Source organism: Kitasatospora sp. NPDC094019 (assembly GCF_044764505.1).
Taxonomy (GTDB): domain Bacteria; phylum Actinomycetota; class Actinomycetes; order Streptomycetales; family Streptomycetaceae; genus Kitasatospora.
Genome location: NZ_JBIWIF010000001.1, coordinates 726969 through 782859, shown reverse-complemented (window position 1 = coordinate 782859; position 55891 = coordinate 726969). Strand labels below are relative to the sequence as shown.

49 protein-coding genes and 1 tRNA gene (2 of these 50 only partly in view) are annotated in these 55891 nt (G+C 72.9%); 23 read left to right on the top strand and 27 right to left on the bottom strand.

Annotated features, from left to right (window positions below; all coding sequences use genetic code 11):
• The 5 genes from fabF to ACIQ9P_RS03495 form a co-directional block, all read right to left on the bottom strand.
• Positions 1-472, bottom strand: partial view of a beta-ketoacyl-ACP synthase II gene (gene fabF, locus ACIQ9P_RS03515; protein WP_402348958.1) — the 5' end (the start) only. The gene continues 797 nt to the left of window position 1, outside the view; the window shows 472 of its 1269 coding nt (coding positions 1-472); its start codon is at positions 470-472; its stop codon lies beyond the left edge, outside the window.
• A gap of 144 nt (positions 473-616) precedes the next feature.
• The gene (locus ACIQ9P_RS03510) at positions 617-859 is read right to left on the bottom strand and encodes an acyl carrier protein (RefSeq protein ID WP_402348955.1); all 243 of its coding nucleotides are present in this window, start codon (positions 857-859) and stop codon (positions 617-619) included.
• A gap of 89 nt (positions 860-948) precedes the next feature.
• Positions 949-1983, bottom strand: coding sequence for a beta-ketoacyl-ACP synthase III (locus ACIQ9P_RS03505; protein WP_402348953.1), 1035 nt, complete (start codon positions 1981-1983; stop codon positions 949-951).
• The gene (locus tag ACIQ9P_RS03500; protein WP_402348950.1) at positions 1980-2927 is read right to left on the bottom strand and encodes an ACP S-malonyltransferase; all 948 of its coding nucleotides are present in this window, start codon (positions 2925-2927) and stop codon (positions 1980-1982) included. The genes ACIQ9P_RS03505 and ACIQ9P_RS03500 overlap by 4 nt, the downstream gene beginning before the upstream one ends.
• Before the next feature lie 90 nt (positions 2928-3017).
• Positions 3018-4214: a CdaR family transcriptional regulator gene (locus ACIQ9P_RS03495; RefSeq protein WP_030395837.1), complete on the bottom strand. Its 1197-nt coding sequence runs from the start codon at positions 4212-4214 to the stop codon at positions 3018-3020.
• 215 nt (positions 4215-4429) lie between these two features.
• Between ACIQ9P_RS03495 and ACIQ9P_RS03490 the strand changes: the two genes are divergently transcribed.
• A complete protein-coding gene (locus ACIQ9P_RS03490; RefSeq protein WP_402348946.1) occupies positions 4430-5206 on the top strand; it encodes a pirin family protein in 777 nt (258 codons plus the stop codon).
• A gap of 37 nt (positions 5207-5243) precedes the next feature.
• On the opposite strand, the gene ACIQ9P_RS03485 is transcribed toward ACIQ9P_RS03490, so the two are convergent.
• Entirely contained in the window at positions 5244-6077 is an 834-nt protein-coding gene (locus tag ACIQ9P_RS03485) for a serine hydrolase domain-containing protein (RefSeq protein ID WP_402348943.1), read from the bottom strand.
• Positions 6078-6183: 106 nt separating this feature from the next.
• On the opposite strand from ACIQ9P_RS03485, the gene ACIQ9P_RS03480 reads away from it, so the two are divergent.
• The gene (locus ACIQ9P_RS03480; RefSeq protein WP_402348941.1) at positions 6184-6633 is read left to right on the top strand and encodes a MerR family transcriptional regulator; all 450 of its coding nucleotides are present in this window, start codon (positions 6184-6186) and stop codon (positions 6631-6633) included.
• A 31-nt stretch (positions 6634-6664) separates the two neighbouring features.
• On the opposite strand, the gene ACIQ9P_RS03475 is transcribed toward ACIQ9P_RS03480, so the two are convergent.
• Positions 6665-7243 carry a TIGR03086 family metal-binding protein gene (locus tag ACIQ9P_RS03475; RefSeq protein WP_402348938.1) on the bottom strand — a complete coding sequence of 193 codons (579 nt, stop codon included), beginning with the start codon at positions 7241-7243 and terminating at the stop codon, positions 6665-6667.
• Between the two features lie 113 nt (positions 7244-7356).
• Between ACIQ9P_RS03475 and ACIQ9P_RS03470 the strand changes: the two genes are divergently transcribed.
• Complete coding sequence (locus tag ACIQ9P_RS03470) at positions 7357-8349, top strand: helix-turn-helix transcriptional regulator (protein WP_402348935.1); 993 nt, start codon at positions 7357-7359, stop codon at positions 8347-8349.
• A 64-nt stretch (positions 8350-8413) separates the two neighbouring features.
• Here ACIQ9P_RS03470 and ACIQ9P_RS03465 read toward each other — a convergent pair whose 3' ends face one another.
• The 6 genes from ACIQ9P_RS03465 to ACIQ9P_RS03440 all read right to left on the bottom strand — a co-directional run bounded on the left by ACIQ9P_RS03465 (position 8414) and on the right by ACIQ9P_RS03440 (position 15370).
• Positions 8414-9625, bottom strand: coding sequence for an alpha/beta hydrolase (locus tag ACIQ9P_RS03465; RefSeq protein WP_402348932.1), 1212 nt, complete (start codon positions 9623-9625; stop codon positions 8414-8416).
• A gap of 251 nt (positions 9626-9876) precedes the next feature.
• Positions 9877-11115 (bottom strand): acyltransferase, encoded by a 1239-nt coding sequence (locus ACIQ9P_RS03460; protein WP_402348929.1) that lies wholly within the window; start codon positions 11113-11115, stop codon positions 9877-9879.
• A gap of 50 nt (positions 11116-11165) precedes the next feature.
• Positions 11166-12302, bottom strand: coding sequence for an alpha/beta hydrolase (locus ACIQ9P_RS03455; protein ID WP_402348926.1), 1137 nt, complete (start codon positions 12300-12302; stop codon positions 11166-11168).
• Between the two features lie 226 nt (positions 12303-12528).
• Positions 12529-13203, bottom strand: coding sequence for a response regulator (locus ACIQ9P_RS03450; protein ID WP_402348923.1), 675 nt, complete (start codon positions 13201-13203; stop codon positions 12529-12531).
• A gap of 22 nt (positions 13204-13225) precedes the next feature.
• Entirely contained in the window at positions 13226-14590 is a 1365-nt protein-coding gene (locus ACIQ9P_RS03445) for a sensor histidine kinase (protein ID WP_402348920.1), read from the bottom strand.
• 117 nt (positions 14591-14707) lie between these two features.
• Entirely contained in the window at positions 14708-15370 is a 663-nt protein-coding gene (locus tag ACIQ9P_RS03440) for a TetR family transcriptional regulator (protein ID WP_402348917.1), read from the bottom strand.
• A 214-nt stretch (positions 15371-15584) separates the two neighbouring features.
• Between ACIQ9P_RS03440 and ACIQ9P_RS03435 the strand changes: the two genes are divergently transcribed.
• The gene (locus ACIQ9P_RS03435) at positions 15585-17189 is read left to right on the top strand and encodes an MFS transporter (protein ID WP_402348914.1); all 1605 of its coding nucleotides are present in this window, start codon (positions 15585-15587) and stop codon (positions 17187-17189) included.
• Between the two features lie 128 nt (positions 17190-17317).
• On the opposite strand, the gene ACIQ9P_RS03430 is transcribed toward ACIQ9P_RS03435, so the two are convergent.
• Both ACIQ9P_RS03430 and aceE read right to left on the bottom strand, forming a co-directional pair.
• Positions 17318-18082, bottom strand: a complete 765-nt coding sequence (locus ACIQ9P_RS03430) for a hypothetical protein (RefSeq protein WP_402348911.1) — start codon at positions 18080-18082, stop codon at positions 17318-17320.
• A gap of 172 nt (positions 18083-18254) precedes the next feature.
• On the bottom strand, positions 18255-21005 hold the full coding sequence (gene aceE, locus ACIQ9P_RS03425) for a pyruvate dehydrogenase (acetyl-transferring), homodimeric type (RefSeq protein WP_402348908.1): 2751 nt from the start codon (positions 21003-21005) through the stop codon (positions 18255-18257).
• Between the two features lie 516 nt (positions 21006-21521).
• On the opposite strand from aceE, the gene ACIQ9P_RS03420 reads away from it, so the two are divergent.
• From ACIQ9P_RS03420 to ACIQ9P_RS03400, 5 genes are all read left to right on the top strand, one after another.
• Positions 21522-21959: a DUF3052 domain-containing protein gene (locus tag ACIQ9P_RS03420; protein ID WP_402348905.1), complete on the top strand. Its 438-nt coding sequence runs from the start codon at positions 21522-21524 to the stop codon at positions 21957-21959.
• Between the two features lie 267 nt (positions 21960-22226).
• Complete coding sequence (locus ACIQ9P_RS03415; RefSeq protein WP_402348902.1) at positions 22227-22685, top strand: peroxiredoxin; 459 nt, start codon at positions 22227-22229, stop codon at positions 22683-22685.
• Between the two features lie 206 nt (positions 22686-22891).
• Entirely contained in the window at positions 22892-23467 is a 576-nt protein-coding gene (locus ACIQ9P_RS03410) for a TerD family protein (RefSeq protein ID WP_402348899.1), read from the top strand.
• Between the two features lie 341 nt (positions 23468-23808).
• Positions 23809-24384, top strand: coding sequence for a TerD family protein (locus ACIQ9P_RS03405; protein ID WP_030395855.1), 576 nt, complete (start codon positions 23809-23811; stop codon positions 24382-24384).
• Positions 24385-24492: 108 nt separating this feature from the next.
• Entirely contained in the window at positions 24493-25599 is a 1107-nt protein-coding gene (locus ACIQ9P_RS03400) for a DUF475 domain-containing protein (RefSeq protein WP_402348897.1), read from the top strand.
• 175 nt (positions 25600-25774) lie between these two features.
• Here the strand turns inward: ACIQ9P_RS03400 and ACIQ9P_RS03395 are convergent, their stop codons facing one another.
• A complete protein-coding gene (locus ACIQ9P_RS03395; protein WP_402348894.1) occupies positions 25775-26923 on the bottom strand; it encodes a DUF2637 domain-containing protein in 1149 nt (382 codons plus the stop codon).
• A 342-nt stretch (positions 26924-27265) separates the two neighbouring features.
• Between ACIQ9P_RS03395 and ACIQ9P_RS03390 the strand changes: the two genes are divergently transcribed.
• Positions 27266-27994: a Tellurium resistance gene (locus ACIQ9P_RS03390; protein WP_402348891.1), complete on the top strand. Its 729-nt coding sequence runs from the start codon at positions 27266-27268 to the stop codon at positions 27992-27994.
• Between the two features lie 51 nt (positions 27995-28045).
• Here ACIQ9P_RS03390 and ACIQ9P_RS03385 read toward each other — a convergent pair whose 3' ends face one another.
• On the bottom strand, positions 28046-29092 hold the full coding sequence (locus ACIQ9P_RS03385; protein WP_402348888.1) for a TerD family protein: 1047 nt from the start codon (positions 29090-29092) through the stop codon (positions 28046-28048).
• 342 nt (positions 29093-29434) lie between these two features.
• On the opposite strand from ACIQ9P_RS03385, the gene ACIQ9P_RS03380 reads away from it, so the two are divergent.
• The 3 genes from ACIQ9P_RS03380 (at position 29435) to ACIQ9P_RS03370 (ending at position 34377) form a co-directional block, all read left to right on the top strand.
• Positions 29435-30694 (top strand): HpcH/HpaI aldolase/citrate lyase family protein, encoded by a 1260-nt coding sequence (locus ACIQ9P_RS03380; protein ID WP_402348885.1) that lies wholly within the window; start codon positions 29435-29437, stop codon positions 30692-30694.
• A gap of 285 nt (positions 30695-30979) precedes the next feature.
• Positions 30980-33454 carry a phosphoribosyltransferase gene (locus ACIQ9P_RS03375; RefSeq protein WP_402349853.1) on the top strand — a complete coding sequence of 825 codons (2475 nt, stop codon included), beginning with the start codon at positions 30980-30982 and terminating at the stop codon, positions 33452-33454.
• A 5-nt stretch (positions 33455-33459) separates the two neighbouring features.
• Positions 33460-34377: an HAD family hydrolase gene (locus ACIQ9P_RS03370; RefSeq protein WP_402348882.1), complete on the top strand. Its 918-nt coding sequence runs from the start codon at positions 33460-33462 to the stop codon at positions 34375-34377.
• Between the two features lie 32 nt (positions 34378-34409).
• Here ACIQ9P_RS03370 and ACIQ9P_RS03365 read toward each other — a convergent pair whose 3' ends face one another.
• Complete coding sequence (locus tag ACIQ9P_RS03365; RefSeq protein ID WP_030310195.1) at positions 34410-34637, bottom strand: zinc ribbon domain-containing protein; 228 nt, start codon at positions 34635-34637, stop codon at positions 34410-34412.
• A 58-nt stretch (positions 34638-34695) separates the two neighbouring features.
• A complete protein-coding gene (locus ACIQ9P_RS03360) occupies positions 34696-36015 on the bottom strand; it encodes a hypothetical protein (RefSeq protein ID WP_402348878.1) in 1320 nt (439 codons plus the stop codon).
• Between the two features lie 214 nt (positions 36016-36229).
• On the opposite strand from ACIQ9P_RS03360, the gene ACIQ9P_RS03355 reads away from it, so the two are divergent.
• Positions 36230-36301, top strand: a tRNA-Val gene (locus tag ACIQ9P_RS03355).
• Between the two features lie 140 nt (positions 36302-36441).
• On the opposite strand, the gene ACIQ9P_RS03350 is transcribed toward ACIQ9P_RS03355, so the two are convergent.
• The 3 genes from ACIQ9P_RS03350 to ACIQ9P_RS03340 all read right to left on the bottom strand — a co-directional run bounded on the left by ACIQ9P_RS03350 (position 36442) and on the right by ACIQ9P_RS03340 (position 40803).
• Entirely contained in the window at positions 36442-37632 is a 1191-nt protein-coding gene (locus ACIQ9P_RS03350) for an HNH endonuclease (protein WP_402348875.1), read from the bottom strand.
• Positions 37633-37901: 269 nt separating this feature from the next.
• Positions 37902-38882: a nuclease-related domain-containing protein gene (locus tag ACIQ9P_RS03345; protein ID WP_402348873.1), complete on the bottom strand. Its 981-nt coding sequence runs from the start codon at positions 38880-38882 to the stop codon at positions 37902-37904.
• 163 nt (positions 38883-39045) lie between these two features.
• On the bottom strand, positions 39046-40803 hold the full coding sequence (locus ACIQ9P_RS03340) for a DUF262 domain-containing protein (protein ID WP_402348871.1): 1758 nt from the start codon (positions 40801-40803) through the stop codon (positions 39046-39048).
• 121 nt (positions 40804-40924) lie between these two features.
• Here ACIQ9P_RS03340 and ACIQ9P_RS03335 point away from each other — a divergent pair, with 121 nt between their 5' ends.
• Positions 40925-41830 carry a hypothetical protein gene (locus ACIQ9P_RS03335; protein WP_402348869.1) on the top strand — a complete coding sequence of 302 codons (906 nt, stop codon included), beginning with the start codon at positions 40925-40927 and terminating at the stop codon, positions 41828-41830.
• A gap of 137 nt (positions 41831-41967) precedes the next feature.
• Positions 41968-44508 carry an ATP-dependent Clp protease ATP-binding subunit gene (locus ACIQ9P_RS03330; RefSeq protein ID WP_402349850.1) on the top strand — a complete coding sequence of 847 codons (2541 nt, stop codon included), beginning with the start codon at positions 41968-41970 and terminating at the stop codon, positions 44506-44508.
• A 114-nt stretch (positions 44509-44622) separates the two neighbouring features.
• On the opposite strand, the gene ACIQ9P_RS03325 is transcribed toward ACIQ9P_RS03330, so the two are convergent.
• Positions 44623-45504 carry a metallophosphoesterase family protein gene (locus tag ACIQ9P_RS03325; RefSeq protein ID WP_402348866.1) on the bottom strand — a complete coding sequence of 294 codons (882 nt, stop codon included), beginning with the start codon at positions 45502-45504 and terminating at the stop codon, positions 44623-44625.
• Positions 45505-45670: 166 nt separating this feature from the next.
• On the opposite strand from ACIQ9P_RS03325, the gene ACIQ9P_RS03320 reads away from it, so the two are divergent.
• The 5 genes from ACIQ9P_RS03320 (at position 45671) to ACIQ9P_RS03300 (ending at position 51462) form a co-directional block, all read left to right on the top strand.
• Positions 45671-46537, top strand: coding sequence for a serine protease (locus ACIQ9P_RS03320; protein ID WP_402348863.1), 867 nt, complete (start codon positions 45671-45673; stop codon positions 46535-46537).
• Between the two features lie 151 nt (positions 46538-46688).
• A complete protein-coding gene (locus ACIQ9P_RS03315; RefSeq protein ID WP_402348860.1) occupies positions 46689-48170 on the top strand; it encodes a S28 family serine protease in 1482 nt (493 codons plus the stop codon).
• 148 nt (positions 48171-48318) lie between these two features.
• The gene (locus tag ACIQ9P_RS03310; protein WP_402348857.1) at positions 48319-48948 is read left to right on the top strand and encodes a TetR/AcrR family transcriptional regulator; all 630 of its coding nucleotides are present in this window, start codon (positions 48319-48321) and stop codon (positions 48946-48948) included.
• The gene (locus tag ACIQ9P_RS03305) at positions 48932-50569 is read left to right on the top strand and encodes an acyl-CoA dehydrogenase family protein (RefSeq protein ID WP_402348854.1); all 1638 of its coding nucleotides are present in this window, start codon (positions 48932-48934) and stop codon (positions 50567-50569) included. The genes ACIQ9P_RS03310 and ACIQ9P_RS03305 overlap by 17 nt, the downstream gene beginning before the upstream one ends.
• Positions 50566-51462 (top strand): amidohydrolase family protein, encoded by an 897-nt coding sequence (locus ACIQ9P_RS03300; RefSeq protein WP_402348851.1) that lies wholly within the window; start codon positions 50566-50568, stop codon positions 51460-51462. Before ACIQ9P_RS03305 ends, ACIQ9P_RS03300 begins: the two co-directional genes overlap by 4 nt.
• Before the next feature lie 3 nt (positions 51463-51465).
• Here the strand turns inward: ACIQ9P_RS03300 and ACIQ9P_RS03295 are convergent, their stop codons facing one another.
• Positions 51466-52281, bottom strand: a complete 816-nt coding sequence (locus ACIQ9P_RS03295) for an inositol monophosphatase family protein (RefSeq protein ID WP_402348848.1) — start codon at positions 52279-52281, stop codon at positions 51466-51468.
• A gap of 99 nt (positions 52282-52380) precedes the next feature.
• Between ACIQ9P_RS03295 and ACIQ9P_RS03290 the strand changes: the two genes are divergently transcribed.
• Positions 52381-53400 (top strand): Lrp/AsnC family transcriptional regulator, encoded by a 1020-nt coding sequence (locus ACIQ9P_RS03290; RefSeq protein WP_402348845.1) that lies wholly within the window; start codon positions 52381-52383, stop codon positions 53398-53400.
• Positions 53401-53616: 216 nt separating this feature from the next.
• Positions 53617-54036, top strand: coding sequence for a hypothetical protein (locus ACIQ9P_RS03285; protein WP_402348842.1), 420 nt, complete (start codon positions 53617-53619; stop codon positions 54034-54036).
• A 113-nt stretch (positions 54037-54149) separates the two neighbouring features.
• On the opposite strand, the gene ACIQ9P_RS03280 is transcribed toward ACIQ9P_RS03285, so the two are convergent.
• From ACIQ9P_RS03280 to ACIQ9P_RS03270, 3 genes are all read right to left on the bottom strand, one after another.
• Positions 54150-54980: a helix-turn-helix domain-containing protein gene (locus tag ACIQ9P_RS03280; protein ID WP_402348839.1), complete on the bottom strand. Its 831-nt coding sequence runs from the start codon at positions 54978-54980 to the stop codon at positions 54150-54152.
• Positions 54981-55012: 32 nt separating this feature from the next.
• Positions 55013-55495 carry a DUF2269 family protein gene (locus tag ACIQ9P_RS03275; protein ID WP_402348836.1) on the bottom strand — a complete coding sequence of 161 codons (483 nt, stop codon included), beginning with the start codon at positions 55493-55495 and terminating at the stop codon, positions 55013-55015.
• 132 nt (positions 55496-55627) lie between these two features.
• Positions 55628-55891: the end of a 4'-phosphopantetheinyl transferase family protein gene (locus ACIQ9P_RS03270; protein ID WP_402348834.1), read on the bottom strand. It continues 438 nt past the right edge of the window; 264 of the gene's 702 nt are visible here — the last part of the coding sequence; its start codon lies off the right edge, out of view — the gene reads right to left on this strand; it ends in the stop codon at positions 55628-55630.

The following is a 55891-nucleotide window of genomic DNA, read 5'->3' as shown; positions in this document are numbered from 1 at the left end:
CCTCCAGGCCGACGTTGGCCGCCGGGGAGTTGGGCATCAGCATCGGGACCGTGTGCGGGGAGACCTTGCGGGCGCCCTTCTCCTTCAGTACGTCGTACTGGTCGAGCAGGGTGGTGACACCGCCGATGCCGGAGGCGATCACGGCGCCCAGGCGCTCCGGGGCCAGCTTGGAGGACTCGTCGGTGGCCGGGGTCTCGTAACCGGCGTCGGCCCACGCCTCGCGGGCGGCGATCAGCGCGAACTGGGCCGAGCGGTCCAGCTTGCGGGCCAGCGGTCGGGGGAGGATCTCGCCCGGCTCGACGGCGGTGCGCGCGGCGATCCGGACGGGCAGCTCGGCGGCCCACTCCTCGGTCAGGACAGCCACCCCGGAGCGCCCGGCGAGCAGGTTCTCCCAGGTGGTGGCGGCGTCGCCGCCCAGCGGCGTGAAGGCGCCGATACCCGTGACGACCACGGTACGGTTTTCAACGGTCACTGGATCTTCTTCTCTCACGTTCGTGCGGGGGGTCGGCGGCGGGCCGAATGTGGGCCCGGCCGGGCGCCCGGTGGGCGTCCCGGCCGGCGGGTCGGCCGACCCGGGTGGGGCCGGCCGATCTCAGGCATCGACGGAGTCGACGGCTCAGGCGTTGGTGAGGATGTAGTTCACCGCGTCGCCGACGGTCTTCAGGTTCTTGACCTCGTCGTCCGGGATCTTGACGTCGAAGCGCTCCTCGGCGGCCACGACGACCTCGACCATGGACAGCGAGTCGACGTCCAGGTCGTCGGTGAAGGACTTGTCGAGCGCGACGTCCTCGGTCGGGATGCCGGCGATCTCGTTGACGATCTCGGCGAGACCTTCCAGAACCTCGTCCTTGGTAGCCATACTGGCTGCTCCTCTTCGGTGTTGAATGCGGCCGCCCGGCGGACGGACGCAGGTTTGTGGTGGATCCGGGTGGATCGGGCGGAAAGTGCCTAGGGGAGCGTAACGACCGCCGCGGCGTACACGAGACCCGCCCCGAACCCGATGATCAGGGCGAGATCCCCGCTGCGGGCCTCGCCGCTCTCCAGCATGCGCTCCATCGCGAGCGGGATGGACGCCGCCGAGGTGTTCCCGGTCTCCGCGATGTCGCGGGCGACCGGCACCGACTCGGGCAGCTTGAGGGCCTTGATCATGGCGTCGGTGATCCGCATGTTGGCCTGGTGCGGGATGAACGCTCCGAGCTGGTCGGCGGTGATCCCGGCGGCGTCCAGCGCCTGCTGGGCCACCTTCGCCATCTCCCAGACCGCCCAGCGGAAGACCGTCTGGCCCTCCATCCGCAGCGCCGGCCACCGGGTCTCCTCGCCGGCGCCGTTGATGGCGCCGTCCTTGGCGAAGGCGGTGTCCCATGCCTCGGTCTGCGAGATGACGTCCTTCTGCGAGCCGTCCGAGCCCCAGACGACCTTGCCGATGCCGGGAGTGTCGGACGGGCCGACGATCGCGGCGCCGGCGCCGTCGCCGAAGATGAACGCGGTCGAGCGGTCCGAGGTGTCGGTCAGGTCGCTGAGCCGCTCCACACCGATCACCAGCACGTACTCGGCGCTGCCGCCGCGCACCATGCCGTCGGCCAGGCCCAGGCCGTAGCCGAAGCCGGCGCAGGCGGCCGAGATGTCGAAGGCCGGGGCGGTGCCGCAACCGAGCCGTTCGGCGATCTCGGTGGCGACGGCCGGGGTCTGCTTGAGGTGCGAGACGGTCGCGACGATCACGCCGCCGATCCGCGCCGGGTCGATCCCGGCCTGGGCGATCGCCTTGCCGGCGGCCTGCACCGACATCTCGGCGACGGACTCCTCCGGCCCGGCCCAGCGGCGCTCGGCGATCCCGCTACGGGTGCGGATCCACTCGTCCGAGGACTCGATCCAGGTCAACACCTCGGCGTTCGGGATCACCCGGACCGGCCGGTAGCCGCCCACCCCGTGGATGCGCGAGTACCGCGCACCGGTGACGGGGCGGATCTGGGGGGTGTTGCTCATGCCTGCTCCTGCTCCTGACCGCCGTGCTCCGCGACCAGGGCGCGTGCCTTGTCCAGGTCGGCGGGGGTCTTGAGGGCAAGCGTCGCCACACCCTTGAGGTTGCGCTTGACCAGTCCGGTGAGGGTGCCCGCCGGGGCGAGCTCGATGACGGCGGTCGCGCCCAGCCGCTGGAGGGTCTCCATGCAGAGGTCCCAGCGGACGGGGTTGGACACCTGCGACACCAGCCGGCCCAGCACCTCGGCACCGGAGGCGACCACCTGGCCGTCCTGGTTGGAGATGTAGGCCACCTCGGGGTCGGCGACCGTCAGCGTCGGGGCCAGCTTGGCCAGCCGCTCGACGCCGGGGGCCATGTGGGAGGTGTGGAAGGCGCCGGCCACCTTCAGCGCGACCAGCCGGGAGCCGGCCGGCGGGTCCTCGCGCAGCGCGTCCAGCTGCGGCAGGGTGCCGGCCGCGACGATCTGGCCGCCGCCGTTGTTGTTGGCCGCGGTCAGGCCGTGCTCGGCCAGCTTGGCGGCGACCTCCTCGGCGTCGCCGCCGAGCAGGGCGACCATGCCGGTCTCGGTGGCCGCGGCCGCCTCGGCCATGGCCAGGCTGCGCTCGCGCACGAAGGTGAGGGCGTCGTGGGCGCTCAGCACCCCGGCGCCGGCGGCGGCGGTGATCTCGCCGACGCTGTGGCCGGCGACGGCGCCGACCAGCCCGCGGGCGGCGTTCTCGTCCGGGAAGAGCGCGCGGGCGGTCACCAGGCCGGCGGCGACCAGCAGTGGCTGCGCGACGGCGGTGTCCTTGATCTCCTCGGCGTCCGCCTCGGTGCCCGCGCGCACGAGGTCGAGCCCGGCGACCTCCGACCAACCGCGCAGGCGGTCGGCGACGCCGTCGAGCTCCAGCCAGGGGCTGAGGAAACCGGGGGTCTGGGCACCCTGTCCAGGGGCGACGATTACGAGCACGGTTCAACCCTCTCTCGCCAGGCGCCCGGGGGCGGGTAGGCGACGGTAACGAAGAAAAGCATCCGGGATTGTAAGGTCCCTACAGCGTGGTCAGCTTGACTCTCCGGTGGCGGTGAGCCGCCCCAGCGCCAGTGCGATACGCAGGGTGAAGGCCGAACGCACGTCGGAGGGAGCGTAGCCAGTGACGTCGGTCACACGTCGGAGCCGGTAGCGCACCGTGTTGGGGTGGACGAAGAGCATCCGGGCGGCGCCCTCCAGCGAGGAAGCCTGCTCCAGGTAGACACTCAAGGTCTCCAGGAGTGCCGAACCGGCCTCGTCCAGCGGTGTGTAGATCTCCTCCACCAGCTGGCGCCGGGCCGCCTGATCGCCCGCGAGGGCGCGTTCCGGCAGCAGATCGTCCGCCAGCACCGGCCGGGGGGCGTCCGGCCAGGCCGCGCAGGCCCGCAGGCCGGCCGCGGCGGCGTGCGCCGAGCGGGTCGCCGAGAGCAGGTCGGGCACGGTCGGGCCGACCACCACCGGACCGGCCGCGAACTGGCCGATCAGCGCCCGGGCCGCGTGCACCGGCTCCTTGTCGCCGCCCACCACGACCACCAGGCGCTTGCCCAGCACCCCGGTCAGCACGTGCAGCTTGGCGTACCGGGCGGCCCGGCGGATCGCCTCCACCACCAGCTCGCTGTCGCCGTCCGGGGCGGAGCCCATCACCACCCGGACCTGACTGGGCTGGCCCCAGCCGAGCGCGGCGGCGCGGGACAGCACGCCTTCGTCGGCGTCGCCGGAGAGCAGCGAGTTGACCACCAGGGCCTCCAGCCGGGCGTCCCAGGCCCCCCGGGCCTCGGCGGCCTGGGCGTACACCTGGGCGGTGGCGAAGGCGATCTCCCGGGCGTAGACCAGCACCGACTCGCGCATGTCGGCCTCGTCGCCGGGGGCGGCGACCTCCTCGATCGCCTCCTCCATCACCTCGATGGTGGTGCGGATCAGCTCGACCGTCTGGCGCAGGGTGATCGCCCGGGTCAGCTCGCGCGGCGCGGTGCCGAAGACATCGGTGGAGATCGCCTGCGGGGCGTCCGGCTTGCGGTACCACTCGGTGAAGGCGGCGATGCCGGCCTGGGCGACCAGGCCGATCCAGGACCGGTGCTCCGGCGGCATCCGCCGGTACCAGCCGAGCTGGTCGTCCATCCGGGCGATCGCGGCGGAGGCGAGCTTGCCGGAGGACTTCTCCAGCCGCTTGAGGGTCGCGGCCCGGCGCTCGGCGCGGTCGGCGGCGAGCCGGCGCTCCTGCGCGGTCAGGCGCGGTGCCGCCCGCCCGGGCCGGTCTCTCCCGGCACCGGACGTCGGGCTCTTCCCGTTCCTGTCGGGGGCGGTCGGATCGCTCTTGGAGTTCGCGGAAGCGGCTGGCACAGGGACAAGACTGCCTCACCGGAGTGACTGCTCGTGCACAGGCCCCGGTCGACGGGCGGGGTGGTGGCGGTCACACCCGCCGGAGGCGGCACTACGGTGGGCCCGTGACCGATGCCCCAGCCCGCCCCCGGGCCGACCTCCGCCGTACCGCCGAGCGTTATGTCTCGACCCCCGCCGAGGGCGTCGAGACCCGGCACGCGTTCTCCTTCTCGGGGCACTACGACCCGAAGAACACGCACTTCGGGGCCCTGCTCGCCTGCAACGAGGAGCGGCTCGCCCCCGGCGCCGGGTACGACGAGCACAAGCACCGGGACACCGAGATCCTCACCTGGGTGCTGGAGGGCGCGCTCGCCCACCGGGACTCGTACGGGCACGGCGGCGTGGTGCGGCCCGGCATGGTCCAGCACCTGGGCGCGGGCTCCGGGGTCGGCCACACCGAGCGCAACGTCGGCGGCGCGGACGGCCCGGTCCGTTTCGTCCAGATGTGGCTCCAGCCGGACGTCCTCGACGCGCCGCCGGTGTACGGGCTGCGCGGGGTGGAGCGGGCGGCCGACGGGTTGACGCTGCTCGCCTCCGGGATGGCGCGGGACGCCGGCACCGAGGCGCTGCGGCTGCGGCGCGGGGACGCCGCGCTGTGGCTGGTGACCGCCGGGCCGTGGCAACCGCTGCCGGCGCTGCCGCCCGCCGCCTACCGCTACGCGCACCTGACGACGGGCTCGCTCGGCTACCGGACGGTGCCGGGGCCGCAGGGCGGGGGCCGTTCGATGGTGCCGGGTGACAGCGTGCGGATCACCGGGGACGCCTTCGCGGCGCCGACGGCCGGCGGGACCGGTGCGGAACTGCTCCTGTGGGAGATGCACTCGCCGGTCTCGTACGGCTGACGGCGCCGCGGGCGCGGTACGGCCGTCGCCGCCGCCGTCAGCCCCGGAGTTCGGCGAGGACGGCGTCGGAGAGCACCGGCCAGACCTCGGCGGCCCACGGGCCGAAGTCGAGGTCGGTGAGCGCGACACAGGCGACCCCGGCCTCCGGGTCCACCCACAGGAAGGTGCCGGACTGGCCGAAGTGGCCGAAGGTCGCCGGGGAGTTGGTGGTGCCGGTCCAGTGCGGGGCCTTGCCGTCGCGGATCTCGAAGCCGAGGCCCCAGTCGTTCGGCCGGCGGTGGCCGAAGCCGGGCAGGACGCCGCCGGTGCCCGGGAAGGCCACCTCGCGGGTCGCCGCGCGCAGGGTGCCCGGGTCGAGCAGCTTGGGCGACTGCAGTTCGGCGGCGAACCGGACCAGGTCGGCGACGGTCGACAGGCCGCCGGCCCCGGCGGGGGTGCGGTGCGCGGTGTTGATCAGGGTGGCGTGCATGCCGAGCGGCTGGAACACGGCCTCGGCGACGTACCGGCCGAACTCGATGCCCGCGGCCTGCTCCAGGGTCCGGGCCAGCACGTCGAATCCGGCGTTGGAGTAGAGCCGGCGGTTGCCGGGCTCGGCCATCACCCGGTGCTCGTCGAAGGCCAGGCCCGAGGTGTGCGCCAGCAGGTGCCGGACGGTCGAGCCCTCGGGCCCGGCCGGGTCGTCCAGCTCGAAGACGCCCTCCTCGACCGCGACCAGCACGGCGTAGGAGGTGAGCAGCTTGGTCACCGACGCCAGCGGGAACAGGTGCTCCTGCGGCCCGTGCGCACCCAGCAGCGCGCCGTCCGCGCCCCGGACGACGGCCGCCGCCGCGTGCGGTACCGACCAGGTCTCGATCCTGCGCAAGCTCTCCATGGGCCGACTCTAACCAAAGCGGCGGCCCCACCGGGATGGCAGGCTTGGGCCGACCGCACTCCACGACGCCGGTGGCGCCGGCACGTTCAGCACCCGGGGGACCGACATGACCGTACTCACGGCGATCGAGGCCGGACCGCGTACCTGTGGCGAGGTGTTCCGGGAGCCGCTCGGCGCGCCGGACCGGACGCCGAGGCACACCATCGGCGAGGTGTCGGCGGCCAGCGGGCTGACCGCGCACACCCTGCGCTGGTACGAGCGGATCGGCCTGCTCGACCCGGTCGACCGCTCGGCCTCGGGCCAACGCCGGTACAGCGACGGGGACCTGCACCGGCTGGCCTTCCTCGGCCGGCTCCGGCTGACCGGGATGCCGGTGGCGGACATGCTGCGGTACGTGGAGCTGGCCCGTGAGGGCGACCGGACCTCCGCCGACCGGCGCGATCTGCTGCTCGCCCACCGGGAGGAGGTGCGGCAGCGGATCGCGGATCTGCACGCGACGCTGGCCGTGCTCGACCACAAGATCGAGCTGTACGACGGCCGGGTCGCGTGCCTGTAGCCGTGAGGCCCGGAGCCGTCGGGCCGGGCCGTCAGACCTCCCGGCCGAGGTACGCGGCGAGCCGGGTGTACGCGTCGGCGTCGGCCGGCGCGGGCCGGACCGGGCCGAACGGCACGGCGCCGCCGCGCGGTTCGGCCGGCAGCACGGCCCGGGCGACCCCCAGCGCGGTTTCGGCCAGCCGCTCGTCCAGCGGGAGGGCGGTGCCGAGGGCGCGGGCGATGTCCCAGGCGTGGGTGGCGGTCTCCAGGACGTAGCCGCCGACCGCGGCCCGTCCGGGTACCTCGCCCCAGGGCGCGAAGGTCGGGCGGTCGAGCTTGGCGTCCTCGGCCCAGGCGGCGGTCACCCGGGCCCGGGCCCGGTCGAGGGCGGCCGGCCAGCCGTCGTCGGGGAGTTCGCCGGTCGTGGCCGGAACGTCCTCGCAGTGGCCGCCCTCGCCCATGTAGGCGAGCCGGTGGATGCCGCCGACCACGTGGCCGAGCAGCGTCCGCAGGTCGTACTCGGTGCACGGGGTGGGACGGTCGAGGGTCTCCGGGGCGGCCTCGGCGATCAGCTTCTCCAACTGGCCGAGGGCGAGCAGGTACAGCGGGCGCGGGTCCTGGGTGGTGTCCATGGGAACGTTCGACTCCATCGGTGCGGAGGGTTTCGCGAAAGGTTTCGCGGTACGGAGGCAATCTCCCGGTAAAACCTGACAAGCGCCGTCATGATTTCTGGGACCCTCGGAGCATGAAGGCCGACCGCCTGCTCTCGATCCTGCTGCTGCTCCAGACCCGCGGCCGGGTGCCCGCCACCGAACTGGCCGAACGGCTGGAGGTGTCGGTCCGCACCATCTACCGCGACGTAGAGGCGCTCTCCACGGCCGGGGTGCCCGTCTACACCGAACGCGGCCGGCACGGCGGCATCAGTCTGCTCCCCGGCTACCGCACCGATGTCAGCGGCCTGACCGCCGACGAGGCGCGGGCCCTGTTCGTGCTGTCCGCCCAGGGGGCGCACAGCGACCTCGGGCTGGACGGCGCGCTGGGCTCGGCGCTGCGCAAGGTGATGGCCGCGCTGCCCGCCCCGCACCGGCCCGGCGCCGAGCGGATCAGCGAGCGGATCCTGGTCGACCCGGCGCGCTGGTTGCAGGCGGGTGCCGCGCCCGGGCCCGACCTGGGCGAGCTCCAGTACGCGGTGTTCGCCGACCGGCGCCTGCGGCTGCGCTACCGGCACAGCGGCTCGCCCGCCCCGGCGGAGTACACGGTGGACCCGTACGGCCTGGTCAGCAAGGCCGCCGTCTGGTACCTGGTGGCCGATCTGCGCGGTGAGCCGCGGTTGTTCCGGGCCGACCGGGTGCTGTTCGCGGAGACCGCCGAGGAGCCGGTGCGCCGACGGCCGGGGGTGGGGCTCGGCGACGTCTGGACGGTGCTGCGCGAGCAGGTGGAGCGGCTGCCGAAGGAGTTGACGGTACGGGTCCGGGTGCGGCGCGGGCGGCTGGACATGTTCGTCCGGATCCACGGCAGCCGGCTCACCGCGCCGCCGCCGGAGACCGGGGGCGGCGCGCCCGAGGAGTGGGTCGAGCTCGCGCTCGGCTTCCAGTCGTTGCCGGCGGTGCGGGCGCTGCTGGCGTTCGGCGCGGACGCCGAGGTGCTCCACCCGCCGGCCGCCCGCCGGGAGATGGTCCGTACCGCGGCCGACGCCGTCCGGCTGTACCAGGAGGCGCGCCGGCCCGACCCGCTCTGACCTCGCTCCGACCCCGTTGCCGCTCCGACGCGGGCCCGGCTCGGGCTCCGACGCGGGCCCCGGCTCAGGCTTCGGGGGTCGGACGGAGCACGTCCTGGTCCCTGCCGAGGGCGACGGCGGCGAAGTTGTACAGGCTGTCGGTGCCGGTCGCGAAGTAGCCGTTGTGGCCGGCGGACCGGGCCGAGGAGAGCCGCTCGGAGCCGAAGTCCACCGAGGTCGGGTCGGCGCCGTGGCCGAGCCCGCCGACCTCCAGGTAGGGCACGTTGCCGATCCAGTCGGTCTCGTTGCGGGTCGCCCAGACCCGTACCCCGCCGCCCAGTTCGGAGCGGCTCTCGACGCCCATGCCGGGGGAGCCGAAGACCACCAGGTCGGTGATCCCGCTGGTGTCCGCCGGGGAGGCGGCCGCCCGGGGGATGTCCGGCGCGGCCGTGCCGCAGACCACCGACCCGTAGGAGTGGCAGAACAGCGCGGGCGGCGCCTGCGGGCGGGTGGTCTCCTTCAGCCCGGCGAGCAGGCGGCGCAGCCGGGGCGCGCCGACGTCGGCGAGCCGGGAGGTGACCGCGTCCGGGCCGAGGCCGGAGGGGGTGACGTAGCCGGTCCAGGCGACGACGGCGGTGCGGGAGCCCGGGACCTGCCGGTGCTCCTCCTCGTACAGCGCGCGGGCCATCCCGGCGGGGGAGCGGAGCGGTTCCACGGCCTGGTCGAAATGGCCGAGGTCGGCGTCCGAGCCGGGGACGAGCACGGCGATCCGGTCGGCGGCCCCGAGGTCGCCCCAGACCTCGGTCAGCAGGCCCCGGCCGCGCGGGTCGAAGGCGAGGATCTGCCGGCCGGGGGCGAGCAGGCTCTGCACGTCGTTGGCGCGGGAGACGGCCAGCGCGCGCTGGTCCCGGTCGAGCTGCGGGTCGGCGGCGAGGGCCCGGGCGTGGTCGCGCTCGGCGGCCAGGGCCACCCGGTTGGCCCGGTAGCGCAGGGCGAGCGGCGCGCCGTCGTAGTTGCCGACGACCAGCGGGTAGGCCGCGACCAGCCGATCGGTCTCGGCCGGGGAGAGCCGGTCGAAGAACTCGGCCGCGGCGGCCGGCGCGGTGGTGGCCGGGTCGGGCAGGTCGAGCCCGTAGGAGTGGTCCTCGACCCAGGCGGCGCTGCCGGCCGGCGGGGTGGAGATGGCCAACTGCTCGGTGGCGGCGGCGGCCTGGGCGGCAGCCGCACCGGCGTCGGCGAGGACGGCGGCGCCCGCGAAGGCGCCGATCAGGACGTGCTTCCACCGTCGACGGCGCATCGTCTCAGCTCCCAGAGAGTCCCGTCACCGATCCCGGACGGGGCCCGAGGGTGGTACGACTGCCAACTTTCAGCGCAAGCCTAGGGGTCCGGAGCGGCGCCCGGACCGCCTTAAACTGTGGGATGGATCACATGAACACCGGGTGACCCGGAGGGGTTTCGGTCGTTCGCGCGGAAATCGGCGGCTGTGGACCGGTTCGTCCCCCCGGCCGGTCCGCGGCCGCCGCGCTCCCGCGGGCCCGGTCCCCGCGCTCAGACCACGCCGAGCGCGTACGCGGCGAAGAACGCCGCCGCCGCGCCGGCGACCGCCTTGGCCGGCCGGGAGAGCGCCGTCCACGGGCCGTCGAACCGGCGGGTGAACCAGCCGATCCCGATCAGTGCCGCGCCGAACAGCGGCAGCAGGGCCAGCCGCAGCGCCACCCAGCCGAGCGAGTCGGGCGCCACCGTCAGCCCGGGCACCGCGCCGAAGGCGGCCGCGCCCGGCACCGCGACGGCGAGCATCGCGCTCTGGTGCCAGCAGAAGATCGTCATCGCGGAGAGGTTGACCGCCACCACCGGCAGCCACAGCAGCGGACGGCGGGTCAGCAGCCGGCCGAGCCGGTCGCGCAGCAGCACCGCCGCGCCGCACTGGACCGAGGCCAGCGCCAGGACCAGCAGGGACGGCGGGTGCGAGTTGGTCCGGGCGGCCCCGGGGACCCCGACCATCGACGCCGGGTAGTGGAACACCAGCAGCAGTGCCGCGAACAGCGCCGCGCCCCCGGCCAGCAGCAGCCGCGCCGCCGGGCGGCCCAGCCGGCCCCCGGCCCAGAGCACGCCCAGCTGGTAGCCGAACAGCCAGCCCGGCAGGATGTTCAGCAGCCCGACCCAGGACGGCACCGCCTCCGCCCACGGCCCGTACCGCAGCAGGTCGACCGCGGCGACCGCGGCCAGCGGCAGGCCGGCGGACCAGCCGCCCAGGCGCCGGGCGGCGGCCGCGCAGAGCGGGGTGAGCGCGGTCAGCCCGAGGTAGACCGCGATGTACCAGAGCGGCTGCACCACCAGGGTCGAACCGGTCCGGACGGTGTCGGCGGGTACCCCGAGGCGCGGCAGCAGCGGGATCAGCAGGGCCCAGACGGCGGCCACCCCGAGCACCGGGCGCAGCAGCCGGACCGTCCGGCCGCGCAGCCAGCCGCCCGGGCCGGTGCCGCGGGCCCGGGCCCGTTCCAGCGAGCGGACCGCGGAGTAGCCGCCGACCAGGAAGAACACCCCGAGCAGTTGCAGTCCCCAGCTGGCCGGGGCGAAGAAGCCGAGCGCGGGCGAGGAGAGCGGGCTGGCGTTGTGCAGGGCGCCGTCGGCGGAGCGGGTGAAGCCGCCGAGCAGCCAGTGGCCGACCGGGACGGCGAGCAGGGCGAGGGCGCGCAGGCCGTCGAGCGCGCGGTCGCGGCTCGCGGGGGTGCGGGCGTCGACCTGGCGGGCGGCGCGGTGCAGGGGGGCGAGCAGGGGGCTGGGCATGACGGGGTCTCCGTTCGCGGGGTGCGGCGCGGCGGTCGGGCGGGGAGGGGTCAGCGGCCGAGGGCGAGGTCGGCGAAGGCGGCCAGCGAGGCCGTGCCCGGGGCGAAGTAGCCGGTGTGGCCGTGCGAGCCGGTGGAGGGCAGCGGACGGGCGCCGAAGGCCGGATCGGTGGGGTCGGCTCCGTGGCCGAGGCCGAGCAGCCGGACGAAGGGAACCCGGCCGATCCAGTCGGAGTCGTTGCGGGCGGTGGCCCAGAGCGGGACGCGCGGGTCGAGGTCGGCGGCCGAGTCGACGCCGAGGCCGGGCGAGCCGAGCACCACCACCCCGGAGGCCCGGTCCGGGCCCGGCCGGGCCAGCCCGCAGACCACCGATCCGTAGCTGTGGCAGAACACCGTGGGCGCGGCGTCCGGGCGGGTTCCGGCGGCGAGTCCGTCCAGCAGTCGGTCCAGCCTCCCGGCGCCGGCCCGGGCCAGCTGCTCGGTGGCGGCGTCCGGGCCCAGGCCGAGCGGGGTGGTGTAGCCGGCCCAGGCGATCACCGCGGTCCGTCCGCCGGTCGCCCCGGACAGGGCGCGGGCCATCCCGACCGGGGTGCCGTAGGGGTCGCCGGAGCGGTCGAAGGTGCGCAGGTCGATGTCGGACCCCGGGACGACCACCGCGATCCGGTCGGCGGTGGCGAGGTCGCCGAACACCTCGGCGACCAGGCCCCGGCCGCGCGGGTCGAAGGCCAGGAACCGGCGCGGGCCGCCGGGCGCCGCGTCGTCGAGCAGGGTGCGGCAGCGTTCCGCGCGCTCCCGGGCGGCGGTGCGGTCCTGCGGGGTGAGCGCCGGGTCGTCGGCCCGGGCCAGGGCGCGGTCGCGTTCGGCGGTGATCGCCCGGGTGTTGGCCCGCTGCCGGAGTTCGACCGGCGCGCCGTCCAGGTTGCCGACCACCAGCGGGTGGCGGACGGCCAGGGCCTCCCGGGCGACCGGTGGCAGCCGGGCGAAGAAGGCGGCCACCTCGGCCGGGCGGGCGGTTGCCGGGTCGGGCAGCGGCAGGCCGAGGGCGGTGTCGGCGACCCACTCGGCGCTGCCGGGCGGCGGCCCGGTCACCGCCCGCTCGCCGCCGGCGACCCAGCCGCCCGCTCCCAGTACCGCGACCAGTGCCAGCGTGGCCGCGGCCAGCGCGCGCCGGATTCGCTGCTTCCCCATGTCCGTTCCCTCCCGGGCCGTTTCGGCTTCGACAGGAGGGGACGGTAGGAACGAGTTGGCCCCGCGGACGTCACACCGCGGGGCCAACTCCCGGGTGCTACCCGGGTATCAGGAGGTTTTCCCCCGGGGGAGAACCCCACCGGGGGCCGGGGGAGGGCGTCATGGCCCCGGTGTCACGGTCCGGACGTCACGGTCCGGACGTGGCCCCGGTGTCACGGTCCGGGGGTCACTGCCCCGGGGTCACCAGGCCGGACTCGTAGGCGAGCACCACCGCCTGGGCACGGTCGCGCAGGTCCAGCTTGGCCAGGATCCGGCCGATGTGGGTCTTCACGGTCTGCTCGGCGAGGACCAGTCCGGCGGCGATCTCCTGGTTGGACAGGCCCCGGGCGATCAGCTCCAGCACCTCGGTCTCACGCGGTGTCAGTCCGTTGAGCCGAAGCCTGGGGTCGCGGCGCCGGGCCGGCCGGGTGCGGGCGAAGTCCTCGATCAGCCGGCGGGTCACCGAGGGCGCGAGCAGCGCCTCCCCGGCCGCCACCACCCGGACGGCGGCGATGAGGTCGGCCGGCGGCGCGTCCTTGAGCAGGAAGCCGCTGGCGCCGGCCCGCAGCGCCTCGTAGACGTAGTCGTCGACGTCGAAGGTGGTGAGCATCAGCACCTTGGGGCGGTGGGCGCCGGGCACGGCCGGGTCGAGCAGCCGCCGGGCGGCCTCCAGGCCGTCCATGACCGGCATCCGGACGTCCATCAGCACGACGTCCGGGTGGGTGCGGCCGCTCACCTCCAGGGCCTGGGCGCCGTCGGCCGCGTCCCCCACCACGTCGATGTCGCTCTGCGCGCCCAGCAGGGCGGCGAACCCGGCCCGCACCATCGCCTGGTCGTCGACGATGATCACGCGGATGGTCATACGGTGCACTCCCCGGGGCGTTCTACGGCCCGGCCGGCGTCCCGTCCGGATCGGGGGACGCGGTGCCGCTCGGCCGGCTCTCCTGCGACCGAGTATCCGTCAGACCCGGGACGGGCAGGACGGCGGCCACCCGGAAGCCGCCGTCCGCCAGCGGGCCGGTGTCCAGCCGCCCGCCCAGCAGCCGGACCCGTTCCCGCATGCCGACCAGCCCGTGGCCGGTGCCCTCGGCCGAACCCTCCAGCGACCCGGTGTGCTCCGGCGGAGCCGCGTTGACCACGGTGACCAGCAGGGATCCCTCGGCGACGGTCAGCGAGACCCAGGCCCTGGCGCCCGGTGCGTGCCGGACCACGTTGGCCAGCGCCTCCTGGACGATCCGGTGGACGGAGAGACCGACGGCCGGCGGCAGCGCGTCGTCCGTGAGTCCCGGGTCGAGGTCGAGTTCGGCCGCCACGCCGGCCCGGCGCACCGTGTCGACGAGCTGGGCCAACTGGCCGATCCCCGGCTGGGGCGCCGTCTCGGCGCCCGAGTCCTCGCTGCGCAGCACGCCGAGCAGCCGCCGCATCTCGGTCAGCGACTCCCGGGCCGTACCGGCGATCGCGGTGAACTCCTCCGCCGCCTCGTCCGGGACCCCGGCGATCCGGTACGGCGCGCTGGCCGCCTGCACGGCGATCACCGACATGTGGTGGGCGACCACGTCGTGCAGCTCGCGGGCGATCCGGGCCCGCTCCTCCAGCAGGGTGCGCCGCTCGCGCTCGGCCTCGCTGATGTGCTCCTGCTCGGTGAGCCGGCGGGCGGCCTCGGCGCGTTCGCGCAGCGCCCCGCCGAGTACCAGGACGGCGCCGGTCAGGGCGGTGGCGAGCAGGTTGTTGTCGACGCCGAACCGGTCGGTCAGGCCCAGCAGGGACAGTGCCAGGCCGGCCGCCGCGGTCGTCAGCCAGACCGCGACCAGGGTCCGCCGGGGCTCGCGCAGGGACAGCGGCAGCATCAGGAGGAGGTAGCCGACCAGGAGGGGCGGCGGCCAGGGCCAGGGACTGGTGGGGCCGGTGCCGTCGGTGAGGACGGCCAGCGCGGTCAGCAGGCCGGCGCCGCCGATCATCCACCAGGCGGGCAGCGGCCGGGTGACGGCCAGCAGCAGCGGCACGGTCTGGGCGACCATGAGGCCGGCGGCCAGGCCGCCGGAGATCCCGTAGTCCTGGCTGAGCACGTGGATCCCGCTGGGCAGCAGCGAGGCGATCGCGGCCGCGGCGGCGAGGTAGGGGAGGCGGCGGACCCAGCGGCGGGAGGCGTGGCCCAGCAGCGGGGTGTGGTCCGCGGCGGGGCGGGTCAGCGGGGCGAGCAGCGCGCGCACCGGACCGGCCGGGGCGGGCCCGGTGGACGGCTTGATCATCCGGTCAGCCTAGGGCGGGCCGGGGCGGCGGGCGTCACTCCGAGGTGCTGGGTCCGGGGTAGTACCCCGGTAGGGGGGCGGCCGGTCGGCTCGCGAGCAGGGGCTCCGCCGTCCGGCTCAGGAGCGCCAGTCGCCGACCAGGGCCGGGCCGAGCTGGTCCAGATGGCGGTCGATCAGCGCGACCATGCCCTCCGGCCCGTGGTCCTCCTGGTCGGGGGTCCAGGACAGGTGGGCGGCGCGCAGCACGGCGCCGAAGGCGGCCGCGAGGACGGCGGGCCGCAGGTCCCGGGCCGGGTCGAGGCCCTCGCGCTCGGCGAGCACCCGGATCACCACCCGCTCCTGCTCGGCGACCCGGCGCAGGTGGGCGGCGAGCAGGGTGGGGGTGTCCTCGATCATCCGGATGAGCTCCAGCGCGGCGTCCACCGAGCAGGGACCGGTGGGGTGGGCCGAGCCGCGCTCGCGCCAGGAGCCGACGATCGCGGCCCGCAGCGCCGTCAGCGGGCTCTCCTCGGCGGGGCGGGCCCGCAGCAGCTCGATGAAGTGGTCCTCGGCCTCGGCGAGGACGGCGAGGGCGACCTCGTCCTTGTTGGCGAAGTAGCGGAAGAAGGTGCGCTGCGAGACGTCGACCGCGGCGGCGATCTCGTCGACGGTGGTGCTGGCGAACCCCTGCCCGAGGAAGAGCCGGTGCGCGGCCTCGATGAGGGCGTCCCGGGTGCGCTGCTTCTTCCGCGCGCGCAGCCCGGGCTCCGGGGCGGCGGGAGGAGCGGGCTGAGCGGCCATGGCGGGCGCCTTCCGGAGGGTGATGGGGCTGGTGTTCCGGAGGCTACTGTAGCCCTCTGACAAATGGCAGACGGTGGCAGAAGGCAGTGTTTGCCGAATGTCAGCTGCTGACATAATCTGCCGGAGTGGCGCCCGTCGGGCCGGGTACTCGTGGGGACGGGTGGGCCGGGGCGCCACGACCATGTCCGTCCGCTGTCAGCCCCGGAGGGCCCAGATGAGTCAGTCCCTCACCAAGAGCGCCACGGCGGACACACCGCCGTCCGGCACTTCACCGGGTGGGAGGAGCCTCCAGGGACACCCCTGGCTGACCCTGCTCACCGTCGCCGTCGGCGTGATGATGGTCGCCCTGGACGGCACGATCGTCGCCATCGCCAACCCGGTGATCCAGGCCGACCTGAACGCCGCGCCCTCCGAGATCCAGTGGGTGACCAGCGGCTACCTGCTGGCCCTCGCCGTCTTCCTGATCACGGCCGGCAAGATCGGCGACCGGTTCGGCCACAAGAGCACCTTCCTGGTCGGCGCGGTCGGCTTCGCCGCCACCTCGGCCGCGATCGGCTTCGCCGGCAACATCCAGACGGTGATCGCCTGCCGCGTGCTCCAGGGCCTGTTCGGCGCGCTGCTCCAGCCGGCCGCGCTCGGTCTGCTGCGCGGGGCCTTCCCGGCCGAGAAGCTCAACATGGCGATCGGCATCTGGGGCGGTGTGATCGGTGCCTCCACCGCGGCCGGCCCCATCGTCGGCGGCCTGTTGGTCGAGCACGTCAACTGGGAGTCGGTGTTCTTCATCAACATCCCGGTCGGCCTGCTGGCGCTGGCCCTCGGCCTGTGGATCCTCAAGGACGTGCGGGCCGAGAACGCCGCCAGGTCCTTCGACGTCCCCGGCATCGTGCTGCTCTCGGTGGCGATGTTCGCGCTGGTCTTCGGCATCATCAAGGCCCCCGAGTGGGGCTGGGGCGACACCAGGACGGTGCTGTTCCTGGGTGGCGCGGTGGTGCTGATGGTGCTCTTCGCGCTCTGGCAGGGCAGGGCCCGTGAGCCGCTGATCCCGCTCGCCCTGTTCCGCTCGGTGCCGCTGTCGGCGGGCGTCCTGCTGATGGCCCTGATGGCCTTCTCGTTCTTCGGCGCGATCTTCTTCGTGACCTTCTACCTGCAGAACGTGCACGCCATGACGCCGGTCCAGGCGGGCGTCCACCTGCTGCCGATGACCGGCATGATGATCATCGGCTCGCCGGTGGCGGGCATCGCGATCGGCAAGCTCGGCCCGCGCGTCCCGATCGTGGCCGGCATGCTGATCACCACCGTCGCGATGTTCGGCATGTCCACCCTGGACTCCGGCTCGGGCAACGGCGTGATGGCGCTCTGGTTCGTCCTGATGGGTCTGGGCATCAGCCCGGTCATGGTCGGCGCCACCGAGGTCATCGTCGGCAACGCGCCGATGGAGCTGTCCGGCGTCGCCGGCGGCCTCCAGCAGTCGGCGATGCAGGTCGGCGGCAGCCTCGGCACCGCCGTGCTGGGCGCGCTGATGGCCGCCAGGGTCACCGACGTCCTGCCGGGCAACTGGGCCGGAGCGGGCCTGCCCCCGGTCGAGCCGGGCCAGGCCGAGGGCCTCAACCAGGCCGCCCAGCTCGGCATCGCCCCGCCCGCCCCGGCCGGTACCCCGCAGCAGGTGGTGGACGCGATGGCCGGCGCCGTCCACGACTCCTTCGTCAGCGGGATGTCGCTGGCCTTCGCGGTCGCCTCGGTGGTCGCCTTCGCCGCCGCCGTGCTCGGACTGCTGACCCGCCGCGGCACCACCGAGGCCGGGCCCGCCGTCCACATCTGACCGACCTCCGCCCCGCCGGGCCCCGGCCCCGGACCGTTCCCGCGGTCCGGGGCCGGCGCGTTCCCGGTGTGCCGGGCGGGGCGCCGGCAGGCGCGGCGTCACGAAGCGGGGCCTCAGGAGGTGGGCCCTCAGGAGGTGGGGCAGTCCAGCGACGGGTCGGTCTCGGCGGCGGCCCAGCACGCCTCGGCCCGGCGCCAGTACTCCTCCTCGGAGAGCGTGGCGGAGGGGCTCGGTGCGGGCAGCACCTGGCTGGGACCGAAGTGACCGCCGCTCCCGCCACCGCCCCCGGTGGGCGGGGCGGTCGGGGTCCGGGTCGGGCCGGGGGCCGGACCGGCGGCCCCGGCGTCGCCGGTCCCGGCGGACGGCGGCGCGGACGGCGCGGTGGACGGGACGGACGGGGTGGACGGTGGGACGGGCGGAGAAGTGGACCCGGAGCGGTCGCCCGCGGGCGCCGACGGCGGTGCCGAGGCGGGCGCGCCGGGGGTGCCCGCCTGGACCTCGGCGGCGACCAGCCCGAGGGCCGACGGCCGGGCCGGGCCGGACGAGGTGCCGGGAGCGGCCCGGTCACCGGGGACGGCGGGGGCACCGGGAGCGGTGTCGGGCGGGGCCGCGAGTGGTTCGGCGGGCCCGGACGGTTCGGCCGGCGCGGCGGACGGCCCGGGCTCCTCGGGACCGGCCGGACTCCCGGGCACGGCGGCCCCCGGTCCCGGCACGGTTCCCGGTGGCACCGGCACCGGCACCAGTTCGACCACGGCCCGGTCCGAGGCGGCCGGCAGGGCCACCGACGGCCCGCCGATCTCCTCCGGAGCGGGCAGCAACTGGGACAGCAGGGCGCCGGTCGTCACCCCGACCAGCACCGCCAGGGGGAAGGCCCCCGACCTCGGTGTGCGCACGATTACCCGCCCCCCTCCCCACGCCCCCTCGGGACACCTTAAGGGTGACTCTCGGGAAGGTTAAGAGGCGGCCGGAACCGGTCCGCGGGCACAGCCCCGGGCGGAACGCCGAGGGGCCGGCCCTCCCGCACACGGCGGGAGGACCGGCCCCTCGGCGGTCCCGGTGGAGGGATCAGGCGTCGCCGCCCGCGGCGCCCGGCTCGGCCGCCGCCACGTCGAGCAGCTGGTAACGGTCGATCGCGTCCTTCAGCGCGCTGCGGTCGATCCGGCCCTGCTTGGCGAGCTCGGTGAGCACGCCCAGCACGACCGACTGCGCGTCGATGTGGAAGAAGCGACGGGCCGCGCCGCGGGTGTCGGCGAAGCCGAAGCCGTCGGCACCCAGCGACTGGTACTGACCCGGCACCCAGCGGGCGATCTGGTCCGGCACCGCGCGCATCCAGTCGGACACGGCGACGAACGGACCCTCGGCGCCCTGGAGCTTGCTGGTCACGTACGGGACGCGCTGCTGCTCCTCGGGGTGCAGCAGGTTGAACTCCTCGGCCTCCACCGCGTCGCGGCGCAGCTCGTTCCAGGAGGTCGCGGACCAGACGTCGGCCTTGACGTTCCACTCCTCGGCCAGGATCCGCTGGGCCTCCAGGGCCCACGGCACGGCCACGCCGGAGGCGAGGATCTGGGCCGGGATCTGGCCGGCGGTGCCGGGGGCGTACCGGTGCAGACCCTTGAGGATGCCCTCGACGTCCACGTTCTCCGGCTCGGCCGGCATCTTGATCGGCTCGTTGTAGACGGTCATGTAGTAGAACACGTCCTCGCCGTGCGGGTGCTCGGCGCTGGAGCCGTACATCCGGCGCAGGCCGTCCTGCACGATGTGCGCGATCTCGAAGCCGTACGCCGGGTCGTACGCGACGACACCGGGGTTGGTCGAGGCCAGCAGGTGCGAGTGGCCGTCGGCGTGCTGCAGGCCCTCACCGGTCAGCGTGGTGCGGCCGGCGGTGGCGCCGATCACGAAGCCGCGGGCCAGCTGGTCGGCCATCTGCCAGAACTGGTCGCCGGTGCGCTGGAACCCGAACATCGAGTAGAAGACGTAGACCGGGATCAGCGGCTCGCCGTGGGTGGCGTAGGACGAGCCGGCGGCGATCAGCGAGGCGGTGCAGCCCGCCTCGGAGATGCCGTCGTGCAGCATCTGGCCGGTCGGCGACTCCTTGTAGGCCAGCAGCAGGTCGCGGTCGACCGACTCGTAGGTCTGGCCCAGCGGGTTGTAGATCTTCGCCGACGGGAACAGCGAGTCCATGCCGAAGGTGCGGTACTCGTCGGGCGCGATCGGCACGAAGCGGTTGCCGATGCCCTTGTCCCGCATGAGGTCCTTGAGCACCCGGACGAACGCCATGGTGGTGGCGATGGTCTGGTTGCCGGAACCCTTCTTGACCGCCTTGTAGGCGTCGTCGCCCGGGAGCTCCAGCTGCCGCGGCCGCACCTTGCGGGTCGGCACGTAGCCGCCCAGCTCCTTGCGGCGGTCGTGCATGTACTGGATCTCCTCCGAGTCACGGCCCGGGTGGTAGTAGGGCGGGTAGCCCTCCTCCAGCTGCTTGTCCGTGATCGGGAGGTGCAGGCGGTCGCGGAAGCGCTTCAGGTCCTCGACCGTCAGCTTCTTCATCTGGTGCGTCGCGTTGCGGCCCTCGAAGTTGGGGCCGAGCGTCCAGCCCTTGACCGTCTGGGCGAGGATGACCGTCGGCTGGCCCTTGTGCTCGCGGGCCGCCTTGAAGGCCGCGTAGACCTTGGCGTGGTCGTGGCCGCCGCGACCCAGGTGCTGGATCTGCTGGTCGGTCATGTTCTCGACCATCTTGCGCAGCCGCAGGTCGCCGCCGAAGAAGTTCTCGCGGATGTACGCGCCGGTCTCGGTGGCGTAGGTCTGGAACTGGCCGTCGACCGTGGTGTTCAGCTTGTTCACCAGGACGCCGTCGCGGTCCTGGGCGAGCAGCGGGTCCCAGCTGCGGTCCCAGACCAGCTTGATGACGTTCCAGCCGGCGCCGCGGAACTGCGACTCCAGCTCCTGGATGATCTTGCCGTTGCCGCGGACCGGGCCGTCGAGGCGCTGCAGGTTGCAGTTGACCACGAAGGTGAGGTTGTCCAGGCCCTCGCGGGCGGCCAGCGACAGCTGGCCGAGCGACTCGGGCTCGTCCATCTCGCCGTCGCCGAGGAAGGCGTAGACCTGCGAGTCGGAGGTGTCCTTGATGCCCCGGTGCTCCAGGTACCGGTTCATCCGGGCCTGGTAGATCGCGCCGAGCGGGCCGAGGCCCATCGAGACGGTCGGGAACTCCCAGAAGTCCGGCATCAGCCGCGGGTGCGGGTAGCTGGAGAGGCCGTAGGGGGCCTTCGACTTCTCCTGTCGGAAGGCGTCGAGCTGCTGCTCGGTGAGCCGGTCCAGCAGGAAGGCCCGGGCGTAGATGCCGGGGGAGGCGTGACCCTGGAAGAAGATCTGGTCGCCGGACTCGCCTTCGGCGTCCTTGCCCCGGAAGAAGTAGTTGAAGCCGACGTCGTAGAGCGACGCGGAGGAGGCGAAGGTGGCGATGTGGCCACCCACCCCGATACCGGGGCGCTGCGCCCGGGAGACCATCACCGCGGCGTTCCAGCGGGTCGCGTTCAGGATCTTGCGCTCGATCTCCTCGTTACCGGGGAAGAACGGCTCGTCCTTGGTGGCGATGGTGTTGACGTAGTCCGTGCTGCGCATCTCGGGCACGGCGACACGCTTCTCGCGGGCGCGCTCGATCAGCCGCAGCATCAGGTAGCGGGCACGCTCGCGCCCCCGCTCGTCGATGGCCGCATCGAGCGACTCCAGCCATTCCGCGGTCTCCTCGGGATCGAAGTCCGGGACCTGACTCGGAAGGCCGCCAATGATGATCGGGTTGCGATCGGATCCGGAAGCCACGCTGTTCCTTCACTGTCGGTCGAAACTGAGGTGTGTCGCGCCGCCTCCATCGTGCTACCGCGCTCGGAGATCCGTCATCTCTACCGATCGGTAACCGTTCCGCCCAACAGAAGGAACGGTCTGGCGATGTGCGGTTCGGACAGCGTCGTCCGTGCCGCACACCTCCGGGTGTTACGAACAGAGGTGGTCCGACCTGGTTTCCCGGCCGCCCGATGGCGGACGGCAGGGGTGAGGGCCAACAGGAGACTCTACGCCCGCGCACGCGCGGACCCGAATGCCGTTCGCATCTCGGTCGTGCGTACGGCCTGTGGACCAGGACCTCCCGAAGCATCCTTGTCTTGTGCAGAGAAGGGCAAATCGGTGTGATTCGCGACACGTCGCCCGGCGTGTCCCCCTGTGGGACGTCAACCTTTGGAGGGGATCGGGGGTCGGGTACTTGCGCGAACCGCCGCGCCCGTGTGGACTACGGCCACAGCCTCGGCATGGATGCCGAGCCGAATACTGGAGGTTATTCCCGTGAGCGCGACCGCGGACCCCGCGGACAAGTCCAACCCGGCAGCCCGTCTCGGCTTCGACCAGGGCCAGATCGTCCAGGAGCTGGGGTACGACGAAGACACTGACCAGGATCTCCGCGAGGGCATCGAGGAGATCACCGGGACGGATCTTGTCGACGAGGACTACGACGACGTCGCAGACGCCGTCCTGCTGTGGCACCGCGACGACGACGGAGACCTCACCGACTCCCTCGTCGACGCCCTGGAATACCTGGCGGAGGGCGGTCTGATCTGGCTGCTGACGCCCAAGACCGGCCGTGACGGCCACATCGAGGCGTCGGACATCGCCGATGCCGCCAAGACCGCGGGCCTCTCCCAGACCAGCTCGATCGCGATCGCCAAGGACTGGGCCGCGACCCGCCTGGCGACCAAGTCGACGGCCAAGCCGGCCAAGCGCTGAGTCCCGCCGAGCGGCCTCACCGGGCCCCGCCGGAGCATTCCTCCGGCGGGGCCCGGTCCGTTTCCCCCGGGGGCCGGCCCGGCGGCGGCCCCCGGGTCGGGAGGCCGCCCGGACCCGGACGGCCGAACCGTTCGCCCAGGGCGAAAGCGGTGGCCCCGGACGGCGCAGCCCTCACCCGTCCGGCTCAACCGACCCCGGCGAATGCGAGGATGGCGCTCGCCGCGTCACCCGCGCGGCCCAGTCGCGTCGAGTGGGAAAGGTCACCGCATGGCCATCGAGATCGGCACCGAGGCTCCGGACTTCGAGCTCAAGAACCAGCACGGCGAGCTGGTCCGGCTCTCCGCGTTCCGGGGCGAGAAGAACGTCGTCGTGGTCTTCTACCCGTTCGCGTTCACCGGTGTCTGCACCGGCGAGGTCTGCGCGATCCAGAAGGAGCTGCCGCGCCTGCAGAACGACGAGGTCCAGGTGCTCGGCGTCTCCAACGACTCGCCGTTCAGCCAGCGGATCTTCGCCGAGCAGGAGGGCCTGGACTTCCCGCTGCTCTCCGACTTCTGGCCGCACGGCGAGGTCTCCCGCGCCTACGGCGTCTTCGACGAGACCAAGGGCTGCGCGGTCCGCGGCACCTTCGTGATCGACAAGGCCGGCCTGGTCCGCTGGAGCGTCGTGAACGGCCTGCCGGACGCCCGTGACGAGCAGGAGTACCTGGCGGCCCTCGGCGCGCTCTGAGAGGCTGCGGGGGCGGGGTCCCCGCGGTCGCCCGGCACGGTCCGGGCCGCTGCGGGAACCCGGTCCGCACGGTTCCCCGGCGCGGTCGGGAACCCCGCACTACGATCGGTCCGTTGGCTGGTCAGAGGCTCGGAGCGGTTCGCCGCCGGAGTCTCGGACCGCACCACGGGGGCACCGAGGAGTGCCTCCCGAATCTTGGAGGACAAGTGGGTGTCAGCCTGAGCAAGGGCGGCAATGTCTCGCTCACCAAGGAGGCCCCCGGCCTGACCGCCGTACTGGTCGGCCTCGGCTGGGACGTCCGTACCACCACGGGCACGGATTTCGACCTGGACGCCAGCGCTCTGCTCTGCAACGACCAGGGCAAGGTGGGCGGGGACGGCAACTTCGTCTTCTTCAACAACCTGAAGAGCCCCGACGGCTCGGTCGAGCACACCGGTGACAACACCACCGGTGAGGGCGAGGGCGACGACGAGGCGATCAAGGTCGACCTGGCGACCGTGCCGGCCGACGTGCAGAAGATCGTCTTCCCGGTGTCGATCTACGACGCCGAGAACCGCTCGCAGAACTTCGGCCAGGTCCGCAACGCGTTCATCCGCGTGGTGAACCAGGCGGACAACAAGGAGCTGGCCCGGTACGACCTCACCGAGGACGCCTCCACCGAGACGGCGATGGTCTTCGGCGAGCTGTACCGCAACGGCGCCGAGTGGAAGTTCCGCGCGATCGGCCAGGGCTACGCCTCCGGCCTGCGCGGCATCGCCCAGGACTTCGGCGTCAACGTCTGAGTCGGGGCGGGGCCGGTGACGGCCCGGTGTTGCACGACGGCCGGGGCGGCCGCGGACGCGAGAGCGTCGGCGGCCGCCCCGGCCGTTCGCCGTGTGCGGCGGTTGGTCGGGTGGGGTTCGTTCGGTGCCGTTCGTCCGGCGCCGGGTTCCCGCGGCGGGCGTCGGCCCCCGGGGTTCGCCCGGTGTCGGCCCGGGGTTTGCCGTGCCCGGGCTACGACCTGCCCGGCCGCACTGGAAGGATGGGAGTTCAGGAAAGTTCAGCCGGCCCGGAGGGGCCGGCCGGGGTCGCGGGGGAATAGACCTGAGATGCGCCCCGGGAGGCAAGGGAGGAAGGACCGCCAATGAGTGTCACGCTCGCCAAGGGTGGCAATGTCTCGCTCACCAAGGCCGCGCCGAATCTGACGCAGGTGCAGATCGGTCTCGGCTGGGACGCCCGGTCGACGACCGGCGCGCCCTTCGACCTCGACGCGAGCGCCCTGCTGTGTTCGAGCGGCCGGGTGCTGGGTGACGAGTACTTCGTCTTCTACAACAACCTCAAGAGCCCCGAGGGCTCGGTCGAGCACACCGGCGACAACCTCACCGGTGACGGCGACGGCGACGACGAGGTCGTCCTGGTCAACCTGGACCTGGTGCCGCCGCAGGTCGACAAGGTGGTCTTCCCGGTGTCGATCTACGACGCCGAGAACCGGGGGCAGAACTTCGGCCAGGTCCGCAACGCCTACATCCGGGTGGTCAACTCGGTGGACGGTCAGGAGATCGCCCGCTACGACCTCACCGAGGACGCGTCCAGCGAGACCGCGATGATCTTCGGCGAGCTGTACCGGTACGCCGGTGAGTGGAAGTTCCGTGCGGTGGGCCAGGGTTATGCCTCGGGCCTGCGGGGCATTGCCCTCGATTTCGGCGTAAACGTACAGTAAAGGCCCTCATCACCGTGATCGTTCCGTTCGGCGCCCCGGCGCGTCCGGACGCGTCCCGGTGAACGTCGACCTCGTCGACGCCATGAATCCGAAAGGTAACCAAGTCCCGTGTTCCTCCGCACATTCGGCTGGTCATTCGCGATCACCATTCTCGGGCTGATCGCCGCCGGCCTGCTCTGGGGAGCCGAGGGATTCGGCATCGTGCTGATCCTCTCCATCCTGGAGATCTCCCTCTCGTTCGACAACGCGGTGGTCAACGCCACGGTGTTGAAGCGGATGAACCCGTACTGGCAGAAGATCTTCCTCACCGTCGGCGTGCTGATCGCCGTCTTCGGTATGCGGCTGATCTTCCCGCTGCTGGTCGTCGGTCTCACCGCGCACCTCAACCCGGCCACGGTCGTCGACCTCGCGCTGCACAGCGACAAGACCCATGACGGCCTCACCTACGGTCAGTACCTGGAAGCGGCCAACCCGGCCATCGCGGCCTTCGGCGGCGTCTTCCTGCTGATGATCTTCCTCGACTTCATCTTCGAGGAGAAGGACTACAACTGGCTGGCCTGGATCGAGCGCCCGCTGGAGAAGGTCGGCAAGCTGGAGGCGTTCTCCACCGTCGTCGCCCTGGTCACCCTGCTGCTGGCGGCCAACTTCTTCGCCGCCGACCACGCCGAGACGGTGCTGCTCGCCGGTGTGCTCGGCCTCGTCACCTATCTGTCGGTGAACGGCCTCTCCTCGGTCTTCGAGGCGGGCCTGGAGGAGGAGGCCGAGAAGGAGGAGGCGCAGGAGAAGACCGGCAAGTCCATCGTGCAGGTGGGCGGCAAGGCCGCGTTCTTCCTCTTCATGTACCTGGAGGTGCTGGACGCCTCGTTCTCCTTCGACGGCGTCGTCGGCGCGTTCGCCATCTCCAGCGACATCTTCCAGATCACCCTGGGCCTCGGCATCGGCGCGATGTACATCCGCTCGCTGACCGTCTTCCTCGTCCGCAAGGGCACCCTGGACGACTACGTCTACCTGGAGCACGGCGCGCACTACGCGATCGGCGCGCTCGCGGTGATCCTGCTGGTCGGCATCGAGTACCACATCCCGGAGATCGTCACCGGCCTGATCGGCGTCGCCTTCATCGGCCTCGCCCTCGGCTCGTCGGTCCTGCGCAACCGCCGGGAGGGCACCGGCGGGGAGGGCGACGGGGACCGGGAACTGGTGGGCAGCGGCAGCTAGGGCCGGCTCCCGGATCCTTCGGGATCATCGCCGCAGCACGCAGCACGCAGCACGCAGCACGCAGGACGTGTAACGCAGGACGCAGGACGTACAACGCAGGACAGCAGAACGCCGGACGGCCGTTCCTCCCGAGTGGGGAACGGCCGTCCGGCGTTCTGTTCGCGGTTGCCGGTGCTCAGCCGAGCTGCTGCTCGATGGCGCGCAGCTTGCGCTCCAGGGAGTCGAGCTTGGGCATCGACAGGGTGTCGTCGTCCGGCGTCAGGTCGACCGTCGAGCGGTAGGCGGACGAGGAGGAGGACGCGTACGAGGAGGACGAGGCCGAGGAGTACGCGGAGGAGGACGAGCCGGAGGCCGACTCGGAGCCGCGCGAGCGGCGGGTCTCCAGGGCGCTCAGCGGGGCGGAGTCCAGCAGCGAGCCGGAGGTGCGGGAGGAGAAGGCGTCCACCTCGGCGGCTAGGGCAGGCTCCGTAGCGCTCGGGCCGTCTCCGGCGGCGGCGAGCGCGGGCACCTGGCGGCCGCCGCGGCTGCGGGACAGCACGCCGCCCGACTGGCGGGAGATCGCCTTCAGCTCGGCGCGCTCGCGGCGGTCGGCGCTGCGGGCACGCACCTTGGCGTCCAGCTTCGCCTGACGCTCCTCGCGCACCTCGTCGACCGCCTCGTCCAGGCTGCGGACGTTCTCCAGCAGCATCAGCGACCAGGCGGCGTAGGTCTCGCGGGGCGCGCGCAGCCAGCGGACTATGCGGATCTGCGGCAGCGGGCGCGGGACGAGGCCCTGCTCGCGCAGCGCGGCCTTGCGGGTCTGCTTCAGCGCGCGGTCGAACAGGATCGCGGCCGAGATCGACATGCCGGAGAAGAACTCGGGGGCGCCGTCGTGGGAGATGCCGCGCGGGGCGTGCACCCAGTTGAACCAGGCCGAGGCGATCGCGAACACCCAGACCAGCAGCCGGGAGCCGAGCGCCGCGTCACCGTGGCTGGCCTCGCGGACGGCGAGCACCGAGCAGAACATCGCGGCGCCGTCCAGGCCGAACGGGACCAGGTACTCCCAGCCGTTCGACAGGCCCAGGTTCTCCTTGCCGAAGCCGACCAGGCCGTGGAAGGAGAGCGCGGCCGCGACGCCGGCGCAGCAGAACAGCAGGACGTAGGAGGAGATCCCGTAGACCATCTCCTTGCGTCGTCGGCGTTCCTCGCTGCGCTCCCAGGAGTCGCTGGATTCGTCCTTCCGGTTGTTGTTCTTGAAGCGCAGCGTCGCCACCAGGATGGCGGTGAACAGCAGGGCTACACCGCCGATGACGGTCCAGACCAGCTGTATGGAGGTCAGGTTCATTGCGGGTCGGGCCTCGGGTTTCCGCAGGGGACAGGTCTCAAGTGCGACACGAAGATCAGGATCCGTCCCCGGGACCGGGCCTGACGAAGCGTCGTCGTCGGACGGGTGCGCCGACGCGCCCGGGCGGGCGGGCGGGACACCTGTGCGGCTAGACGATATCGCGTCCGAAGTGGCCGCATGGTACGGGAGGTGAGCTTCACCCCGCCAATCGACCCGCCGGTGTCCGGTCGGTGTCCGGCGGGCGGCGGCGGGTAGGGGACTTCGGGTACCCGCGGACGGGCTGATGCCCGATCATGGAGCGGCGGACCGTCAGAACGGCTGGCGCGGCTGGGGGAGGACGGCATGGCCTCGATTTGGGAGTACCTGCGCGGAGAGCGGAACGCCCTCGACACGGGTGGCCAGTTCAAGGTCACCCTGACCAAGTCCTCGCCGCACCACGCGATCACCGGTGCGGCGGCGACCACCGGCTACCTCTATGTCAACCTGCACTGGACCACCCGGATAGGGGCTCCGAGGACGAGTGCCGGGGACACCCTGCGGAGGGTGTTCAGTCCGCGCATCCTGAGCCCGATGGAGCCGGACTCCAGTCAGAACGCCCAGGTCAACGTGGACCTCGACCTGGCCTGCATGTACGAGCTGACCGACGGCAAGCGGGGCGTGGTGCAGCCGCTGGGCGGCTTCTTCGGCGACCTCCGGAACCCGCCGTACATCAAGCTCAGCGGCGACGACCAGTACGGGGCGCCGTCCGGCGAGACGATGTACGTCAACCTGGAGAAGAAGGACCAGTTCAAGCGGCTGCTGATCTTCGTGTACATCTACGACGGCACGCCGGCCTTCGAGCAGACCAACGCGGTGGTGACGATCGTGCCGCAGTCCGGGCCGCGGATCGAGGTGCATCTGGAGGAGCGGGCGTCGGCGGCCCGTTCCTGCGCGGTGGTGCTGATCGAGAACGCCGGCGACAACACGCTCACGGTGCGGCGCGAGGTGCGGTACGTGAACGGGTTCCAGGCGGACATCGACCGGCTGTACGGCTTCGGGATGCAGTGGCAGCGCGGCTACAAGACCGAGTGAGGCCGGAGTGAGGCCGGGGTCGGGGTCGGGGCGCTCCGGCGCGCGGGCGGCTCAGCGGGGCTGGAACTGGGGGCCCTGCGGGGGCAGCGCGAACTCCTCGGCGGGCGGTGCCGGCTGCGGCGGGACGGGCGGCAGGGCGGCCTGCTGGGCCTGCGGGGCGGTGTTCGGCGGCGGGTAGCCGTAGCCCGGCTGCTGCTGGGGCTGCTGCGGCGACTGCTGCTGGGGCGGGTAGCCGTATCCGGGCACGGGCGCCGGGGGCTGCGGCTGGGGGTAGCCGTACCCGGGGCGCGGGGCCGGCGGCGGGTAGCCGTACCCGGGCCGTCCGGCCGGGGGCGAGGCCGGGGCGGGTGGGAGGTTCGGCGGCACCGTCGGCGGCCGGGGCGGCGGCGGGGGCGCGCCGGCCGGCTGCGCGGCGGCCTGCGGGACGGCCGGGGCCAGGGTGAAGGTGCCCGGTTCGGGGCGCCCGGCCGGCCGGGGGTCGGGCAGGGCGGCGGCCCGGGGATCGCCGACGGGCGGGCCGGCGGCGGCCGCCCCGGCCCGGGTGTCGCCCTCGTCCTCGACGGTGATGCCGAAATCGGTGGCCAGCCCGATCAGCCCGGACGCGTAGCCCTGGCCGACCGCGCGGAACTTCCAGGCGCCGGCCCGGCGGTAGAGCTCGCCCGCGACCAGCGCGGTCACCTCGTCCCCGTCGGCCATCGCGAACTCGGCCAGCGCGGGCGCGCCGTCCCCGGCCGCGGCGTCGAACAGCAACAGGCGCAGCCCGCTCACCGCCCGGAAGGTGCCGCCCTCGGAGGAGCCGGCCAGTACCACCCGGTCCACGTCGGTCGGCAGCTTGCCGAGCTCGGCCTCGACGGTGTCGGTGATCTCGCCGCCGTCGGCGGTCTGCTGCTTGGGCAGGTGGCGCACCAGTCCTGAGGGGTGGCGCGGCTGGTTGTAGAAGACGAAGTCGGCGTCCGAGCGGACCTTGCCGCCCGGTCCGAGCAGCAGCGCGGAGGCGTCCACGTCCGGCGCACCGGGCGTGGCGCTCCAGCGCAGCACGGCGCGGACCGCCGCCACCGGCAGTGCGATGTTGGCGCCCTTGGCCATCACGTGCGTCATAGCCGACCATCCTGCCTGTTCGCCACCCCTTCGGACAACGTGACCGGAGGAGGCGTTGTGGTGGGACTTTGCCAACGCTTGCGCTTTGTGAAGTGGAAGGTAACCTTCCGAGAATTCGATGTTTCGGAACCACCCCCGACCCGGCACGGTCCGTACGATGGGCGGGCGGGGGGATCCGTGCCGGACGACGACGACCGGCCGGGACCGGACCGGGAACCACCACGACCGTCGGGCCGGTTGAACCGGGTGCTGGACCGGGTGCCGCCACCGTCCCGCTCCGTCCCTCCCCGCCCTTCCCCCTCCTCCGCCGGACCGGCGGCCGAACCTCCTGAGGAGAGCACCTTGCGCCACTTCGGCCACCTCGCGGACGACGTCCGCGACCGGCTCTTTCTCAGCGCTCCGGGGGAGTTCACCGCCGACAGCGCGGCGGCCGTGCTCGCCACCGCGCTGGGCGCCACGCTCTACAGCCCGGCCACCCGCCCCACCCTGCGCGCGGACATCCGCAAGCAGGCCGCGCAGGGCGTCGTCTCGATGGTGCTCTGCCTGGAGGACGCCATCGCCGACCACGAGGTCCCGGACGCCGAGGCCAACCTGGTGGCCCGGCTCGGTGAGCTCTGGGCGGAGGTCACGGAGAGTGCCGGGGTCGGTGTCACGGAGGGTGTCGGAACCGGTGTCACCGAGGGTGTCGATGCGGATGGAATCTCCACCGGTTGCACACAGGATCTTCCCCTCCTCTTCGTCAGGGTGCGGACCGCCGCGCAGCTGACCGACCTCGCCGACCGGCTCGGACCCGCGATCGGGCTGCTCACCGGCTTCGTCCTGCCGAAGTTCACCGAGGACACCGGCGGCGACTTCCTGGAGGCGCTCGCCGCCGCCGAGGCCGCCACCGGACGCCGGCTGTTCGCCATGCCCGTCCTGGAGTCGCCCGAGCTCGCCCACCTGGAGACCCGCCGCGAACAGCTCTTCGGCATAGCCCGGCTGCTCGACAAGCACCGCGAGCGCGTCCTCGCCGTCCGCCTCGGCGTCACCGACCTCTGCTCCGCGTACGGCCTGCGGCGCTCGCCCGACCTGACCGCGTACGACGTCGCGCTGGTCGCCTCGGTGATCGGCGACGTGGTGAACGTGCTCGGCCGCGCCGACGGCACCGGGTTCACCGTCACCGGCCCGGTCTGGGAGTACTTCCCGGTCCAGGAACGGATGTTCAAGCCCCAGCTGCGCCGCACGCCGTTCGCGGAGGCCGAGCCCTCGCGCGAGGCCGTCCGTCGGCAGATCATCGAGCACGATCTGGACGGGCTCATCCGTGAGATAGAACTCGACCGCGCCAACGGTCTGTTGGGCAAGACCTGCATTCACCCCAGCCATGTGCCCGCCGTGCACGCGCTCTCCGTCGTCACGCACGAGGAGTACAGCGACGCCCACGACATCCTCCAGCAGGAGCGTGGCGGGGGCGGGGTGACGCGCTCGGCGTACACCAACAAGATGAACGAGGCGAAGCCCCACCGGGCCTGGGCGGAGCGGGTACTGCTGCGCGCCGAGGTGTTCGGAGTGGCCCGCGAGGACGTCAGTTTCGCGGAGCTGCTCTCGGCCTGCCTCTGCCGCTGAGCCGTTCGGCCGGGCCGGACCGGCCGCTCCCGGGGCCCGCCCGTCGGCCCGTTCGTTCGCGGGACCCGCCCGTCGGCCCGTTCGTTCACGGGACCCGCCCGTCAGACCTTGCCCACCGCACCACCGCACAGACCGAGGACAGGACCCGTAGTGACAGCAGCGCAGCAGGACCGGACCACCGGAACCGACGGGACCGTCGAGGGCGTCGGGGGCGTCGGGGACGTCGGCTCCTCCGGGGCGAACGCCGAGGGGCTCGCGGGAGCGGGGGAGTGGACCGGGCGCTGGGTGGCCGAGCGCGCGGGCGTCACCCTGACCGGCTCCGAGCGCCTCCCCGGGCTGGTCGGCCTCGCCCTGCGGGAGAACCGCAAGCGGGCCCACCTGCTGGTGTCCACCGTGCTCGGCAAGCACGTCCCGCAGCGGCCCGCCGTGGTGCACGGCGCCGGTCTGGAGCTCGGCCGTCTGGTCCGCGAGCTGCTCGATCCGCTCGGCGGCGGGTCCGTCGACCGGGCCGTGGTCCTCGGCTACGCGGAGACCGCCACCGGCCTCGGCCACAGCGTCGCCGACGGCCTGGACGCCCCCTACCTGCATTCCACCCGCCGCCCGGTGCCCGGACTCACCCCCGTCGGCGGCTTCGAGGAGGAGCACTCGCACGCCACCTCCCACCTGCTGCTGCCCGCGGACCCCCGGCTGCTCGCCGGCGACGGTCCGCTGGTCCTGGTGGACGACGAGTTCTCCACCGGCACCACCGTGCTCAACACCATCCGCGAACTGCACGCCAACCACCCGCGCGATCACTACGTGGTGGTCGCGCTGGTCGACCTGCGCGGCCCCGCCGACCGGCGGCGGCTCGTCGACACCGCGGCCGAACTCGGCGTCCGGCTCGACCTGGTGGCGCTGGCCGACGGCGGCGTCGAACTGCCCGCCGACGTCCTGGACCGGGCCGAGCGGCTGATCGCCGAGGCCGGCCCCGCGCCCGAGCCGCCCACCGCCCCGGCCGCCCCGCTGGTGCGGACGGATCTGGACTGGCCGGCCGGGCTGCCCGACGGCGGCCGGCACGGCTTCACCCGGGAGCACCGGGCGCGGCTGGAGGCGGCCCTGCCCGCGCTGGCCGAGCAGCTGGCGGCGGCGGTCGATCCCGGTGCGACCGGCGGCTCTGCCGATGCCGATGCCGATCGTTCGCTGGTGCTGGTGCTCGGCTCCGAGGAACTGATGTACGCGCCGCTGCGGCTGGCCGGGGCCCTCGCCGAGCGGCTGCCCGGCGGCGCCGACCGCGTCCGCTTCTCCACCACCACCCGCTCGCCCGTCCTCGCCGTCGACGACCCCGGCTACGCCATCCGCACCCGGCTGGCCTTCCCCGCCCACGACGACCCGGCCGACGACTCCTCGCGCGAGCGCTACGCCTACAACGTCGCCCCCGGCACCGACCCGGCCCGCCGCTTCGGCACCGTGGTGCTGGTGGTCGACGACACCGCCGACACCGCCGCCCTGCACGAGGGCGAGCGCGCCCTGCTCGGCCAGCTGCGCCGGGTCACCGACCGGGTGGTGCTCGCCGTCCTGCCGTCCCACCGGCCCACCGCCCCGGTCGGTCCGTCCGCCCCGGCGGCCCCGGCCCGTCCGCTGTACGGCCCCGAGTTCTCCTCCTACCGCGCCGACGAAGTGGCCTGGCTGCTCAAGGACCTCACCGGCGTCGACCTGGAGGCACCGACCGAGGAGCGCGAGGAGGCCGTGCAGAGCGGCGGCGCCCACTACGCCGAGTCGCTGCCGGTCGAGTACCAGCCGAGCCCCGAGTACCAGGAGCTGTTCCACCAGGCGCTGCGGGTCTCCGCCCGCCGGATCGCGCTCGCCGTCGGCACCGTCGCCGAGACCCTGCTGCGCGAACGCGGCCCCGGCCTGGTGCTCGCCTCGCTGGCCCGCGCCGGGACGCCGGTCGGCATCCTGATCCGCCGCTGGCTCGCCGCCGGACACGGCCTCGACGCTCCGCACTACGCCGTCTCGATCGTCCGCGGCCGCGGCATCGACCCGGTCGCCCTGCGCTACCTCGACGCCCACCACCGGGCCGGCGACGTGGTGTTCGTCGACGGCTGGACCGGCAAGGGCGCGATCACCCGCGAACTCGCCGAGGCCCTCACCGGGACCGGCTTCGACCCCGACCTCGCCGTCCTCGCCGACCCCGGCCGCTGCGTGCGCACCTTCGGCACCCGGGACGACTTCCTGATCCCCTCCGCCTGCCTCAACTCGACCGTCTCCGGCCTGGTCTCGCGCACCGTGCTGCGCTCCGACCTGATCGGCCCCGACGACTTCCACGGCGCCAAGCACTACACCGAGCTGGCCGGCGCCGACGTCTCCGGTGCCTTCCTGGACACCGTCGCCGACCACTTCGCCGACGTCCGGGCCGAAGCCCTCGCGGCGGCCGAACGCTTCCTCGCCCCCGAGCACGCCGACGAGCGCGCCCCCGACTGGGCCGGCTGGGCGGCCGTCGAGCGGATCAGCGCCGAGTACGGCATCGACAGCGTCAACCTGGTCAAGCCCGGTGTCGGCGAGACCACCCGGGTCATGCTGCGCCGCGTCCCCTGGCGGGTGCTCGCCCGCCGCGGCGCCGGCGCCGACCTCGACCACGTCCGGCTGCTCGCCGCCCAGCGGGGAGTGCCGGTCGAGGAGGTGGACGACCTGCCGTACTCCTGCGTCGGCCTCATCCACCCCCGCTACACCCGGGGGGCGACCGGCGCCTCCGGCACAGCCGTCCTCACCAAGGAGTCCTGAACCCGATGAGTGGTCACGTGAACCCGACGAGTGGTGACGCCCGCCCGGACGGCGGATCCGCCGCCGCGCCGCGCTTCGTCGTCGCCAGCGACCTCGATCGCACCCTGATCTACTCCAACCGGGCCCTCGCCCTCGACGTGCCGGACCGGCTCGCGCCGCGGCTGCTCTCGGTCGAGGTGCACGACGGCAAGGCGCTGTCGTTCATGACCGAGCAGGCCGCCGCGCTGCTCGTCGAACTCGCCCGCGAGGCCGTGCTCGTCCCCGCCACCACCCGCACCCGGACCCAGTACGAGCGGGTCAACCTGCCCGGCCCGACGCCCGGTTGGGTCCCGCCCTACGCGATCTGCGCCAACGGCGGCCGACTGCTCGTCGACGGCGTGCCGGACGAGGACTGGCAGACCGAGATGGCCGGCCGGCTGGCCGAGGGCGCGGCGCCGCTGGCCGAGGTGGTCGAGCACCTCGCCCTCCGCGCCGACCCCGAGTGGACCCACAAGCGGCGGGTGGCCGACGAGCTGTTCGCCTACCTGGTCGTCGAGCGCGCCGAACTGCCGGTCGGGTGGATCGCCGAACTCACCGGCTGGTGCGCCGAACGCGGCTGGACCGTCTCGCTCCAGGGCCGCAAGGTGTACGCCGTGCCCGCGCCGCTCAGCAAGAGCGCGGCGCTGGCGGAGGTCGTCCGCAGGGTCGGCCCGTCCACGGTGCTGTCCGCCGGCGACTCGCTGCTCGACGCCGACCTGCTGCTCGCCGCCGACGCCGCCTGGCGCCCCGGCCACGGCGAACTGGCCGACACCGGCTGGACCGGCCCCGGGGTCACCGCCCTCGACGAGATCGGCGTCGCGGCGGGCGAGGAGATCGCCCGCCGCTTCCTGTCCCGCGTCCGGGGCGAGGCGGGCGTTCCGGTGGCCGGGGCGGCCGTCCGCTAGTCGCCCTCCTGTCGTAGTCGCCCTCCTGTCGGCTAGCCGCAGCAGCCGCCCCCGCAGCACCCCCCGCCGCCACCGGCCGACGGGGCCTGCTGCGGGGCGGCGCCGGCGGAGGCCGCGCCGGTCACGGCGACGGTCGACAACAGCTTCACCGTGTCCTGGTGCCCCTGCGGGCACACGGCGGGGTCGTTGGCCTGCGCCATCGCGCGGCGGAGCTCGAACGTGGCGCCGCAGGAGCGGCAGCGGAAGTCATAACGAGGCATACGGTCAGCGTATCCGCGCCGCCTCGGGCCGAACCCCGCCGCTTCCCCCCTTCGGGACCTACTTCTGGCCGCCGAGCTCGCCGCGGATCAGCTCCACCACGTGCGCGGCCGTCTCCCGCACCGCCGCCAGCTCGGTCAGGAACCGCCAGTAGTCCGGATGCCGCCCGGCCGCCTCCAGCTCCGCCACCGCGCGGTCCAGCCGGGCCACCGCCGCGTCCAACGGCGCGGCGTGCCGCGGCTCCGGGGCCTGCCGGCCGGACATCGCCAGCCGCTGGGCGTCCCGCAGCGCGAACCGGGCCCGCTCGACCTCCTTGTTCGGGTCGATCTGCACCTCGTTCAACTGCCGCAGCCGCTCGTTCACCGCGACCACCGACCCGTCCGCCGTGTCCAGCAGCGCGCGCACCGTCCCCAGCGCCCCGGTGGCATCCGCCCACCGCTGCTCGTCCCGGGCCCGCGCCGCCTCGGCCAGCTTGCCCTCGGCGGCCCGTCCGGCCTCCGCCACCTGGTCCGGCACGTGCTGGAGGTCCTGCCAGCACGCGGCGGAGAACCGCCGCCGCAGCTCGCTCAGCGCCGGCGGCACCGTGCCGGCCTTGGTCTCCAGCGCCTGGATCCTGGTCCGCAGACTCGCCACCCGCCGGTCGATCTCCCGGGCCCGCTCCGGCAGGTGCCCGACCTCTGCCGCGATCGCCTCCGCGCGCTCCTTCACCCGCTCCGCGCGCTCCAGCGTGTCCGGGACCCCGTGCCGGGCCACCCCCTCGTTCAGCCGCCCCAGCTCCGGCGCCAGCTCGGCCAGCCGCGCCGCCGGCCCGTCCGCCCGCAGCCCGGCGCCGCGCGCCACGTCCAAGGCGTTACTGGCCTCCAGCAGCGCCCGCTTCGCCTGCTCCACCGCGGGCGTCACCCGCATCAGCTGCGACTCCGCCCGCTCCAGCGTCGGCCGCAGCCTGCGCAGGAACTCGTTCAGCTCCGACAGCGCCGAACCGAGCTGGCCCTTCACGTCGTCCAGCTGGTGCTTGGCCCGCGCGGCCGCACCGGACTCCAGCTCCTCCGCGTCCAGGTCGTGCGCGTCCAGGGCCGACAGATAGTTCACGGTCACCTGGTCGACCCGGCCCGAGATCGCCTCGAAGTCCGCGACCGCCCGCCGGGCCGTCGCACTGTCCCCGACCGACCGCACCGTCTCCACCGCCAGCCGCACCTCGCGCTGGGTCGAGTCCACGTCGTAGAACGCCTGCTGCGCCGCGTCCCGGGCCGCCCGGGCGTCCGCCCGCATGCCGTCACCGCCGCGCCGCCCCCACCAGCCGCCGCCGGTCCCGAACGCCGCCGCCCCCGCGGCCCCCAACGCCCCCAGGACGACCACCGGCAGCACCAACGCCTCGGCCACCGCGCCCCGCCGTCGCCCCCGCCCGCCTCCGCCGGCCACCCTCACTGCGCGCTCCCTGGTTCCCGACCGCTGATCCACCCCCCATTCTTCCCGATCACCCCCCGGACCCGGCACCCCACCCGCCCCACCGCCCCACCACCTGCACCACACCACCCCGCGGACCAGGTACCCTAGGCACTCGTCGTGCGCCCCACCCCGGGACCCGCCCGACCGGGGGCGCGTAGCTCAGTGGTAGAGCGCTGCTCTTACAAAGCAGATGTCGGCGGTTCGAAACCGTCCGCGCCCACAGCGGAGAAGGGCCAGTTCGGAGGCAGCATCCTCCCGAACTGGCCCTTGATCGTTCCCGGGTCACGCATCCTGCCGAGTCCAGCAGTGCAGATGCCCCCGCACCGAACGATGCGGGGGCTTCCGGTGGGCCCGGGCTGTCTACTGGCCTGCTGGCACTTCCGCCTCACGGCCGGTGCGGCGCAGCCACTCGTTGTAGCGCCATCGAAGGGCCTCAGGGTGCGGTTGGCGGTTCAGGGAAAGCTTGGGGTGGACGATACCCATGGCTTCCAGGTCAGGCCCGCCAGGGCGTGCCTCTGCGGTCAGGGTGTCGGGGTTGATGGCGAAGAGGTGAGCGTCAAAGGCCCTGTGGAGCGCTGCGTTCATCGGTAGGCCGTTGCGGGCGTCCGAGGCGCCGCCGTCGGCGTCGCCTCGGAGATGAGCCGCCTCGACCATCTGGGGAATCGAGATCCCTGAGAGGGGGCAACGCGGGCCGTACCGCTGGAAAACTTCGAGCTTGAACCGAGCCTGGTCCGGTCGTGTGACCACGGTCCCGTTCCGTCGGTGGCGCCTATTGCCTTCGAGCTGGAACGTCTGGTCCTCGGAGCGGTCGTGGTCCAGGACCTTGACGGGCGGGGTCTCGCCGAACTTGACCAGGAACAGGCTGCTCCTGTCGTCCCAGCCCTCGACCCACGCAAGGTTTGCGCCTCGGAGGTCACCGTGCTGGGTGATCACGAACAAGGGCAGTCGGAGTGCGGCGGCGGCTTTGGTGGCGTTGACTTCACCGAGGTCGCGGCCCGGTTGCCGTGTGACCGGGTAGTGATAGAGGGCCTCGTTCTCGTTCAGGTCGTCAGGGTAGTGCCGGCCTGTGTGCTTGAGCCCGATCGTCACGCCGTCGGGGTGGATCTTCTGGGTGCGGGACTTGTCCGCCCAGATGCCCCGGTAATTGCCATATGCACCTACCGAGCGGACGATGTCGGCGCTTACCAGCCCCGAGGTGTCACGCCGTCCGAGCAGATTCCGCCACACTGCCAGGCGCCACTCCCGTTCTGCGTCCACGGTCTCAGTGCGGCTGTTCAGGACCGTGAACCCCATGGCGCGCAGTACAGGGTTCGTGGCTGCATCTCCGCCGTCGAATTGATCGTTCGACAACGGGCCGCTGGACTCATGCTGGTAGCCGAAGGCGACGCCGGCGATAGCCTTCGCGTCGTAAAGCAGGTCGGCGTGGCTGAGGTAGTACTGCGCCGCGGAGTCGAACCCGTACCTGTTGCGGAAAGCCTGCCCACCCAAGTCGTTGTACTCGGCGACTGCCCTTTCCACTGCGGTGGCATCCGTCAAGTCTCTGATTCCCATGGCCCACCCTTAGGTCTCGACGTGCGACTTGAGCCTCCTAACTTTGACCTTCGGAGATCAGTTCCCTCGTTGAGCGTGAGACAGGACTCACCATCCCTGGCGCGGACCGGAGGCCGCGGTGGAGGGAGGCGACATGACTCCACGCGGGTCATGGCACTCGACCTGCCGCTTCGGGGGCTGCTCCGCGAGGCTGATGATCTTGATGGTCACTCGTTTCCCTCGGCTGTCCGGACCCAGGGTGGGCGGCACCTCGCCGGTGGCCGGGTGGCTCAACCGGAGCGGTGGCCGAACTGGGACCAGACGCTTCGGCGGCGGGCGATGTCGAAGAGGGCTGCTGCGCGGTGGGGCTCGAGTATCGGCGGGCGGGAGCCGAGGGTGTCCGCGATCCGGCTGCCGTCGACCACGTCGACGCCGGGGCTTCCGCTGTGGGTGAGGGTTCGGGTGCCGACGACAGCGATCACCGGATGGACCGGGACCGCAAGGCCGCACCAGCGGCGCAGTAGTTCGGCAGTTCTGCTGCCTTCGAGGAGGGACTTCTCGATGTACGGGTAGCTGTTGCGGTTGACCGTGAGTCGCTTGTCCCCGACCCAGACCGTGGCGTTGGGATGGTGCTTGGTGTTCACCGTGAACACTCCGGGGGGTCCGATCACTACGTGGTCGATGTCCGCGCCGCTCGGCAGGGGGACGGCGTGCAGCACGTACCAGCCGTACGCCCGGAGCTGGTCGAGCAGTCCACCGACCAGCTGCTCCCCGTGGAGCCCCTTGCTCAGTTCGGAGCGGGTGAGGTCGTCGCCGGAGAGCTTGGCCGCTACGCGGACCAGCCATTTCCGCTTGCTCTCATCGGCTTTGATCATTCCTCGGACGCCTTCGCCGGGACGGTTCGAAGCGAGGTCGTCGTCGACCGTGAGCAGCGGCAGTGCAGGCAGGACCGTCGGTGGTGATGTGGGCCGAGGGGGTACTTGCGGCGGGGTGGCGGTCGAGGTCGGCGAGAGCTTGTGGACGACGGTCAGTGGTGGGATCGGTCGGCCGCATGTCCGGCACCAGTCCCGGATCCGATGGAGTGCCGCCGATTCATGCGCGGCGTCGGTGATCGTGACGACCCCGGTCGGGCAGTCGAGCCACGCGACCTCCTGGCCACGGGTGCCGGCCAGATTGACGTACAGCCGATCCTTGCCCGCCCGCCGCCACGGGTTGACCGTCAGTTCCGTCACATTGTCCCCCTCGCCCCGGCCCTGGGACGAGATCAGCATGTCGGCGCGCACTCTGGCAAGAAGGCCATCAGCCAAGCAGAGTCTGCCGGTTGGCGCGAGTGAGCCGTTCGTGTGGTCGTTCGCTGCGCTGGGAGAAGGGCCAGTTCGGAGGGGTGGTAGCCCTCGCGAGCTGGCCCTTCGGGGTCGTGGCGGGCAAGGGGAGTCAGTGAGGGCGGGGCGAAAGCGGCCATGCCGAGACGGCGGTTCTGGCCAGGTCGTGCTGTCTGGCGCGGATTCCCTCGGAGGTCCAGGAATCGGTGGACTCGTCCCAAAGGCGGTCTATGCCGGTGGACGTTGTGAGGAGGAGCGACGAACCCTGGTAGCCCACGTTCTTGTCGGGGAAGGTCTTGTTCGACGCGGTGCGGTTCTTCGAGCCGTGGAGCAGGGTGAGGTTTCCAATGAGGTTGACCACCGAGCCGTGGTCGTTCAGCCGGTAGGCCGGTTCTGGATTCTTCGGGTAGATGTGTTCGACGTGCACGGTCCTGCTGTCGGCCACCACGACGTCGTCCTGGACCGACTCGGTCCGCATGAGCGTTTCAATTCGGTTGAGCACGTAGCGGGACTGGGACGCCTTCGGGAGCGATGCCTTCTCGAAGTCCGCGATGAACGTCTCGTCGTCGGGGGTCGCTTCGGCGATACGGCGGATCGCCGAGTCCTTGCCGAGGCCGCCGAACAGTTCCTTGGCCAGGCCGAAGACGGTCTCCTCGAGGAGGGTCGACTCGCGGCGACCGATCACCGTCCAGCGGACGTAGTAGGTCAGGCAGGCGGAAACCAGCGGGGTGATCTCACTGATCTCGGACGTACTCGGAGACGCGGCCAGCATCAACGGGTAGAGGGCGTCCGCGCTCAGGTCCCTGATGTCCTTCAGAAGGTCGTCGAGGTCGTTGACCCCGGTGTCGCACGAGATCAGTTCGAGGTAGCGGGTGGAGGCACGCTCCAGTTCTGCCGCGAAGCTGCCGACGGTGTAGTTCTTCTTCTTGTCGAAGTCGTCGGTGAGCGATGTCCTGATCGTCGTGTACAGGCTGTGCGACCGGACATCTCCATGGCGAGCGACCCAGAAGTGACGCAGGAACTTCTCGATGTCCTCCCTCTTCTCGAACCCGTCGAGGAGAGCACGCCAGGCGTCGTTGACCCTGTTCTTCTCGGCGTCGTTCGAGCTCTGCTCCATGAGGAAGTTCCGAACGAGATCGACGGTGGAGAGATCCTTCCCCCGCGAGTTGATGGTCTCGAAGACCTCGTTGGCGTCGCTGGATGTCGGGGTCTGGATCTCCACGAAGACGAGCCCCTTGACGAGGCATTCCTTCAGGCTGTCGATCCAGTCGAGTCGGCTTTCCAGGTCCGGGTGATCGGAAAGCTGCTTCGATACCTGACTCTCGAAGTACGAGTACGCCTCCTCGATGAGCTTGTGGGAGGGCCGGTTGGCCGACTCGAAAGAGGTACTCTGGCCGACGGCCTCGTCCCAATTCTGGATGTAGTCCCGGAAGAAGTCGCGATCGAACAGGGACAGAGTGAGGAAGTACTCCATCGGCTCCCGGCGGCCGGCCTTCCGAGCGATATAGTCACGCTGGGTGTTCTGCGCCATGCTCCGGGACTCGCCGGTGTTCATCGTCCAGAGGATGTTCCTGAGTGCCGCTATCAGGATCGTCGACGTCGTCAGTCGCTGCTGTCCGTCGAGGATCGATCGGCTGGTGATCTTCTCGTCGGTGATGGTCACGATGGGGCCGATGAAGTACTCCGCGGCGGAACTCTTGCCGCTCTGGCGGGCCTTCATGAACTTCTGGATATCGGTCCAGTACGTGTCGACCTCTTTCTTCGTCCAGGAGTACTGGCGCTGACTGTCGTCGGGGACGGTGACAGGCGGATTGTTGGCCCCGATCAGCTGGCCCAGCGTTTGGCGGGTGGCATGTTTGATGATTGCCATCGTTCTCCTAGCGGTGAAGGGTCGGCAACCACCGTATCCGGGCCGATCGCGAGCGGGGACGCCCGCCGAGGCTTTGCAGCCTCCGGGATGTGCTTCCCCTCCTGGGCAATCGACTCGATTGTTGACGTACACGGACATTTTGGGTGCGGGTGGCGAGGTCAGGGGCGGTGAGTACCATCGGGGCATCCACAATGCGGGTCGGACCGGAGTCGACCCGCATTCGATGCACTCGGAGAACAGCTTGGTAACGCAAGAGTCGAACACTTCCGCGCACCAGCTCCACCTGATCCTCGAGCGGGTCCGTGACAGCGGGGCGGAGAATTTCAGGGAAGCGTGGTCGTCGGTCCTGGGAGCCGAATACGGGTCCGGGGCCTTCGCCGCCAGACACGCGGAGGTGTGCCTCCTTCTCGCGGATGTGACCCGTCAGATCGGTGGCCTGTCCGAGCGGTCGCGAGAGCGACTGGAGAGGTACGTCAACGCCTGGTGGTCGGCAGTCGTCCAGCCCGAGTTCAGCTGGGGCGACTCGGCGAGACGGCCTGCCGGAGTATTGGAACCGAGCCACCTGGACCACCTCGAATCGGCTGCCGACATCATCGCGGCGACTTTCCGCGGGTCGTCGGCGGCTCCGACCGGTGGCGGGCTCGACCAGCTTCGCGAGCAGTGCGCGCATTGGTTGGGGATGGTCGAGGACCGCGACAACTTCGAGCTTCCCGAGGCGTTGCGCGACACCCTCGCCAATCAGATTCGTCATCTCGTCTGGCTGATCGACAATGTGGCACTCGTCGGGGTCTCCAGAGTTTCCCAGGAGGCCGTGTCGGTGGTCGGATCCGTGGCCCACGCGTCGCATGTCCTTCGACCACGTGACGAACAGTCCGAGAGTCGTTGGAAGAGAAGCATGGTGAGCCTTGTCGCGGCGCTGGGTCTGTTCACGACCGGAGCGGTCGGCGCTCGGGAAGCGATCGAGGCCGGCGACGGGCTTGTCCGTGAGGTCGTTCGGATTGTTTCCAGCGAGGGCACGGGTTCGTAGGGGCATGGGGCCCCGTGGTCCCAGTGGTCGCGCTCCGTGAGGGGGGCGCCAGTCGGGTGCCGTGGTCGGGAGGCGGGGTGGGGTGGGGTGTGTTTGGGTGGGCGCACAACGCTCGGGAGAGGTGATCCTCCGTGACCATGCCGCCGTTCGGGTCGAACGACCCGTTTTCGGATCTGCTCAGCCGGTTCTTCGGGATGAGTCCGTTGGCCTCGCCGCCAGCGGTGCAACGGGTGCCGATCGGGCGGCTGTTGAGCGAGTCGGCGCAGGAACTGCTCGCGGCGGCCGCTCGGCGGGCGGCCGAGGACGGGAGCAGTGATCTCGACACCGGGCATCTGATGTGGGCGGCCACCCGGGTGGATCCGTCGCGGCGGATGCTGGAGCGGGCGGGGGTGGATCCGGACCGGTTGGCGGGGGATCTGGACAAGGCGCTGCCGGCCGGGGCGGGGGCGGACGGCGTGGGGGCGGACGGGGTGGACGGCGCGGAGGGGCGGCCGGCGTTGACGCCGGCGGCGAAGCGGGCGCTGCTGGCGGCGCACGCGCGGTCGCGGGCGGCGGGGGCCTCGTACATCGGGCCGGAGCACATCCTCGGCGCGCTGCTGGAGGAGGAGCGGTCGGGGGCGGGAGCGGCGGTGCGCAACGCGGCGCCGTCGCAGGACGCGCTGCGCACGGTGATGGACGGGAAGGGTGCGGGCGGTGGCACCGGCGGTGGGCGGCAGAGCGCGACGCCGACGCTGGACGAGTACGGCCGGGACCTCACCGAGGAGGCCCGGGAGGGGCGGCTGGACCCGGTGGTCGGCCGGGCCGAGGAGATCGAGCAGACGGTCGAGATCCTGTCCCGCCGGACGAAGAACAACCCGGTGCTGATCGGGGAGCCGGGGGTCGGCAAGACGGCGATCGTGGAGGGGCTGGCGCAGCGGATCGTCTCGGGTGACGTGCCGCAGATCCTCAAGGAGAAGCGGGTCGTCACGCTCGACCTCACCGCGCTGGTGGCCGGCTCCAAGTACCGGGGCGAGTTCGAGGAGCGGTTGAAGAGCGTGATCGACGAGGTCACGGAGGCCGAGCAGAGCGTGATCCTGTTCCTCGACGAGCTGCACACCGTGGTCGGCGCGGGCGGCGGGGGCGAGGGTTCGATGGACGCCGGCAACATCCTGAAACCCGCCCTGGCCCGCGGTGAGTTGAGCGTGGTCGGCGCGACCACCCTGGACGAGTACCGCCGGTACGTGGAGAAGGACGCCGCGCTGGAGCGTCGCTTCCAGCCGGTGCTGGTGCCCGAGCCGTCGGTGGAGGAGACGGTCGAGATCCTCCGGGGTCTGCGCGACGCCTACGAGGCGCACCACCAGGTGCGGTTCACGGACGAGGCGCTGGACGCGGCCGCGACGCTGTCGGACCGCTATGTCAGCGACCGTTTCCTGCCGGACAAGGCGATCGACCTGCTGGACCAGGCGGGCGCGCGGGTGCGGTTGCGCAGTCTGGGCGGTTCGACGGCCGCGGTGCCGGTGCGGGAGCGGATCACCAAGCTGCGGCGGGAGTTGGAGGAGGCGGTGGCGGACGAGGAGTTCGTCCGGGCCGCCAATCTGAAGACCGAGCTGCGGCAGACCGAGGACGAACTGGCGGCGGTCGCCGAGGCCCGGGAGGAGGTCGTGGCGGTCACGGCGGACGACATCGCCCAGGTGCTCTCGGGCCGGACCGGCATCCCGGTCGCCGAGCTGAACGCGACCGAGCGCGAGCGGCTGCTCCGGCTGGAGGAACACCTGCACGAGAAGGTGATCGGGCAGGACCGGGCGGTCACCGCGGTGGCGCAGGCGGTCCGTCGCGGCCGGGCCGGGATGGGCGACCCGGACCGGCCGACGGGCTCCTTCCTGTTCCTCGGCCCGACCGGGGTCGGCAAGACCGAGCTGGCGAAGGCGCTGGCCGCGCTGCTGTTCGGCGACCCGGACCGGATGATCCGCTTCGACATGAGCGAGTTCCAGGAGAAGCACACCGTCTCCCGGCTGGTCGGCTCCCCGCCCGGGTACGTCGGTTACGACGAGGCGGGCCAGCTGACCGAGGCGGTGCGCCGCAAGCCGTACAGCGTGCTGCTCTTCGACGAGGTGGAGAAGGCCCACCCGGACGTGTTCAACCTGCTGCTCCAGGTGCTGGACGACGGCCGGCTGACGGACGCCCAGGGGCGCACGGTCGACTTCCGCAACACCGTGCTGATCATGACGAGCAACATCGGCTCGCAGCGGATCCTGGACCACGGGGGTGAGGTCGACGCCCGGAGCGGAGCTCTTGACGCGGCACTGCGTGACGATCTGATGCAGGACCTGCGCGCGCAGTTCCGGCCGGAGTTCCTCAACCGGATCGACGAGGTGATCGTCTTCCACGCGCTCACCCGCGCGGACCTGCTCCAGGTGGTGGACCTGCTGCTGGACCGCACCCGGCGGCGGTTGAAGGCCCAGGACATCGACCTGGAGGTGACCGACGAGGCCAAGGAGCTGCTGGTGAACCTCGGTTACCAGCCGGCCTACGGGGCCCGGCCGCTGCGCCGCACCATTCAGCAGGAGCTGGACAACCGGGTCTCGGACCTGCTGCTGGACGGCACGGCCCGGGAGGGGGACACGCTGGTCGCGGAGGTGTCGGACGGGCGGCTGGCGGTGGCGCCGGTGCGCCCGGTGGCGGAGGGCCCGGGCGAGTAGCGGCGGGCGGAGCGGGAGAGGCGCGCCGGGGGAGCGGACACCCCGGCGCGCGGCGTCCCACGCGTCCGGGAACGTCCCACGCGTCCGGGAACATCTCGCGCGTCCGGGAACGCCTCACGCGTCCGGGAACACCTCGCGCAGCAGCGGGTCCGGCAGGCCGCGCCGCCCCCACTCGCGCGGGTAGCCGAGCGACACCTCCTCGAACGGCACCCCGTCGTAGCTGGTCCGCCGGGGAATGTGCAGGTGCCCGTAGATCATCGTGGCGGTGTTGAACCGGCGGTGCCAGTCCGCGGTCAGCTCGGTGCCGCACCACTGGGCGAACTCGGGGTACCAGAGCACCTCGGTGGGATGCCGGACCAGCGGGTAGTGGTTGACGAGGACCAGCGGCAGCTCGGGATCGTGCTCGGTGAGGCGCTTCTCGGTCAGCCGGACGCGCTCGCGGCACCAGGAGTCGCGGTCCGGGAACGGGTCGGGGTGCAGGAAGCGCTCGTCCGCGCAGACCACGCCGGTCTCGTACGCGGCGGCGAGGGACTCCTCCTTGGTGGACGTCCCGGGGGCGCGGAAGGTGTAGTCGTAGAGCAGGAACAGCGGGGCGACCGCGACCGGGCCGCCGGCGCCGGTCCAGACCGGGTACGGGTCCTCGGGGGTGACGACGCCGAGCTCGCGGCACATGTCCACCAGGTGCTGGTAGCGCTCGACGCCGCGGACCTGGACCGGGTCGTTGGGGTGGGTCCACAGCTCGTGGTTGCCGGGGGCCCAGACGACCTTGGCGAAGCGTTCGGCCAGCAGGCCGAGGGCCCACCGGATGGTGGTGGTGGACTCGGACACGTCGCCGGCCACGATCAGCCAGTCGTCGGGCGAGCCCGGGCGCAACTGCTCGACCAGGTCGCGGTTCTGCTGGTAGGAGACGTGCAGGTCACTGACCGCGAGCAGCCGGCCCCCGGTCGGTCCGCGCCGTGTGTCGTCCGTGCGGTGGTCGCGGTGGTCGCCGGTCATGTCAGCCCCCCAGATGGTCTTCCTGCCGTCCCGGCCACAGTACCGGGGCCGGGCGGCCGGATCACGGCCCTCGGGTCCCGGGGTCGGCGACGGGACTCTTGACAGGGCGTCATGTCCGCGCCAGCTTTGGGGCACCCCCACACCGAGTCACACCGAGAGGTCTCTCATGAAGAAGCCGCTCATAGGCACGGCCGCCGCGCTCCTGTTCGCCGGGGCGACCGCCCTGGCGGGCGCCCCCGCCGCGACCGCGTCCACCACCGCGAGCACGACCGTGACGTCGCCGCAGGCCGGGAAGGTCGCCGCCGTCACGTTCGCCGGGACGGTGGCGCTGAGCAACTGCTCCGGCTCGCTGGTCCGGTTCCCCGCCTCGACCGCCAACGACCCGGCCCTGGTGCTCTCCAACGGCCACTGCCTGGAGTCCGGCATGCCCGGCCCCGGCCAGGTCGTCACCAACCAGGCGTCCAGCCGCAGCTTCACCCTGCTCAACGCTAGCGGCGGTTCGCTCGGCACGGTGAAGGCCAGCAAGATGGTCTACGGCACCATGACCGACACCGATGTGTCGATCTACCAGCTGAACACCACCTACGCCGCGATCCAGTCGCGCTACGGCATCGCCCCGCTGACCGTCGCCGCCACCCACCCCGTCCAGGGCAGCTCGATCAAGGTCGTCTCCGGGTACTGGAAGAAGATCTACTCCTGCTCGGCCGACGGCTTCGCCTACCGGCTCAAGGAAGCGGACTGGACCTTCAAGGACTCCCTCCGCTACACCTCCACCTGCAACGTCATCGGCGGTACCTCCGGCTCCCCGGTGGTCGACGCCAACAGCGGGCAGGTCGTCGCGGTGAACAACACCATCAACGAGGACGGCCAGCGCTGCACGCTGAACAACCCGTGCGAGGTGGACCAGAACGGCGCGGTGACCGTCCGCCGGGGCATCGGCTACGCCCAGGAGACGTACATCATCCCCGCCTGCTTCGGCACCGGTAACAAGCTCGACCTCACCAGGGCCGGCTGCACCCTTCCGCGCCCCTGACCGGCACTTTTCCCCCGATGGGCCATCCGCGACCGGCGGGTGGCCCATTCGGCCGTCTACCGGACGGCCGGTCCGTCCGGCGGCCGCGCCCCGGCTGCCGGAGAGTACGGACCAGAGCACCGCACAGTTCCGTTGACCCGATGGAGAGTTGATGACCACCACGTTCAGAAGGCTGCTGGTCGCCGTTCTGCTGATACCGCTGCTCGGCCTCGGCCTGGCCCCGACGGCGCTCGCCCGGTCCGCCGGGACCTCCGGCACCGCCGGCGCCGAGGGCGTCGCGGCCTCGGTCGCCGACAACCCGGCGGCCGACATCAAGGACCGGCTGGCCGGTATCCCCGGGATGACCGTCACCGCGGAGCAGCCCACCGACGCCGACCACCGCTACTTCCTGCTCACCTACACCCAGCCGATCGACCACGCCCGCCCCTGGCTGGGCACCTTCCAGCAGCGGCTGAGCGTGCTGCACCGGGGCTACGACCGGCCGACCGTGTTCTACACCAACGGCTACACGCTGCGCACCGCGCCCTCCCGCACCGAGCCGGCCCGGCTGGTGGACGGCAACCAGGTCTCCATCGAGTACCGCTACTTCACGCCGTCCCGCCCCGAGCCCGCCGACTGGAGCAAGGCCGGCATCAAGCAGGCGGCCACCGACGCGCACCGGCTGATCACCGCGCTGAAGCGGATCTACCACCAGGAGTGGCTGTCCACCGGCGCCTCCAAGGGCGGCATGTCCTCCACCTACCACCGGCGCTTCTTCCCGGACGACGTGGCCGGCACCATCGCCTACGTCGCCCCGAACGACGTCGACGACCGCGAGGACTCCGCGTACAGCAAGTTCTTCCGCAACGTCGGCACCCCGGAGTGCCGGGCCGCGCTGACCGCCACCCAGCGCGAACTGCTGGCCCGCCGGGACCGGCTGGAGCCCCGCTACGCCGCCGACAACGCCGCCGCCGGCTCCACCTTCACCACCATCGGCAGCGCCGACAAGGCGTACGAGCTGGCCGTGCTGGACTCGGTCTGGGCGTTCTGGCAGTACAGCCTGGCCGCCGACTGCGTGAACGTCCCGGGCGCCGCCGGCACCGACGACGCGCTGTACGCCTGGCTGGACACCCAGTCCGGCATCACCGGCAACAGCGACCAGGCGCTCGCCGGATACACCGCGTACTACTACCAGGCCGGTACCGAGCTGGGCTCGCCCGCCTTCGACGTCTCGGCCCTCAAGGGTCTGCTGCACTACGACTACAAGGAGTTGTACGCGCCGCGCACCTACGTGCCGCGCTCGATCCCGATGCGGTTCGACCCGTCCGCGATGCGCGACATCGACCGCTGGGTGCGCAACTCGGCCGAGCGGATCATCTACGTCTACGGCCAGAACGACCCGTGGGGCGCCGAGCCGTTCCGGCTCGGGTGGGGCAGTGAGGACAGCTACGTCTACACGGTGCCCGGGGGCAACCACGGCTCCAACATCGCCAAGCTGCCGGCCGACGAGTCGGCGGCGGCCACCGCCAAGGTGCTGGAGTGGGCCGGTCTCGGTCCGGACGCCTCGGCCCGCGCGCTGAAGGGGCAGTACCAGGTGCCGCCGATCGGCCCGCTGGACATCGAGGGGCTGAAGCAGGACCGCGTCCGGCTGTAGTCCGGACCGCCCGCGTCCGCGGGACCGTACGAAGCGGGGGCCGCCCGGTGGACGGGCGGCCCTCCGCCGTTCCCGCACCCGGGCGGACGCGTGTTCCCGGGGTGCCCGACGCCTCCCCGAAGCACTGAATCGGTGCTTCAATACTTCCATGGCCTACCGTCGCACCCCCGCCGTGCAAGCCCGCCTGGACGCCCAGCGCGAGGCGGTGCTCCAGGCCGCGGTCGGCCTGCTCGCGGAGCGCGGCTACGGCGGCTGCAGCATGGCCGCCGTGGCGGAGCGGGCCGGTATCGCCACCGGCTCGATGTACGGGCACTTCGCCAACAAGGCCGAGCTCTCGGTCGAGCTCTTCCGCCGGGTGGTCACCCGGGAGGTGGCCGCCGTGCACGACGCCGTCGCCCGCCACGACACCCCCCGGGACCGGATCGCGGCCGTCGTGGAGACCTTCGCCGCCCGCGCCCTGCGCGCGCCGCGGCTCGCCCACGCGCTGCTGGTCGAACCGGCGGACACCGTGGTGGACGCCGAGCGCCTGGTCTTCCGCCGCACCTTCCGCGACGTGCTCGCCGCCGAGATCGCCGCCGCCCTCGCCGCCGGCCGGCTGCCGCCCCAGGACCCGCAGCTGACCGCCGCCGCGATCGTCGGCGCGACCGCCGAGGCCCTCACCGGCCCGCTCGCCGCGGTACCCCCGCCCGGCCCCGGGGCCGCTCCCGACGCCGTGGTCCCCGCCCTCGTCTCCTTCACCCTCCGAGCGCTTGGAGAACGCGATGACAGCGACGCATGAGGTCACCAACCAGGTCCCGCTCCCGTACGGCCACGACACCGCCGCCGACCCCGCGCTGCTCGCCGCCCTGCACCGGGCCGGCGCCGGCTGGGCCGAGCCCGAACTGCGCGCCCTCGGCCGGCTGGCCGGCTCCGAGCAGGCCGCCGAGTGGGGACGGCTGGCCAACGAGCACCTGCCGGTGCTGCGCACCCACGACCGCTTCGGCCACCGGATCGACGAGGTCGAGTTCCACCCGTACTGGCACGAGCTGATGCGCACCGCCGTCGGCCACGGCCTGCACGCCGCGCCGTGGCGCGACGACCGGCCCGGCGCGCACACCGCCCGCGCCGCCAAGTTCCACGTCTGGAGCCAGGTCGAGGCCGGCCACACCTGCCCCGTCTCGATGACCTACGCCGCCGTTCCCGCGCTGCGCGTGACCCCGGAGCTGGCGGCCGAGTTCGAACCGCTGCTCGCCGCCACCGAGTACGACTTCGGGCTGCGCGAGCCGCACGGCAAGCGCGGGCTGATCGCCGGCATGTCGATGACCGAGAAGCAGGGCGGTTCGGACGTCCGCGCCAACACCACCACCGCCGTGCCGCAGCCCGACGGGAGCTACCGGCTCACCGGCCACAAGTGGTTCACCTCGGCGCCGATGTCCGACCTCTTCCTCACCCTGGCCCAGGCGCCGGGCGGGCTCAGCTGCTTCCTGCTGCCGCGCGTCCTGCCGGACGGCAGCCGCAACCGGCTCCGCCTCCAGCGGCTCAAGGACAAGCTCGGCAACAAGTCCAACGCCTCCGCCGAGATCGAGTACGAGGAGGCGTACGGCCGGCTGGTCGGGGAGGAGGGGCGCGGGGTGCGGACCATCATCGAGATGGTCAACACGACCCGACTGGACTGCACGATCGGCGCCGCCGCCGGGATGCGGCTCGGGGCCACCCGGGCGGTCCAGCACGCCCTGCACCGCCGGGCGTTCGGCCGGGCGCTGGTCGACCAGCCGTTGATGCGCAACGTGCTCGCCGACCTCGTGGTGGAGTCCGAGGCGGCCACCACCGTGGCGATGCGGCTCGCCCAGGCCACCGACGCCGCCCTCGCCGGGGACGACCAGGAGGCACTGGTCCGCCGGCTCGGCCTGGCCGTCGCCAAGTACTGGGTCTGCAAGCGCGGTCCGGCGCACGCCGCCGAGGCCCTGGAGTGCCTGGGCGGCAACGGCTACGTCGAGGAGTCCGGCATGCCCCGGCTCTACCGGGAGGCGCCGCTGGTCTCGATCTGGGAGGGCTCCGGCAACGTCGCCGCCCTGGACGCGCTGCGCGCCATGGCCAAGCACCCGGAGACCGTCGACGCCTTCCTCGGCGAGCTGGACGCGGCCGCGGGCGCCGACCGCAGGCTCGACGCGGCCGTGGCCGGACTGCGCAAGCAGCTCACAGACCTCGACCGACTGGAGTACCGCACCCGTCGGCTGGTGGAGGCGATGGCGCTGGCCTTCCAGGGCTCGTTGCTGGTCCGGTACGGGGACCCGGCGGTCGCGGACGCCTTCTGCGCCTCCCGGCTCGGCGGCGACCACGGCGCCGCGTTCGGCACCCTTCCGCCCGGTCCGGACGTCGCGGCGATCATCGACCGCGCCCGGCCGGTGCCGGCCGCATGAGCGGGCCCGGCCCCGACCCCACGGCCGAGGCGGCCGGGGTGCGCGCCTTCTGGCGGCACCTCGGCCTGCCCGGACTGATCGACGTCCATACACACTTCATGCCGAAGAACGTGCTCGACAAGGTGTGGGCGTACTTCGACGCCGCCGGTCCGCTGACCGGCCGCCCCTGGCCGATCGCCTACCGCGAGGCGGAGGAGCAACGCGTCGCCAGGCTGCGGGAGTTCGGCGTCCGGGCGTTCACCGCGATGCTCTACCCGCACAAGCCGGGGATGGCCGAGTGGCTGAACGCCTGGGCCGCCGACTTCGCCGCCCGCACCCCCGGCTGCCTGCACACCGCGACCTTCCACCCGGAGCCGGGCGCGTCCGGCTATGTGGCCCGGGCGCTCGCGGACGGTGCCCGGGTGTTCAAGGCGCACCTCCAGGTCGGCGGCTACGACCCGGCGGACCGGCTGCTCGACGAGGTCTGGGGGCTGCTCGCGGAGAGCGGCACGCCGGTGGTCACCCACTGCGGTTCCGGGCCCGTCCCGGGCAAGCACACCGGCCCCGGCCCGATCGGCGCGGTGCTCGCCCGGCACCCCCGGCTGGTCCTGGTGGTGGCCCATCTCGGCCTGCCCGAGTACACCGACTTCCTCGACCTCGCCGAGCGGTACCCCGGCGTCCGGCTGGACACCACCATGGCGTTCACCGACTTCTCCGAGCGGGAGACCCCCTTCCCGCCCGCCGAACTGCCCCGGCTGCGCGCCCTCGGGGACAAGGTCCTGCTCGGCAGCGACTTCCCCAACATCCCCTACCGGTACGGGCATCAGCTGGACGCGCTGGACCGGCTCGGGCTGGGGGAGGACTGGCTGCGCGCCGTCTGCCACGACAACGCGGCCGCCCTGTTCGACATCTGACGATCAGTCAAGATCGTTCAACAGGGGGAGGGCCTGCCGGTGGAGGCCCGGCGCGGCGGCCAGGAAGCCGTCCGCGGCGGGCGTCCACGCGGCCCCGGCGGTGTCCGTGACCGCCGCGCCCGCCTCCGTCGCGACCAGTGCGCCGGGCAGCAGATTGGGCGCGTCCGCGCCGAACTCCCAGAACAGGCCCAGGTGTCCGGAGCCGACCTGGGCCACCTGGAGCGAGGTCGGCCCCAGATTGCGGACGGCCAGCACCGCGCCCGCCACCGCCGACAGCGAGGCGCCCGCCCGGCGCAGTGCCACCGGATCGGCGGCAACTGTCGGCGGCTGGCTGGTCCCGGCCACCGTCGCCACCAACTCCCTTTCCACGGTGGCGATCGGCCGCCCGTCCAGCTCCGCCCCGCCGCCGCGCACCGCCCGGTAGGTGCGGCCGCCGAGCTGCGGCGCGTGCACCACCGCCAGCACCGCCGCGCCGTCGCGCACCAGGGTCGCGGTCACCGCCCACTGCGGCAGCCCGAGCAGGAACTGCACCGCGCCGTCCATGGCGTCGCACATCCACCACTCGCCCCCGGCCGGCACCGTGCCGTCGAACTCGTCCGCCACCCAGCCCGCCTCCGGGCGCAACGCGCCCAACCGCGCCCGGAGTTCGGCGGTCGCCGGGCCGTCGAACCCGGCGAACCGCGCCATCGCCCCGGCCAGGCCGGAATCCGGGCAGGGCTCGGCCGGTCGGCGCTCGGCCAGCCGAGCGCCGACCTCCCGGACCGCCGCCTCCACGGCCAGCAGCAGCGTCCGCAGTTCCCGCACCTCGATGTCGCCCATGGTCCCGCTCCCGTTCCTCGTGGTCGTGTGGTCAAGGAGTACCGTCGGAGCGCCCGGACAGGACGTCCGGTGCGGGACGGACGACGGAGATCGGACACCATGGATGTCGCTGCTGCTGATCCGGACACCGTGCTGGACACCCTGGACCGCCGGCTGGTCTGCGCGCTCCAGGTGAACGGCCGGGTCGGGGCCGGGAGGATCGCCGAGGTGCTCGGCGTCTCCCCGCGCACAGTCACCCGCCGACTGGTCCGGCTCCAGCAGACCGGTCTGGTCCGGGTGGCCCGGATGCCCGACGTCGAGGACGCGGCGGTCGGGGCGCTGCTGCTGCGGGTCCGGGTGCTGCGGGGCAAGGGCGACGCCGTCGCCCGGGCGCTGGCCGAACGGCCGGACGTGCCGTTCGTCGACGTCATGCTCGGCGGTCAGGAGGTCGGCGCGGTGATGCTCGCCGGGGCCGGTGCCCGCGACCGACTGCTGCACGGGCAGTTGCCCGCCACCGCCGCGGTCACCGAGACCACCGTTCACGCCGTGCTGCACGCGTTCGCGGACGCCGGCCAGTGGCGCTCCGGCCACTTGGAGGAGACGGAGGCGGCCGCGCTCGCCGAGCCCCGACCCGCCCGCACCGCGCCCGGGAGCGTGCCGCTGGACGCGCTGGACCGCGAGCTGCTGGCACGGCTCGGCGAGGACGCCCGGCAGTCGCACGCGATGCTGGCGGCGGCGGCCGGCACCCCCGAGTCCACCGTCCGACGCCGGCTGCACCGGCTGGACGGGGCCGGGCTGCTGCGCACCCATGTCGCCGTCGACCCGCGGCTGTTGGGGCTCGCCGTGGACGCCAACCTGTGGCTGGACGTGCCGCCGGGCCGGCTCGCGGCCGTCGGCGCGGCGCTGGGCCGTCACCCGCAGGTGCACGGTGTGTTCGCGACCAGCGGGCCGGCCAATCTGATGGCCGCGGTGTTCTGCCCGGACCACGGCGGCCTCTACCGGTTCGTCACGGACACCCTGGGCCCGCTCGGGGTGGACCGCGCCGAGACGGCGATCGTCGCGCGGGCGGTCAAGCGCGCGGGTGTGCCGCTGCGGGCGCCGGGCGCGGCGGCGGCCCGGACCCGGTCGTCCCGGACCTGACCCCCGGTCGCGTCCGGGCCCGACCCCCCCGGTCGTCCCGGACCTGACCCCCGGTCGCGTCCCGGCCCGACCCCCTGTCGTCCCAGGGGCCCGACTCCGCCCCCGGGGCATGACCTCGGAGGTAATCGACGGCCGCGCGGCCGCCCGGCACAGTGGTGCTCACCCGGTGGCGGACCGCCGACCGGGGCCCCACCCCACCCCGGAGGTCGATCCGCCATGTCCGCCCACACCGTCGCCACCGCCCCCCGCACCGCGCCCGCCTCCTGGCGGTCCCTGCGCCGGTTCCTCGCCCTCGACGCCGTGGTCAGCGGCGGCAACGGCCTGGCCTACCTCGCCTTCGCCGGACCGCTCGGCGATCTGCTGGGCGTGGGCCGCTCCACCCTGCTGGAACTCGGCGCCGTGCTGGCGGTGTTCGGCCTGGCGGTCGGACTGCTGGCCGCCCGTCCGCGGCCGCCGCGGCTCGCGGTGCGGGCGGTGATCGACATCAACCTGGCCTGGACGGCGCTGAGCGTGGTGGCGATGGAGCTGTGGTTCGAGCCGACCACCGCCGGCTACGTCTGGATCCCGATGCAGGCCGCGACCGTGGCCGGCTTCGCCGTCCTCCAGTTCACCACCCTGCGCCGCCTTCCCGCCTGACGACCTGACCGCCGGACCGCCAGTACGGCCGACCACGGGTACGGCCGACCACCGGGATGCCGGAACGCAGGACCGGCGGGGCGCGCGACAGGCGCCACCGCCGGGGCGGTCCGCTACTCCTCCGGTCCGACGGCGGCCCGGAGGAAGGCGGCCGTCTCCGCGTCGGCCGGGAGGAACGCCTCCAGGGCGAGTTCGGAGACGGTCACGTCCATCGGCGTGTTGAAGGTGGTGATCGTCGACAGGAACGACAGCACCCGCCCCTCGAACGCGATCCGCATCGGGAGCGCGAACGGGAACAGCTCGGTCAGGTCCTCCTCGACCTCCTCCGCCGTGCCCGCCGGCTCCGGGTAGGCCCGGACCTCCTCCAGCAGCGCCCGCAGCGGCTCCGAGCGGACCAGCCCGATCTGCCGCTCCATCCGCTCCAGCAGGTGCCGCCGCCACTGCCGCAGGTTCACGATCCGCGGCGCGACCCCCTCCGGGTGCAGGGTGATGCGCATCGCGTTGAGCGGCGGCTCCAGCAGGTGCGGGGCCACTCCGGAGAGCAGCAGGCCGAGCGCGCAGTTGGCCGCGAGCACCTGGAAGGTCCCGTCGACGACCAGCGCGGGGTGCGGGTCGTGCGCGGCGAGCAGTCGTTCCATGCCCGAGCGCAGGGCCGCCATCGACGGGTCGTCCAGGCGCTTCTCCGGGTAGCGCGGCGCGTAGCCCGCGGCCAGCAGCAGCGCGTTGCGCTCCCGGACCGGGACGTCGAGGTGTTCGGCGAGCCGGAGCACCAGGTCCTGGCTGGGCCGGGAGCGGCCGTTCTCGACGAAGCTGATGTGCCGGGCCGAGGAGTCGGCTCGCAGGGCGAGCTGCAGTTGGCTGAGCCGCCGCCGTTCCCGCCAGCCGCGCAGCAGCGGCCCTATTCCCGTCCCGGTGCCGGGCCCCATCCCCGCCATGATCGTCATGGCCGGACAGTACTACCGCGGGCGCCGGGGCGTCAGGCGCCGGTGGTCGATCCCGGCCGGACGATCATCAGCACCACGACGACCGCCCAGAGCAGGTTGAACACGCCCGCGGTCATCGGCAGCAGTTTCAGCCCGCGGACGGCCCTGCCGTGCGCCTCCGCCCCGGGCTCCAGGGCGAGGGCGTCGACCGCGGCCTGCTGCGCGGGCAGCACGAACAGCAGCAGCGAGAGGGCGGCGACGGCGGTCAGCACCATCGAGGCGATCAGCCAGGACTGCCCGAGCACGTCCATCACCTGGGCGAGCCCGATGCCGAGGATCGGTACCGCGATCCCGAGCAGCGCGTAGACCTGGGTGATCCGGTGCAGCTGCCGCAGCATGCCGGCGTCGGCCGCCCGCTCGGGCCCGCCGGCCAGCGCGGCGCCCGCCCGGCGCGGGAACATGCTGACGGCCACGGCCACCGGGCCGATGAACAGCACCGAGGCGAGGACGTGCAGGCTCAGCAGGAACTTGGCCATGGCGGCACCCTTGTGATCCAACGGGGCGGCCCGGCGGCGGTCACGGCGCGGGCACGCCGGGGCGGACGGTTCTCAGCGCCCCGTCCAGGACGCTAACACCGCTTATCCGACCGGCATCCACCCAGGTCGGAGCTACAGCGCGGCCAGCTCCACCACGCGCGGCGGCAGCTCGCAGACCGCCGCGGCGGCCGCGCCCTGCGACTCGTCGGCCCAGTCCAGCAGCTCCAGGTCCTCGAACCGCCCGAGCAGCGGGCGGCCGTCGGGCAGGTCGAGCGGGAGCGCGGAGAGGTCGACGGCGGCGAGGCCGTCCAGGGTGGTCCGGCCGACCTTGATCAGCGCCTCCTTGCGGACCCAGAGCCGCAGGAAGGCCCGGGCCGGGTCGGCGTGCGCCCGGAC

Coding starts and splice junctions, on each gene's coding strand:
- ACIQ9P_RS03510 (WP_402348955.1), bottom strand. CDS start 859: ATGGCTACCAAGGACGAGGTTCTGGAAGGTCTCGCCGAGATCGTCAAC.
- ACIQ9P_RS03505 (WP_402348953.1), bottom strand. CDS start 1,983: ATGAGCAACACCCCCCAGATCCGCCCCGTCACCGGTGCGCGGTACTCG.
- ACIQ9P_RS03485 (WP_402348943.1), bottom strand. CDS start 6,077: ATGGAGAGCTTGCGCAGGATCGAGACCTGGTCGGTACCGCACGCGGCG.
- ACIQ9P_RS03480 (WP_402348941.1), top strand. CDS start 6,184: ATGACCGTACTCACGGCGATCGAGGCCGGACCGCGTACCTGTGGCGAG.
- ACIQ9P_RS03475 (WP_402348938.1), bottom strand. CDS start 7,243: ATGGACACCACCCAGGACCCGCGCCCGCTGTACCTGCTCGCCCTCGGC.
- ACIQ9P_RS03470 (WP_402348935.1), top strand. CDS start 7,357: ATGAAGGCCGACCGCCTGCTCTCGATCCTGCTGCTGCTCCAGACCCGC.
- ACIQ9P_RS03465 (WP_402348932.1), bottom strand. CDS start 9,625: ATGCGCCGTCGACGGTGGAAGCACGTCCTGATCGGCGCCTTCGCGGGC.
- ACIQ9P_RS03460 (WP_402348929.1), bottom strand. CDS start 11,115: ATGCCCAGCCCCCTGCTCGCCCCCCTGCACCGCGCCGCCCGCCAGGTC.
- ACIQ9P_RS03455 (WP_402348926.1), bottom strand. CDS start 12,302: ATGGGGAAGCAGCGAATCCGGCGCGCGCTGGCCGCGGCCACGCTGGCA.
- ACIQ9P_RS03450 (WP_402348923.1), bottom strand. CDS start 13,203: ATGACCATCCGCGTGATCATCGTCGACGACCAGGCGATGGTGCGGGCC.
- ACIQ9P_RS03445 (WP_402348920.1), bottom strand. CDS start 14,590: ATGATCAAGCCGTCCACCGGGCCCGCCCCGGCCGGTCCGGTGCGCGCG.
- ACIQ9P_RS03440 (WP_402348917.1), bottom strand. CDS start 15,370: ATGGCCGCTCAGCCCGCTCCTCCCGCCGCCCCGGAGCCCGGGCTGCGC.
- ACIQ9P_RS03435 (WP_402348914.1), top strand. CDS start 15,585: ATGAGTCAGTCCCTCACCAAGAGCGCCACGGCGGACACACCGCCGTCC.
- ACIQ9P_RS03415 (WP_402348902.1), top strand. CDS start 22,227: ATGGCCATCGAGATCGGCACCGAGGCTCCGGACTTCGAGCTCAAGAAC.
- ACIQ9P_RS03405 (WP_030395855.1), top strand. CDS start 23,809: ATGAGTGTCACGCTCGCCAAGGGTGGCAATGTCTCGCTCACCAAGGCC.
- ACIQ9P_RS03395 (WP_402348894.1), bottom strand. CDS start 26,923: ATGAACCTGACCTCCATACAGCTGGTCTGGACCGTCATCGGCGGTGTA.
- ACIQ9P_RS03390 (WP_402348891.1), top strand. CDS start 27,266: ATGGCCTCGATTTGGGAGTACCTGCGCGGAGAGCGGAACGCCCTCGAC.
- ACIQ9P_RS03385 (WP_402348888.1), bottom strand. CDS start 29,092: ATGACGCACGTGATGGCCAAGGGCGCCAACATCGCACTGCCGGTGGCG.
- ACIQ9P_RS03370 (WP_402348882.1), top strand. CDS start 33,460: ATGAGTGGTCACGTGAACCCGACGAGTGGTGACGCCCGCCCGGACGGC.
- ACIQ9P_RS03365 (WP_030310195.1), bottom strand. CDS start 34,637: ATGCCTCGTTATGACTTCCGCTGCCGCTCCTGCGGCGCCACGTTCGAG.
- ACIQ9P_RS03350 (WP_402348875.1), bottom strand. CDS start 37,632: ATGGGAATCAGAGACTTGACGGATGCCACCGCAGTGGAAAGGGCAGTC.
- ACIQ9P_RS03345 (WP_402348873.1), bottom strand. CDS start 38,882: ATGCTGATCTCGTCCCAGGGCCGGGGCGAGGGGGACAATGTGACGGAA.
- ACIQ9P_RS03340 (WP_402348871.1), bottom strand. CDS start 40,803: ATGGCAATCATCAAACATGCCACCCGCCAAACGCTGGGCCAGCTGATC.
- ACIQ9P_RS03330 (WP_402349850.1), top strand. CDS start 41,968: ATGCCGCCGTTCGGGTCGAACGACCCGTTTTCGGATCTGCTCAGCCGG.
- ACIQ9P_RS03325 (WP_402348866.1), bottom strand. CDS start 45,504: ATGACCGGCGACCACCGCGACCACCGCACGGACGACACACGGCGCGGA.
- ACIQ9P_RS03320 (WP_402348863.1), top strand. CDS start 45,671: ATGAAGAAGCCGCTCATAGGCACGGCCGCCGCGCTCCTGTTCGCCGGG.
- ACIQ9P_RS03315 (WP_402348860.1), top strand. CDS start 46,689: ATGACCACCACGTTCAGAAGGCTGCTGGTCGCCGTTCTGCTGATACCG.
- ACIQ9P_RS03310 (WP_402348857.1), top strand. CDS start 48,319: ATGGCCTACCGTCGCACCCCCGCCGTGCAAGCCCGCCTGGACGCCCAG.
- ACIQ9P_RS03305 (WP_402348854.1), top strand. CDS start 48,932: ATGACAGCGACGCATGAGGTCACCAACCAGGTCCCGCTCCCGTACGGC.
- ACIQ9P_RS03300 (WP_402348851.1), top strand. CDS start 50,566: ATGAGCGGGCCCGGCCCCGACCCCACGGCCGAGGCGGCCGGGGTGCGC.
- ACIQ9P_RS03295 (WP_402348848.1), bottom strand. CDS start 52,281: ATGGGCGACATCGAGGTGCGGGAACTGCGGACGCTGCTGCTGGCCGTG.
- ACIQ9P_RS03290 (WP_402348845.1), top strand. CDS start 52,381: ATGGATGTCGCTGCTGCTGATCCGGACACCGTGCTGGACACCCTGGAC.
- ACIQ9P_RS03285 (WP_402348842.1), top strand. CDS start 53,617: ATGTCCGCCCACACCGTCGCCACCGCCCCCCGCACCGCGCCCGCCTCC.
- ACIQ9P_RS03280 (WP_402348839.1), bottom strand. CDS start 54,980: ATGACGATCATGGCGGGGATGGGGCCCGGCACCGGGACGGGAATAGGG.
- ACIQ9P_RS03275 (WP_402348836.1), bottom strand. CDS start 55,495: ATGGCCAAGTTCCTGCTGAGCCTGCACGTCCTCGCCTCGGTGCTGTTC.